The 55,408-nt window shown below is 59.6% G+C and carries 55 protein-coding genes and 1 pseudogene (1 of these 56 running past the window's edge); 24 read left to right on the top strand and 32 right to left on the bottom strand.

Annotation, left to right across the window (positions count from 1 at the left end; genetic code table 11):
* Nucleotides 1–385: the 5' portion of an MFS transporter gene (locus tag FBY12_RS06230; RefSeq protein ID WP_145252051.1), read on the bottom strand. The gene continues 830 nt to the left of window position 1, outside the view; only the first 385 of its 1,215 coding nucleotides appear in the window; it begins with the start codon at nt 383–385; its stop codon lies off the left edge, out of view.
* 120 nt (nt 386–505) lie between these two features.
* Between FBY12_RS06230 and FBY12_RS06225 the strand changes: the two genes are divergently transcribed.
* Nucleotides 506–1,117 carry a TetR/AcrR family transcriptional regulator gene (locus tag FBY12_RS06225; RefSeq protein WP_145252049.1) on the top strand — a complete coding sequence of 204 codons (612 nt, stop codon included), beginning with the start codon at nt 506–508 and terminating at the stop codon, nt 1,115–1,117.
* Nucleotides 1,118–1,214: 97 nt separating this feature from the next.
* On the opposite strand, the gene FBY12_RS06220 is transcribed toward FBY12_RS06225, so the two are convergent.
* Together FBY12_RS06220 and FBY12_RS06215 are read right to left on the bottom strand one after the other, a co-directional pair.
* Nucleotides 1,215–1,730, bottom strand: a complete 516-nt coding sequence (locus FBY12_RS06220) for an AAA family ATPase (RefSeq protein ID WP_145252047.1) — start codon at nt 1,728–1,730, stop codon at nt 1,215–1,217.
* Nucleotides 1,731–1,861: 131 nt separating this feature from the next.
* Nucleotides 1,862–2,758 (bottom strand): LysR family transcriptional regulator, encoded by an 897-nt coding sequence (locus FBY12_RS06215; RefSeq protein ID WP_145252045.1) that lies wholly within the window; start codon nt 2,756–2,758, stop codon nt 1,862–1,864.
* A gap of 151 nt (nt 2,759–2,909) precedes the next feature.
* Here FBY12_RS06215 and FBY12_RS06210 point away from each other — a divergent pair, with 151 nt between their 5' ends.
* From FBY12_RS06210 to FBY12_RS06195, 4 genes are all read left to right on the top strand, one after another.
* Nucleotides 2,910–3,566, top strand: a complete 657-nt coding sequence (locus FBY12_RS06210) for a hydrolase (RefSeq protein WP_145252043.1) — start codon at nt 2,910–2,912, stop codon at nt 3,564–3,566.
* 168 nt (nt 3,567–3,734) lie between these two features.
* Nucleotides 3,735–4,037, top strand: coding sequence for a helix-turn-helix transcriptional regulator (locus FBY12_RS06205; RefSeq protein ID WP_145252342.1), 303 nt, complete (start codon nt 3,735–3,737; stop codon nt 4,035–4,037).
* A gap of 62 nt (nt 4,038–4,099) precedes the next feature.
* The gene (locus tag FBY12_RS06200; RefSeq protein ID WP_145252026.1) at nt 4,100–5,074 is read left to right on the top strand and encodes a zinc-dependent alcohol dehydrogenase family protein; all 975 of its coding nucleotides are present in this window, start codon (nt 4,100–4,102) and stop codon (nt 5,072–5,074) included.
* Between the two features lie 42 nt (nt 5,075–5,116).
* Nucleotides 5,117–5,410: an antibiotic biosynthesis monooxygenase gene (locus FBY12_RS06195; RefSeq protein WP_145252024.1), complete on the top strand. Its 294-nt coding sequence runs from the start codon at nt 5,117–5,119 to the stop codon at nt 5,408–5,410.
* 77 nt (nt 5,411–5,487) lie between these two features.
* On the opposite strand, the gene FBY12_RS06190 is transcribed toward FBY12_RS06195, so the two are convergent.
* Both FBY12_RS06190 and FBY12_RS06185 read right to left on the bottom strand, forming a co-directional pair.
* Nucleotides 5,488–6,087, bottom strand: a complete 600-nt coding sequence (locus tag FBY12_RS06190; protein WP_145252022.1) for an NADPH-dependent F420 reductase — start codon at nt 6,085–6,087, stop codon at nt 5,488–5,490.
* 70 nt (nt 6,088–6,157) lie between these two features.
* Nucleotides 6,158–6,892: an SDR family NAD(P)-dependent oxidoreductase gene (locus FBY12_RS06185; protein ID WP_121734243.1), complete on the bottom strand. Its 735-nt coding sequence runs from the start codon at nt 6,890–6,892 to the stop codon at nt 6,158–6,160.
* 111 nt (nt 6,893–7,003) lie between these two features.
* Between FBY12_RS06185 and FBY12_RS06180 the strand changes: the two genes are divergently transcribed.
* Together FBY12_RS06180 and FBY12_RS06175 are read left to right on the top strand one after the other, a co-directional pair.
* Nucleotides 7,004–7,366, top strand: coding sequence for a helix-turn-helix domain-containing protein (locus FBY12_RS06180; protein ID WP_145252020.1), 363 nt, complete (start codon nt 7,004–7,006; stop codon nt 7,364–7,366).
* A 161-nt stretch (nt 7,367–7,527) separates the two neighbouring features.
* Nucleotides 7,528–7,920, top strand: a complete 393-nt coding sequence (locus FBY12_RS06175) for a RidA family protein (protein ID WP_145252018.1) — start codon at nt 7,528–7,530, stop codon at nt 7,918–7,920.
* 119 nt (nt 7,921–8,039) lie between these two features.
* On the opposite strand, the gene FBY12_RS06170 is transcribed toward FBY12_RS06175, so the two are convergent.
* Nucleotides 8,040–9,899 (bottom strand): ABC transporter ATP-binding protein, encoded by a 1,860-nt coding sequence (locus FBY12_RS06170; RefSeq protein ID WP_145252016.1) that lies wholly within the window; start codon nt 9,897–9,899, stop codon nt 8,040–8,042.
* A 144-nt stretch (nt 9,900–10,043) separates the two neighbouring features.
* Here FBY12_RS06170 and FBY12_RS06165 point away from each other — a divergent pair.
* The 3 genes and pseudogenes from FBY12_RS06165 (at nt 10,044) to FBY12_RS06155 (ending at nt 11,642) form a co-directional block, all read left to right on the top strand.
* Nucleotides 10,044–10,587: pseudogene (locus tag FBY12_RS06165) on the top strand (adenylate kinase).
* A gap of 78 nt (nt 10,588–10,665) precedes the next feature.
* The gene (locus FBY12_RS06160) at nt 10,666–11,106 is read left to right on the top strand and encodes a GNAT family N-acetyltransferase (protein ID WP_101209472.1); all 441 of its coding nucleotides are present in this window, start codon (nt 10,666–10,668) and stop codon (nt 11,104–11,106) included.
* Between the two features lie 167 nt (nt 11,107–11,273).
* Nucleotides 11,274–11,642: a hypothetical protein gene (locus tag FBY12_RS06155; protein ID WP_092280446.1), complete on the top strand. Its 369-nt coding sequence runs from the start codon at nt 11,274–11,276 to the stop codon at nt 11,640–11,642.
* Between the two features lie 87 nt (nt 11,643–11,729).
* Here FBY12_RS06155 and FBY12_RS06150 read toward each other — a convergent pair whose 3' ends face one another.
* Entirely contained in the window at nt 11,730–12,617 is an 888-nt protein-coding gene (locus FBY12_RS06150) for an NAD(P)/FAD-dependent oxidoreductase (RefSeq protein WP_145252014.1), read from the bottom strand.
* 140 nt (nt 12,618–12,757) lie between these two features.
* Here FBY12_RS06150 and FBY12_RS06145 point away from each other — a divergent pair, with 140 nt between their 5' ends.
* Entirely contained in the window at nt 12,758–13,186 is a 429-nt protein-coding gene (locus tag FBY12_RS06145; RefSeq protein ID WP_145252011.1) for an Rrf2 family transcriptional regulator, read from the top strand.
* A 57-nt stretch (nt 13,187–13,243) separates the two neighbouring features.
* Here the strand turns inward: FBY12_RS06145 and phnX are convergent, their stop codons facing one another.
* From phnX to psrA, 4 genes are all read right to left on the bottom strand, one after another.
* On the bottom strand, nt 13,244–14,071 hold the full coding sequence (gene phnX / locus FBY12_RS06140; protein ID WP_145252009.1) for a phosphonoacetaldehyde hydrolase: 828 nt from the start codon (nt 14,069–14,071) through the stop codon (nt 13,244–13,246).
* Between the two features lie 86 nt (nt 14,072–14,157).
* Nucleotides 14,158–15,030 carry a LysR substrate-binding domain-containing protein gene (locus tag FBY12_RS06135; RefSeq protein WP_145252007.1) on the bottom strand — a complete coding sequence of 291 codons (873 nt, stop codon included), beginning with the start codon at nt 15,028–15,030 and terminating at the stop codon, nt 14,158–14,160.
* Between the two features lie 53 nt (nt 15,031–15,083).
* On the bottom strand, nt 15,084–16,379 hold the full coding sequence (locus FBY12_RS06130) for an MFS transporter (RefSeq protein WP_145252005.1): 1,296 nt from the start codon (nt 16,377–16,379) through the stop codon (nt 15,084–15,086).
* Nucleotides 16,380–16,526: 147 nt separating this feature from the next.
* The gene (gene psrA / locus FBY12_RS06125; protein WP_145252003.1) at nt 16,527–17,618 is read right to left on the bottom strand and encodes an iron-containing alcohol dehydrogenase PsrA; all 1,092 of its coding nucleotides are present in this window, start codon (nt 17,616–17,618) and stop codon (nt 16,527–16,529) included.
* A gap of 157 nt (nt 17,619–17,775) precedes the next feature.
* Between psrA and FBY12_RS06120 the strand changes: the two genes are divergently transcribed.
* Complete coding sequence (locus FBY12_RS06120; RefSeq protein WP_256663265.1) at nt 17,776–18,036, top strand: aldehyde dehydrogenase family protein; 261 nt, start codon at nt 17,776–17,778, stop codon at nt 18,034–18,036.
* Nucleotides 18,037–18,160: 124 nt separating this feature from the next.
* Here the strand turns inward: FBY12_RS06120 and FBY12_RS06115 are convergent, their stop codons facing one another.
* Together FBY12_RS06115 and FBY12_RS06110 are read right to left on the bottom strand one after the other, a co-directional pair.
* Nucleotides 18,161–18,529 carry a hypothetical protein gene (locus FBY12_RS06115; RefSeq protein WP_145251999.1) on the bottom strand — a complete coding sequence of 123 codons (369 nt, stop codon included), beginning with the start codon at nt 18,527–18,529 and terminating at the stop codon, nt 18,161–18,163.
* Between the two features lie 294 nt (nt 18,530–18,823).
* Complete coding sequence (locus FBY12_RS06110) at nt 18,824–19,978, bottom strand: lysozyme inhibitor LprI family protein (protein ID WP_178111723.1); 1,155 nt, start codon at nt 19,976–19,978, stop codon at nt 18,824–18,826.
* 378 nt (nt 19,979–20,356) lie between these two features.
* On the opposite strand from FBY12_RS06110, the gene FBY12_RS06105 reads away from it, so the two are divergent.
* Nucleotides 20,357–20,542, top strand: coding sequence for a hypothetical protein (locus tag FBY12_RS06105; protein WP_145251995.1), 186 nt, complete (start codon nt 20,357–20,359; stop codon nt 20,540–20,542).
* Between the two features lie 161 nt (nt 20,543–20,703).
* Here FBY12_RS06105 and FBY12_RS06100 read toward each other — a convergent pair whose 3' ends face one another.
* On the bottom strand, nt 20,704–20,877 hold the full coding sequence (locus FBY12_RS06100) for a DUF2986 domain-containing protein (RefSeq protein WP_145251993.1): 174 nt from the start codon (nt 20,875–20,877) through the stop codon (nt 20,704–20,706).
* 145 nt (nt 20,878–21,022) lie between these two features.
* Between FBY12_RS06100 and FBY12_RS06095 the strand changes: the two genes are divergently transcribed.
* The gene (locus tag FBY12_RS06095) at nt 21,023–21,415 is read left to right on the top strand and encodes a GFA family protein (protein ID WP_145251991.1); all 393 of its coding nucleotides are present in this window, start codon (nt 21,023–21,025) and stop codon (nt 21,413–21,415) included.
* A 21-nt stretch (nt 21,416–21,436) separates the two neighbouring features.
* Here the strand turns inward: FBY12_RS06095 and FBY12_RS06090 are convergent, their stop codons facing one another.
* The 3 genes from FBY12_RS06090 to FBY12_RS06080 all read right to left on the bottom strand — a co-directional run bounded on the left by FBY12_RS06090 (nt 21,437) and on the right by FBY12_RS06080 (nt 26,329).
* Nucleotides 21,437–23,839: a DUF3772 domain-containing protein gene (locus tag FBY12_RS06090; RefSeq protein ID WP_145251989.1), complete on the bottom strand. Its 2,403-nt coding sequence runs from the start codon at nt 23,837–23,839 to the stop codon at nt 21,437–21,439.
* Between the two features lie 71 nt (nt 23,840–23,910).
* Nucleotides 23,911–24,630 (bottom strand): lipopolysaccharide kinase InaA family protein, encoded by a 720-nt coding sequence (locus FBY12_RS06085; protein WP_145251987.1) that lies wholly within the window; start codon nt 24,628–24,630, stop codon nt 23,911–23,913.
* A 283-nt stretch (nt 24,631–24,913) separates the two neighbouring features.
* On the bottom strand, nt 24,914–26,329 hold the full coding sequence (locus tag FBY12_RS06080) for a cytosine permease (protein ID WP_121734229.1): 1,416 nt from the start codon (nt 26,327–26,329) through the stop codon (nt 24,914–24,916).
* Between the two features lie 370 nt (nt 26,330–26,699).
* Here FBY12_RS06080 and FBY12_RS06075 point away from each other — a divergent pair, with 370 nt between their 5' ends.
* Nucleotides 26,700–27,611, top strand: coding sequence for a LysR family transcriptional regulator (locus FBY12_RS06075; protein ID WP_145251985.1), 912 nt, complete (start codon nt 26,700–26,702; stop codon nt 27,609–27,611).
* Between the two features lie 15 nt (nt 27,612–27,626).
* On the opposite strand, the gene argE is transcribed toward FBY12_RS06075, so the two are convergent.
* The 6 genes from argE to FBY12_RS06045 form a co-directional block, all read right to left on the bottom strand.
* Nucleotides 27,627–28,778 carry an acetylornithine deacetylase gene (gene argE, locus FBY12_RS06070; protein ID WP_145251983.1) on the bottom strand — a complete coding sequence of 384 codons (1,152 nt, stop codon included), beginning with the start codon at nt 28,776–28,778 and terminating at the stop codon, nt 27,627–27,629.
* Nucleotides 28,775–29,452, bottom strand: coding sequence for a DUF1028 domain-containing protein (locus FBY12_RS06065; protein WP_145251981.1), 678 nt, complete (start codon nt 29,450–29,452; stop codon nt 28,775–28,777). The genes argE and FBY12_RS06065 overlap by 4 nt, the downstream gene beginning before the upstream one ends.
* Before the next feature lie 154 nt (nt 29,453–29,606).
* Nucleotides 29,607–30,023 carry a RidA family protein gene (locus FBY12_RS06060; protein WP_092280484.1) on the bottom strand — a complete coding sequence of 139 codons (417 nt, stop codon included), beginning with the start codon at nt 30,021–30,023 and terminating at the stop codon, nt 29,607–29,609.
* A 20-nt stretch (nt 30,024–30,043) separates the two neighbouring features.
* Entirely contained in the window at nt 30,044–31,390 is a 1,347-nt protein-coding gene (locus FBY12_RS06055) for a flavin-containing monooxygenase (RefSeq protein ID WP_371927387.1), read from the bottom strand.
* Between the two features lie 174 nt (nt 31,391–31,564).
* Entirely contained in the window at nt 31,565–31,996 is a 432-nt protein-coding gene (locus tag FBY12_RS06050; protein WP_145251977.1) for a hypothetical protein, read from the bottom strand.
* A gap of 152 nt (nt 31,997–32,148) precedes the next feature.
* A complete protein-coding gene (locus FBY12_RS06045; RefSeq protein ID WP_145251975.1) occupies nt 32,149–32,577 on the bottom strand; it encodes a nuclear transport factor 2 family protein in 429 nt (142 codons plus the stop codon).
* A gap of 144 nt (nt 32,578–32,721) precedes the next feature.
* Between FBY12_RS06045 and FBY12_RS06040 the strand changes: the two genes are divergently transcribed.
* Nucleotides 32,722–33,144, top strand: coding sequence for an HD domain-containing protein (locus FBY12_RS06040; RefSeq protein WP_145251973.1), 423 nt, complete (start codon nt 32,722–32,724; stop codon nt 33,142–33,144).
* A gap of 876 nt (nt 33,145–34,020) precedes the next feature.
* Here FBY12_RS06040 and FBY12_RS06035 read toward each other — a convergent pair.
* Nucleotides 34,021–38,097 (bottom strand): bifunctional nitrate reductase/sulfite reductase flavoprotein subunit alpha, encoded by a 4,077-nt coding sequence (locus tag FBY12_RS06035; protein WP_145251971.1) that lies wholly within the window; start codon nt 38,095–38,097, stop codon nt 34,021–34,023.
* Nucleotides 38,098–38,688: 591 nt separating this feature from the next.
* Between FBY12_RS06035 and nirB the strand changes: the two genes are divergently transcribed.
* From nirB to FBY12_RS06020, 3 genes are all read left to right on the top strand, one after another.
* A complete protein-coding gene (nirB, locus tag FBY12_RS06030; RefSeq protein ID WP_145251969.1) occupies nt 38,689–41,250 on the top strand; it encodes a nitrite reductase large subunit NirB in 2,562 nt (853 codons plus the stop codon).
* A complete protein-coding gene (gene nirD / locus FBY12_RS06025) occupies nt 41,250–41,630 on the top strand; it encodes a nitrite reductase small subunit NirD (RefSeq protein ID WP_145251967.1) in 381 nt (126 codons plus the stop codon). Before nirB ends, nirD begins: the two co-directional genes overlap by 1 nt.
* Before the next feature lie 252 nt (nt 41,631–41,882).
* Entirely contained in the window at nt 41,883–42,554 is a 672-nt protein-coding gene (locus FBY12_RS06020; protein WP_145251965.1) for an ATPase, read from the top strand.
* Nucleotides 42,555–42,562: 8 nt separating this feature from the next.
* Here the strand turns inward: FBY12_RS06020 and FBY12_RS06015 are convergent, their stop codons facing one another.
* Nucleotides 42,563–43,456 carry a serine hydrolase gene (locus FBY12_RS06015; protein WP_145251963.1) on the bottom strand — a complete coding sequence of 298 codons (894 nt, stop codon included), beginning with the start codon at nt 43,454–43,456 and terminating at the stop codon, nt 42,563–42,565.
* Between the two features lie 147 nt (nt 43,457–43,603).
* On the opposite strand from FBY12_RS06015, the gene FBY12_RS06010 reads away from it, so the two are divergent.
* A complete protein-coding gene (locus FBY12_RS06010) occupies nt 43,604–44,389 on the top strand; it encodes a DeoR/GlpR family DNA-binding transcription regulator (RefSeq protein WP_145251961.1) in 786 nt (261 codons plus the stop codon).
* A 437-nt stretch (nt 44,390–44,826) separates the two neighbouring features.
* Here the strand turns inward: FBY12_RS06010 and FBY12_RS06005 are convergent, their stop codons facing one another.
* Complete coding sequence (locus FBY12_RS06005) at nt 44,827–45,678, bottom strand: CAP domain-containing protein (RefSeq protein WP_121733053.1); 852 nt, start codon at nt 45,676–45,678, stop codon at nt 44,827–44,829.
* 152 nt (nt 45,679–45,830) lie between these two features.
* Between FBY12_RS06005 and FBY12_RS06000 the strand changes: the two genes are divergently transcribed.
* Entirely contained in the window at nt 45,831–46,454 is a 624-nt protein-coding gene (locus FBY12_RS06000; protein ID WP_145251959.1) for a cell wall hydrolase, read from the top strand.
* Nucleotides 46,455–47,033: 579 nt separating this feature from the next.
* Here the strand turns inward: FBY12_RS06000 and FBY12_RS05995 are convergent.
* From FBY12_RS05995 to FBY12_RS05985, 3 genes are all read right to left on the bottom strand, one after another.
* The gene (locus FBY12_RS05995; RefSeq protein WP_092280510.1) at nt 47,034–47,732 is read right to left on the bottom strand and encodes a dienelactone hydrolase family protein; all 699 of its coding nucleotides are present in this window, start codon (nt 47,730–47,732) and stop codon (nt 47,034–47,036) included.
* A gap of 80 nt (nt 47,733–47,812) precedes the next feature.
* Nucleotides 47,813–48,325, bottom strand: a complete 513-nt coding sequence (locus tag FBY12_RS05990) for a DoxX family protein (RefSeq protein WP_145251957.1) — start codon at nt 48,323–48,325, stop codon at nt 47,813–47,815.
* A 173-nt stretch (nt 48,326–48,498) separates the two neighbouring features.
* On the bottom strand, nt 48,499–49,122 hold the full coding sequence (locus FBY12_RS05985) for a ferric reductase-like transmembrane domain-containing protein (RefSeq protein ID WP_145251955.1): 624 nt from the start codon (nt 49,120–49,122) through the stop codon (nt 48,499–48,501).
* A 217-nt stretch (nt 49,123–49,339) separates the two neighbouring features.
* On the opposite strand from FBY12_RS05985, the gene glsB reads away from it, so the two are divergent.
* Together glsB and FBY12_RS05975 are read left to right on the top strand one after the other, a co-directional pair.
* Nucleotides 49,340–50,248, top strand: coding sequence for a glutaminase B (gene glsB / locus FBY12_RS05980; RefSeq protein WP_092280516.1), 909 nt, complete (start codon nt 49,340–49,342; stop codon nt 50,246–50,248).
* 75 nt (nt 50,249–50,323) lie between these two features.
* On the top strand, nt 50,324–51,826 hold the full coding sequence (locus FBY12_RS05975; RefSeq protein ID WP_145251953.1) for an aldehyde dehydrogenase family protein: 1,503 nt from the start codon (nt 50,324–50,326) through the stop codon (nt 51,824–51,826).
* 12 nt (nt 51,827–51,838) lie between these two features.
* On the opposite strand, the gene FBY12_RS05970 is transcribed toward FBY12_RS05975, so the two are convergent.
* On the bottom strand, nt 51,839–52,735 hold the full coding sequence (locus FBY12_RS05970) for a DMT family transporter (RefSeq protein ID WP_145251951.1): 897 nt from the start codon (nt 52,733–52,735) through the stop codon (nt 51,839–51,841).
* 93 nt (nt 52,736–52,828) lie between these two features.
* Between FBY12_RS05970 and FBY12_RS05965 the strand changes: the two genes are divergently transcribed.
* A complete protein-coding gene (locus FBY12_RS05965; protein WP_145251949.1) occupies nt 52,829–54,160 on the top strand; it encodes a PLP-dependent aminotransferase family protein in 1,332 nt (443 codons plus the stop codon).
* Between the two features lie 22 nt (nt 54,161–54,182).
* Here the strand turns inward: FBY12_RS05965 and FBY12_RS05960 are convergent, their stop codons facing one another.
* Together FBY12_RS05960 and cynS are read right to left on the bottom strand one after the other, a co-directional pair.
* Nucleotides 54,183–54,842, bottom strand: coding sequence for a carbonic anhydrase (locus tag FBY12_RS05960; protein WP_145251947.1), 660 nt, complete (start codon nt 54,840–54,842; stop codon nt 54,183–54,185).
* 73 nt (nt 54,843–54,915) lie between these two features.
* The gene (gene cynS / locus FBY12_RS05955; protein WP_092280524.1) at nt 54,916–55,383 is read right to left on the bottom strand and encodes a cyanase; all 468 of its coding nucleotides are present in this window, start codon (nt 55,381–55,383) and stop codon (nt 54,916–54,918) included.
* Nucleotides 55,384–55,408: the final 25 nt, after the last annotated feature.

Below are 55,408 nucleotides of genomic sequence, written 5' to 3'. Positions count from 1 at the left end.
AAGCGAGCCCGGCCGCGCATCCGGCAATGAACCTCGCGATCAGCACGACGCTGATTGAGTCCGCTAAAGCCGTCAACGTGTTGCCGATCACAAAACAGATGATGGTGGCGAGTAGTACCGATCTTCGTCGCAAGCCTTGCGTCCAACTCGTGAGCGGGATCGCCGCGAGCAGCGATCCCAACGCATAAACAGCTACGAGTTGCCCCGCGATCGATTCAGAGACTCGAAGGCCAGAGGCGATCTGTGGCAACAAACCGGCTGGAAGCGTTTCGGTCACGATGCACAGGAAGCCACTGGCGGCGAGGCCAGACAAAGCGGCGATCGGCAGGGTGGAACTCGAATCAGGGGGATCTTTGGAGAGGTGTGTCGATGGACAAGGCTGCATGCGTTTCCTCGCAGTTATCGATGATGCTGGCCCGATGACCATCACAATTTAAGGCGTGTAGATAAATACATTAGTGGTCACTATAATAATGCGACTTCCCGAACACAACGGATTTCTGTAATGACCGATAACGTAAATAAGCGGTCGCGTGGGCGACCGCGCAAGTTCGCGATCGACGAGGCTATCCAGGTCGGACAAGATCTGTTTCACGAGCACGGTTATGAGAATGTCAGCGTCGCCACGCTCACCGATGCGATAGGCATCACCGCGCCAAGCTTCTACACCGCGTTTGGAAGCAAAGGGGCGTTTTTCAAAGATGCGCTGCAGCGCTACTCGTCCACAGTGATTCCGCTGGATCGCTTCCTGATCCCTGGAAAATCACCCTTGAATGCTCTAGGCGACATGCTGACTGCTGCCGCATCTGTTTATGCCGCCCATCCTCGGCGTCGCGGCTGCCTGATCCTCGAGCACGCGAAAACCGGAACAACGGAGTGGGGCATTGCTGCTATGCAGCTAGCGGGGGACAACCGCAACAGAGTGGTGGCGTTTCTCAAGGCGTGCGACATCTCCGCGCCAGAGCGCGTTGCGGATTACGTCGCCGTGACTATGCTCGGCCTGTCAGCCGCTGCGCGGGAGGGATGGGACGAAGGAAGGCTGACTGGCGTCGCGCAAACCTCGGCAGCCGGACTTGGCCAATTTATTTGTCATGACCCAGCCTCATCGAAAGCCTGAGCATGAACCGGGATCGTGGCTGGTGGCGATGCGGGAGAAGTTTCGCAAAAAAGGGGGACAGATTGATTTTCAAGATAATAAATCCGTCCTTTTTTTTCTAACTTCCAATGCTCGCAAGAAAAATGCCGGTCTCCCGATTAGACCGCAGGCGAACAACGCGGCAATCGGATGGCGCTGTTGCCACCAGTTGCTGCATCTTTGCTCGCGCTGTTTTTTTCGTCCGCCACATGAATCTGAAAAACTCCGGCAGGTTGGCCAGCAGTTCGGGGCAGTTCTCCGGCAAGTCAGGCCTGGACTGACCACGTTGGAGCAGCGTTCTGCGCAGTACGCGGATGAATCGAAGCGTTGCAGATCGGTCAATCCAAATCAAAAGATCTGCACGTGCCATCCGGTTATCCCAAGTGGCTGAATGGCCACCTTCGAATATCCAGCAATCTCGGGCCTCTACATCGAGACAAAGCTGCGTCTTCTCGTCACGGCTTCTTTCGATCCATCCTGGCTGCCAGTGGATAGTGTCGATATGAACAACCGGTAACCCCGTGCGCTGGCCAAGCTCACGCGCCAAAGTGCTTTTGCCCGACCCAGGTTGACCCACTATCATCATCCGTTGCATCGAAGCTCCTTCTCGCTATGCAAGCTGATTTTTTGGGGTGGCGATTTTACGTCAATGCCTGTCTCGGTCAACAACAAGCGCTCAGCACAGCAGGCAGCTCCTGGCCGAAACCACTCACTCAAACGCCCCCATCAAACAACAACATCTCCCGCAAAATGCGGAGATTTTCCGAAGTACTCAATCAACAATTCCGCAAGCACCCGGATCTTCTGCGCCGGATGCTGACCGGCCGGGCGGACTAAATAGGCCCCCGCAGGCGGTGGTGGATAACGCGTCATGATCGGCACCAGTGCGCCGGATTCCACGCTGTCATACGTGAGGCAATCGGGCAGATAAGCGACCCCAAGTCCCGCCAGGGCGGCGGCCACCAGCGCGATGCCGTTGTCAGCCTTGAAGCGTCCTTGCGGGCGAATGGTGACGACCTTGTCGCCATCCATGAATTGCCAGGCTTCGGTGCTCTGCATCAGGGCTTGATGGGCGATCAGCTCCTCCGGTTGCTCGGGTGAACCATGAGCCTTGATATAGCCCGGACTCGCGACCAGCTTGCCGTTGATCGGGCCGATGCGTCTCGCGATCAGGTTGGAATCCTGCAGATAGCCGACGCGGATCGCGCAGTCGTAACCTTCGGCGATGAGGTCAACGAAGCGATCGCTGTAGCAGGTCTGGATTTGAAGTTGTGGGTGCCGCACGGCCATTTCCGCCAGTACGGGGGCGAAGTGAGTCGGGCCAAAAGAAAGCGGCGCGGCCACTCGCAAGCGACCTTGCAGCGCGCCGGCGGGCAGGATCGCTTCCCTGGCTGACTCCATTTCCGAGCAAACCCTCGCGGCATAGTCGCGAAAAGTCGCGCCGGCCTCAGTCAGCGCCGCGCCGCGAGTCGAACGTGTCAGCAACTGCACGCCAAACTGCGCTTCCAGCCGTGCCAGCCTGCGACTGACGATTGACTTGGACACGCCGAGCCGGACTGCGGCAGGCGAAACGCCCCCGGCGTCAGCAACCTCGACGAATGTCTGAAGCTCTTCAATATCCAAACGGGCGTTCCTCATTTCGCGACACAGCCAAACACTTGGCAACACTACCGGATTAAGCAGGGGAACAGCAGAGTGTCGTTCGAAGGCAACGTCGGCGCTGGCGTATGCCGCTCATTACCAATCCGATTCATAACGACAACAGGATGCACTAATGACTTTTCGTAACGGCCTTACCTCGCTTCTCCGTCCTGAAGATTCGGTACTCGTGCTGATTGACCATCAGCCTTTCCAACTGACTAACCTGAACAGCCATGAGCCGCAAATGGTCGTCAACAATGCCACGGCGTTGGCGAAGGCTGCCAAGGCGTTCAACGTGCCGACCATCCTGACCAGCGTAATCGCCGAGCGCGGCGGTTTTATCTTTCCGCAAATCCTCGATGTATTTCCCGGCCAAGAGGTGATTGACCGGACGCTGATCAATACCTGGGAAGACCCGAAAGTTGTGGACGCGGTAAAAGCGACGGGCCGCAAGCAACTGGTGATCGCCGGTCTGTGGACCGAAGTCTGCGTCGCCATGCCGGTGATCCAGGCACTCGGCGAAGGCTGGGATGTAACGGTGATTACTGACGCGTCGGGCGCGGTTTCCGTTGAGGCTCACCAAGTGGCGATCCAACGCATGATTGCGGCTGGCGCGAACATGATGACTTGGCTCGCTCTTGCCGCAGAGTGGCAGCGTGACTGGGCTCGGGAGGAAACGGCCGGTGCGCTGACGGACGTGCTGCTGCAGCATGCCGCCGGCAGCGGCATCGCGTATCTGTGGGAGCAGCAGTTGCTCAACGCGCCAGTGCCGACCAGCGCCGGGATCTGAGTTGGGGATGAAGAGTCGGGGATGAAGAGTCGGTTGGCTGCTCGCCAAATGCCTCGCGAGTCTTCATCTCCTTTCGCTGAAATTGGACAAGTGCTTGGCGGGAAGCCGTCCATCGTGGAGGAAAAATGGGGTATTGATATATCGGTAAATCTCGATATCATCCGACCCATGGACCTACTCGAAATATTCAAAGCACTTTCAAATCCGGTACGCCTTCAAATCCTCAAAGGCTTGAAGGACCCCGTGAACAGTTTCCCTGCGCAGGATGAGGGTGACGTGTTCACGGTGGGCGTCTGCGTCAGCAGTATCCAGGAAGGTGTCGGGCTGTCGCAGTCTACGGTGTCGGGTTATCTGGCGACCCTGCAACGAGTGGGCCTGGTCGAAGTCAGGCGCATCGGTCAGTGGACGTACTACAAACGCAATGAAGCAACCATCAGTGCCCTTGCCGAGTTGATCGGGAAAGATCTGTAATTTTTTACCACAGCATATCGAGATATCTCGATATTCCTTTTTGTCGATAAGAGGATTTCACAATGAAAGCGATGAGACTCAAATCATTTGGTGGCCCGGAATCGTTCGAACTCTGCGATGTGCCCAAACCAGTTCCCGGTGTGGGGGAGGTCTTGGTGCGGGTACACGCAACCTCCATCAACCCCTTGGATTTTCAGGTTCGACGCGGTGATTACGCCGACCTCGTGCCTCTGCCGGCGATTACCGGACATGACGTATCGGGGGTTGTCGAAGAAGTCGGGCCGGGGGTGACGGCGTTCGCTCCGGGCGACGAAGTCTGGTACACCCCGCAAATATTCGACGGCCCAGGCAGTTATGCCGAGTATCACGTTGCGGCAGAAAGCATCATCGGCCACAAACCGCCATCGCTGAGCCATCTGGAGGCGGCAAGTCTGACCTTGGTTGGCGGCACGGTTTGGGAAGCTCTGACGGTGCGAGCGGCGCTCAGGGTAGGGGAAAGCATTCTGATCCACGGCGGCGCGGGAGGCGTGGGGCATGTCGCGATCCAAGTGGCAAAAGCCATCGGCGCGCGGGTTTTCACGACTGTGCGCGAAGCGAATTTCGAGTTCGCCCGCAGCATGGGTGCTGACGTGGTTATCGATTACAAACAGGAAGATTACGTCGAGGCCATCCTGCGCGAAACCGGCGGCCGAGGCGTGGATGTGGTGTTCGACACCATCGGCGGCGACACCTTGTCGCGCAGCCCGGATGCGCTGGCTCAACTGGGCCGCGTGGTGTCGATTGTCGACATCGCGCAGCCGCAAAACCTCGTTCAGGCCTGGGGCAAGAACGCCAGTTATCACTTCGTCTTCACCCGACAAAACCGCGGCAAGCTTGATGAACTGAGCACGCTGGTCGCTCGCGGTCAGTTGCGGCCACACGTTGGCGCGGTCTATTCGCTGGCCGATATCGGCCTGGCGCATGCCCGGTTGGAAAGTCCCGACAACGGCCTGCAAGGCAAAATCGCAATTGCCGTCGAGCCATCGCTCATTTCGTAATCGCGGAATTTCAGCCGTCTAAGTCATATCAGAGGAAACGCCATGATTTATGAAATTGCTCTGCTTCCCGTGCACAAAGAACACATCGAACAATTCAAAAATGCCTTCGCCGAGGTCGCGCCGCTGCTCACTCGCGCGAAGGGTTACGGCGGCCATTTGCTCGCGCAAGGAATCGAAACCCCCGAGCATTTCACCCTGATAGTGCGCTGGGCTTCACTTGAAGATCACACGCCGGGCTTCGAAGCGAGTGAAGATCATCAGATGTTCATGCTGGGCCTGGAGGACTATTTCTCTGCAGAACCGCAGGTCCGCCATATTGAAGGCGCAGTTTTTTAAGTGATCGATCCTCAAATGGCTAGCGGCGAGCGCGCCTCTCATAGCTCGCTCGCCGCACGCCCAGTACGCACGATCCATCAGTCGAACTTGACCAAATCCTTGAAGATCAATTGACCCCAGCTTTTGCCGCGCGCCTGCACCAGCAACCCTCCTTGCTCAAGGCCGCCCAGTTTGATCGGCGCGAAACCGAGTTTTTCGGCAAGCGCGCCAACTTCCTCGGCGGCGTCGTCATCGTCGCTGGCCAGAAACACGACTCTTTTGCCACCCTTTACCGACGGGTCTTGTGCCAAGACCGCCGCGCCCAAATGGTTGAAGCCCTTGACCAGTCTTGCACCGATGAAGGCCTGCGCGACCACCTCGGATGAAGGCTGTCCACCGAGTTCCTCAGGAGGCACGCCGTAGGCATTGGTCACATCGATAACAGTCTTTCCCGTCCAGCTCGGCAGCACTTTCGCGACATCGGCGTGCGACTCGAAACGCACTGCCAGAAAGACGATGTCTGCTTTGACCGCGTCTTCCAGTTTTGTCGGAATGATCTGCGATCCGATGGCGGCTGCGGAGGCTGCGAAGCTTTGCGGGTCGCGTGTGGTCGCAACGCAGACTTCGATGCCGTTCCGCGCGAACGCTTTAGCCAAGGCCTGGCCGATATTGCCGAAGCCGATAATTGCGTAGCTCATAGGTTTTCCTCAGGTTTGGCGGGCCCTGCGACGCGCCGAAAAATCGAATGCGGCGCTTGGGTGCAGGAGATCAGAGTTGCGCAAGACCGCCGTCAACGGCGATTTCGCTGGCGGTCATGAAGCTGCTGTCCGACGACGCGAGAAAAGCCGCCACCGCGGCGATTTCCGATGGATCGGCCATGCGCTGAAGCGGCGTCATCGCGGCGTAGATTTTCTGGCCTTCTTCGCCCAGCGCTGCCTTCGCCAGATCGGTCGCCGTTGCGCCGGGCGACAGCACGTTGACCCGAATGCCCGTGCCCTTCAAATCCTCGGCCCACGTCCGCGCGAGGTTGCGCACTGCTGCTTTGCTCGCGCTGTAGGCGGTCATTCCCGGCGCGCCCGTGGTGCCGGCGCTGGACCCGGTGAGGATGATCGAACCGCCCTCGGCCATTAACGGCAGCGCTTTCTGCACTGTGAAAATCGTCCCTTTGACGTTGGTGTCGAAGGTTTCGTCGATGTGCTCGCCGGTGATCTGACCCAGCGCAAGCGGGCTTCCCGCACCGGCATTGGCGAAGACGATGTCGAGACTTCCGCGCTCGGCTTTCACCGCGGCGTAAAGTCGGTCGAGGTCGGCGAGATCGGAGACAGAGCCCTTGACCGCGCGAGCGTTGGGCCCAAGTTCAGCGACAGCGGCGTCGAGCGCTTCTTGCCGGCGGCCGAAAATGAACACGAAGGCGCCTTCCTCGATAAAGCGTTTTGCGGCGGCGCGGCCGATGCCGGTAGCGCCACCGGTGATCACTGCGGTCTTGCCATTAAGTCTGGTCATGTTATGCATCCTTCAAGCGTTTTCTGGAAGCAGGGATCTGCTTGCTTGAGACCAAGGATGCGAGCCTGATAACCTAACGACAAGTATGCACTTTTAGGTAAGTACCAATAAATGACTGAAAATTCTGAAACCTGTGACCCCGGTTGTGGGCTCAACGCCACGCTGCGCATCATCTCGGGCAAGTGGAAACCGCTGGTCCTGTTTTTCCTGCGAGACGGCCCGAAGCGCTACGGCGAACTGAAACGGCTGGTTCATGGGGTCAGTGACAAGGTGCTGATCCAGCAATTGAAGGATCTGGAAGCCGATCACGTGCTAGCGCGCACCGACTACAAAGAAGTGCCGCCACGTGTGGATTACGCACTGACCCCGCTCGGCCGCAGCCTGGCTGAAGCGATCATCCCGTTGTGCACTTGGGGAACCGAGAACATGGCGGAAATGGCCAGTATCTTCGCCAAACGTGACGCGTTGCCGTAACGCAATGCCGGAAATCTGCCCGGTCGGGCGACCGTGCGCATGCGGCAGAGCAGGGCAGCACCAATGCCCTCTATCCGCTGCTGATCAGAAGCGAACCGAGTGGACGGTGCCGTGACACTGGGCTAGGTTTCGTATCGGTTTTTATTTTGGAATCCACGAACATGACTGATCGCCAGATCATCGTTCCCGAAAGCATGCAGTTGCTCAGCGAGCGTGCCGGCTATGCACCAGCGGTAAAAGTTGGAAAGACGCTGTACTGCGCTGGCCAGGTTGGCCGGACGCCGGACTTGTCAGTTATCGAAGATCCGGAGCAGCAGTTTCTGGCGGCGTGGGAGAATCTGCGGCTGGTCTTGGCAGCCGGTGGCTGCGACTTCGAGGACGTGGTCGAAATGACGACTTATCACGTCGATATGCACCGCCACATGCCGATCTTCAGGCAGGTGAAGGATCAACTCTTCCCCAGAGGCAGTTGTGCATGGACCTGCATTGGTGTCGCTGAACTGGCTCGGCCGGGGCTTCTTGTAGAGATCAAATGCATCGCCGTGCAGCGATAAATTCTCAGGCAGGCTCGTGAACACCTCACATGCAGCCGTTTCGACAACCTGACATCAGAGCTGCCAGCAGTGATCAATCGACTGCAGCGCGCCGGGCATCGCTCGGCGCGCTCCACTGTTCAAACCTGATCCAACGCCTCAATCACGCCTTTATCCTCGCCCAGAAAACCACCGCTCTGATGCTGCCAAAGCCGCGCATAAACGCCATTCTTCGCCAGCAGTTCACTGTGCGTTCCCTGTTCGATAATGCGCCCGTCATCCATCACGATGAGCCGGTCCATCGCGGCAATTGTCGACAGGCGATGGGCGATGGCGATAACGGTTTTGCCTTGCATCATTTCATCGAGGCTTTCCTGGATCGCAACTTCGACTTCCGAGTCCAGCGCGCTGGTGGCCTCGTCGAGCAGCAGGATCGGGGCGTTTTTCAGCATGACCCGTGCAATCGCCACGCGCTGGCGTTGGCCGCCCGACAACTTGATGCCGCGCTCACCGACCAAGGTGTCGTAGCCGCTATGACCCTGGCGGTCGCTGAGTTGGCTGATGAACTCGTCGGCCTGCGCATTGGCGGCGGCGCTGCGGATTTGTTCGTCGGTCGCGTCGGGTCGGCCGTAGGCAATGTTGTCGCGGATCGAACGGTGCAGCAGGGACGTATCCTGCGTGACCATGCCGATTGAGGCGCGCAGGCTGTCTTGCGTCACTTTCGCGATGTTTTGCCCGTCGATGCAAATCTCGCCGCTGTCGACGTCGTAAAAACGCAGCAGCAGGTTGATCAGCGTGGATTTGCCCGCACCGGAGCGCCCGACCAGGCCGATTTTTTCGCCCGGACGGATATTCAGGTTGAGGCCGCTGAGCACTTGGCGCTCGCCGTTGTAGTTGAAGCTGACATTGTTGAAAGTCACCGCGCCGCCGGTGGTCTGCAGCGCGCCCGCATCCGGCGCGTCCTGCACTTTGGTGCCGAGGGTCAGCGTCGCCATGCCATCCTGGGCGGTGCCGATGCTTTCGAACAGCGAGGTCATTTGCCACATGATCCAGTTCGACATGCCATTGATCCGCAACGCCATCGCCGTGATCGCCGCCACCGCCCCCGCGCCGACCGCGCCGGCATGCCAGAGCCACAGCGCATAACCGCCCGCCGACATGATCAGCGCCACTACCAGTGCCTGATTGACGATCTCGAACTGGCTGACCAGGCGCATCTGGCGGAAACCGGTTTGCTTGAAATCCTCCATCGCCGCACGCGCGAAATGCGCTTCGCGATTGGAGTGGGAGAACAGTTTCACCGTGGTGATGTTTGTGTACGCGTCCGAAATTCGCCCGGTCATCATCGACCGTGCGTTGGCCTGCTCCTGGCCGACTTTGCCCAGACGCGGCACGAAATACCACATGGCCAAGCCGAACAACACGAACCAGGCCATGAAGGGCAGGATCAGCTTCAGCGCGAAGCCGCCGGCCAGCGCGATGATCGCGATGAAATACACGCCGATCCCCGGCAGGATTTCGATCATGGTGAACAGCACGTCGCGCACCGCCAGCGCAGTCTGCATGACCTTGGTGGTAACGCGGCCGGAAAACTCATCGGAAAAAAACGAGAGGCTTTGTCGCAGCATCAGCCGGTGGAAATCCCAGCGCAGCCGCAACGGCAAGTTGATCGCCAATACCTGGTGCTGGACCATCGTGCGCAACGCCACCAGCCCGACGCTGGTCACCATGACAATGCCCATGCCCCACAACACGCGACTTTCCTGCGCCGCCGCTTCACCGCCGGCCTGCCAGGTCGAGAGCAGGTCGACGATCTGCCCCAGAAACGAAAACAGCCACGCTTCGTAAATCGACACACCGGCACTCAGCAGCGCCAGCGCCAGGATGTAACCGCGAGCGCCGCGCGTGCAGGCCCATAGGAACCGGGCCAGGCCGGCGGGCGGCGGTGGCACTTCGTCAGGCGGGAAGGGGTCGAGTCTTCGTTCAAATACACGAAGCATGCTGGTCTCCAAAACAATCAAGTTGCGGGGATTCTGCCACTGATCGGTTGCTTTGAGGGTTTTGCGAAGTTTGAGTGCGGCACTGAGGTGAGGTATGCGATATCTTGCCGACCTCAAAATCGGCTCATATTCATGGAGGAAAAAGTGCGGATGTACATCACAGGTGCCTCGTGTGCGGGCGTCACCACGCTGGGGCAAAACCTCGCAACGCTGCTCGGTGTACGGCATGTCGATGTCGATGATTTTTACTGGATGCCGACCAATCCGCCTTTCACCAACAAACGACCTGCCGAAGAGCGCGTGTCGCTGATCCAGCAAAAATTCGCTGACGAAGATTGGGTGCTGAGCGGCTCATGTATGGGCTGGGGAGAGGCGCTGATTGCTCCTGCCGATCTGATTGTGTTTGTCGTGACGCCGACGCCGATTCGCCTTGAACGCCTGGCCGCACGGGAAACGCAGCGCTTCGGCAATCGGATAGCCCCTGGCGGAGACATGCACGAGATTACATGTGGCTTTTCGCGAATGGGCTTCGCAGTACGACGATCCCGATTTTTCAGGACGCAATCGAGCTTGGCACGAAGCCTGGTTATCCCGGCAGAAGGCGCCGGTGTTGCGTGTTGATGGGGTGGAGAGTGCTGAGACGATGGTTGCGGGTGTTGTTGATGTGTTGTCGCGGGTATCGCAGTAGGCCGAAACCGGCATGACTGAAGTTCGCGTCGATACATTCTTTCTGCCAACTGGCTTCTTTTCATTTCACGGATGATCAATGCGACAGATCCAGATTCAACAGATCCTGCATCTTCCGGTGCAAATCGCCGCGCTGGAGAGAGAAGCGGTCGCCGAAGGATTCCGCTTCCTCACTCGCTTGATTGAGGAATGGCATAGCGGAATTAACCGCTTCGATGCGCCGGGTGAGTGCCTGATGGCAGCCTATCAGAGCGATAACCTGATAGGGATTGGTGGCATTACCGTTGACCCCTATGCGCCAACTGAGACCGGCAGGTTGCGCAGGTTGTATGTCGCAGCTTCAGCACGCGGACAGCACGTTGGACAATTGCTGGTAGCCACGCTAGTCGAGCGCGCTAGTCAGCAATTTAATGTGCTACGCCTATCAACCGATACCCCGGAGGGCGACGCATTTTATCTGCGTTGCGGATTTCAACGGTCGAATGAGGACCGTGCTACTCACGTCATGCATCTTGGATGATTCATACCGCGCTGCCACGGCATACCGCTGCTTGGAAAAGGAAGAAGTCGCCCAATTCCCCAGTCATTAATCGAATCAATAACAACCATTAACTCAATGAAGTTCTCATATCGGCAGCGCGGCGTAAGATCGGCTCCATTCCAAACCACTCCACGGAGCACACGAAAATGAAACGCCAAACCATCCTCGGCATCGCTTTCTCGATCTTCGCATTGAATGCTTTCGCAGCGACTCCTGCCCAACCTGTGGTCGCTGAAGGCGGCTCGGATCGTCTGATGCAGAACCGCGTCGCCGAAGGTGGCGCTGATCGCCTGCTGGAAAAACGCGCAGTTGCGGATAATTCGGATCGTCTGTTCAGCGACGCGGTTGCCGCCGCTACGCAAACCGATCCACTGTTCAGCGACGCGGTTGCCGCCGCTACGCAAACCGACCCGCTGTTCAGCGATGCCGTTGCAGCGGATGGTTCGGATCGTCTGAAAGGCAACCTGGTTGCTGAAGGTGGCGCAGAACGTCTGCTCGAACGCCGTGCAGTCTGAATGCATGGTTGCAGCGTAAGACTCGACGAAAAGCCCGGCCTCATCAGCCGGGCTTTTTTGCTGTTGGGGTGAATGAACGTCGCGGGTTCAGCGAAACATCAGCGATTGATGCGCCGCGCCTCCGGTACGTGCGCCGTCACCCACCGCTATCGCGACATTGCCCGCACCTATCGCTGCATCTCCGCAGGCAAACACGCCGGTGACGCTGGTTTCGCGCATTGCATCGACCTTGATGAAATCACCCGTCGGCCCGACCTCAAATTCGCAGCCCAATTGCGCTGCCAACGGGCTGCTCATGCGCGTCCGAGGCTGGGTGAACAATCCTGCGAATTTCAGCACACGACCGCTGGCGAGAGTCACCTCGGCGTGCTCGCCGCCGATCGACAATACGGGTTCGGTCACTAGCGTCACGCCACGCTTGGCCAGCGCCGCCAATTGCTCGGTATCCGGTTCGAACACTTCGTTAAGCAACAGCGTGGTTGGCCCCCAGTCCGGCAACATCAGCGCGTGATGCATAGCCATTGGCGACGCCGCTAACACGCCAATCTGCCCACCGTCCAATTCATAGCCGTGGCAATACGGGCAATGAAACACACGCCGCCCCCAACGCTCCAGCAGCCCTGGAATATCCGGCAGTTCATCAACCACGCCCGTGGCGAGAATCAAGCGCCGCGCCGCGAATTGTTCGCCGTTGGCGACGGTGATCACATATCCATCATCGCCGCGGTTTGCCTTAACGGCGGGCTGCGAAAGCCACTCCACGGTTGGATACGCCAGCAATTGCGCGCGAGCCTCGTCGACTATCGCGCCAGGGTCGCGGCCATCCTGACCTAGAAATCCGTGGGAGCTGTCGGCGAATCGGTTGCGGCGTTGTCCAGCATCGATGATCAACACCTTCCGCCGCGCCCGGGCCAGTTGCAAACCTGCGGAAATGCCGGAATAGCTGCCGCCAACGATGATCACGTCGTAAGTCATGAATCAGTCTCCGTCGATCTTCGACCTGCTCGAAGAAATCTAGACACAACGTAAGTTACATGAAGTTCAGGTGTCAACAGTCTCGTAACTTATGCTGTATCGAGCGATACTCGCCGGCGCACATTCAGGAAACCGCATCGATGAGAAATGACACGCGCCTGTCGCGCATGCTGCACGTGCTGATCCACATGGCGCGCCACGACCAACCGGCCACGTCCGACACCATCGCGCAGATGCTCGGCACCAATCCGGTGGTGGTTCGGCGGACCATGGCGCTGTTGAAGAAAGAGGGTTATGTGCGCTCGGAAAAAGGTCACAGAGGAGGGTGGACGCTGGCAAAGCCGCTGGCAGAAATGACCCTGCTGGACATCCACCAGGCGCTGGGCTCGTCCTCGCTGTTCGCCATCGGATTATCGACCGACCATCCACAATGCCTGGTCGAACAAGCGGTGAATGCCGCGCTCACCGAAGCGTTTGACGCGGCGCAGGCATTGCTGATTGAACGCCTGGGCAGCGTCACGCTTGAACAATTGGCGAATGATTTCGAGCGACGATTTCGGGAGCTGTGAAGCGGCTGGATCTGTCCGCGAAACAGCCGCCCCAGCGACGGCTACGGTATTGAGCTATCAGCAACCCTGGGGCGTTTCACCGCGCGCCAGTCGCGCATTGATGTCTTCAATGACGGCCGGCAATTCGACAATCGTATCGATCAGATAATGCGGGCGAGCGCCTTCGAACATCTTGCTGATACGTGCGCGTTCTCCTGCCAGTTTGTCGGCGGGCAGGGCTTTGTACTCTTCGTAAGTCAGCCCCAGCGCGTTGCCCGAGCACGTCAGCGCGACGGTCCACATGCCGGCGCTACGTCCCTCAAGAATGCCCGGCCAGGTGTCGTCGACTTTCACGCATGCGGCGACGTCGCTTACACCGAGCGCGATCACGTTGGCCAGCGCTTGTGCCGGGTGCGGGCGACCGTTGGGCACTTCGTCTGTCGCAACCACGTGGTCAGCGACGTAACCATTTTGCCGGGCAAGCTCCACGACTTTTGCCATTACCACGGCTGGATAACCTGAGCAGGAGCCGATTTTCAAACCCTGGTCGCGCAGCGCCTCAATCGCGTTCAAAGCGCCGGGGATCAGTGCCGAATGCAGCGCGATCTTCTCGATTTGCAGCGGCATGAAACGCTCATACAACGCGGTGACGTCGTCATCGGAGGGCAAGCGATCAAACACCGTACGGTAACGTTCGGCTATCTGCGGCTGGTTGCATAACGTGCGGATGTGGTCCCACTTGCCCATGCCCATCGGGCCGCGCGCTTCCTCCAGCGAAACCGCCACGCCAAACTCGGCGAAAGCCTCGACGAAAATCTGCGTGGGCGCGAAGGAGCCGAAATCAACGACGGTACCGGCCCAGTCAAGGACCACGGCTTGCAGTTTGGCGGGTTGTTGGTAATGCATGGTTTATCTCCACTTTCAGGGTAAGGGGAGGCCGTCCCTCTCGTTTAACGAGAAGTAGGCCTGCATATTTCAGAGGGCGTTACATATCAGGTAAGCGTTGCGGGACTTGAGTCGAACAACTCCGCGATCATCGGCCGGTTCCTGCGAATACCCAGGCAACACAAGTGGTAGTCGATGGAAAACGGATGATTTACAAAGGTGATCGGTTTCGTCCCCGGCGTTTCGGCGTATTCCACGGCAGAGACAAAACCAATACCGATGCCCTTGGCGATGGCATGCACGATGGCTTCGCGACTGTTCAACTGCATCACGCAGTTCAGCGAAACATCCAGGCGCTTGCAGCTTTCTTCGACCAATTGCCGCGTCCGCGAGCTTTTCTCGCGCAGCACCCATTTTTCATTGCTGATTTGCTCGACGTGCACAATCTCTTGGCTGGCCCACGGATGGTCGTCGCGCACCACGGCAATGATCGGATAACGCCGGTACAGCTGTGTATCGAAGCGCTGATCGAATTCGGAAAGTGCAAGGATCGCCACATCAATATCGAAGTTGAACAGTCGATCCAGCGTTTCCTTTTCAGGTGAAAACGAAGTTTCCAATTCAATGTCGGGATGGCGTTGCATCAACTCGTATGTCAGGTTCATTGCGATGGGCGGGGACACTGCGCCCAGGCGCAACATGCCGGTTTTGCGTTGCTTGAAACTTTGCAGAAGTTGCACCGCTTCATCCTCCTGGCCGAACAGGCCCTGGGTGATCGCATAGAGTTTGTGACCTGCCGTACTCATCTCGACAAAGCGCCCTCGACGATGGAACAGTTCCACTGAGAACTTCTTTTCCAGCGCGTTGACCTGCTCACTTACCGTCGGCTGCCCGACGCTCAGGTATTCGGCAGCAAGGGTGAAACTGCCAGTCTTTGCGACCGCGTGAAAAGAACGTAACCACTTGTGGTACTGGTACATAAAAAACACTGTTCCTGAGCCGCGAGGGTTGATTCAAGTTAATCGCCGTTACGTCAGCGCCGAATGAACAACGCGACCACTGCACTGCAAAGGCATGCCGTCGTTACCACGATGAAGATCAGCGACGTATTACCGGTACTGTCGAGCATACTGCCGATCAGCGGTTCTGCCAGGCCGGCAAACAAATAGGACGAGAAGTTCATCACGCCGGTTGCCGTGCCCGCGCGTTTCGCCCCGACCAGGTCCGGACACAGCGCCCAGAAACTCGACGCCGGGCCGTAGACGAAAAATCCGCAAAGGAACAAGGCGATAAGCCCGGTAGCGCTATGAGGTGCGAGGGTCCACATCCACAGGCTGGTGGCGGCGCCAAGGACCATGTACAGCATGATCGCCAGATAGCGTTTGGAGCCGAACAATTTGTCCGAGATCCAGCCGTTGCTCAGAGCGCCGATCGCCATGCCGACCGGCAGTGCAACAGTGATCCACTTCGGATCGATCATGCTGTCGCCGCTTTTCCAGTTGGCGCCGAGAAAGTGCACCGGCACCCAGACAATCAAGCCGTAACGCGCAGCGTTCTGAAAACCCAGCGAGACCGCAGCGATGATCAAACGAAAGTTCTTCAACACGGCTTTATAGCGTTGCGCCGAAGTTTCAACTTCGCCGTGCGCCACTTCATGATTTTTATCATCAGCGTTGGCAACGCCGGTATCGGCTAGCGGCTCAAAACCCATGTCCTGCGGACGTTCACGCGCAACCAGATAAAACAAAATGCCGCCCGCCAACATCAGCAACACGGGCAAACGAAAGATCCAACGCCACTCCAGATGCATCACCTCAAGCACGACAATCGACGTCACGTAAGACAGTACCGAGGCGCAACCGGCGGCGAAGACATATAAGCCATACACTTTGCCGCGCTCGCCGGCACTCCACCAGTTGGAAATCAGCCGACTGCCCGGCGCCCAGCCCAATGCCTGGAAATAACCGTTGATGCCCCACGGCAGTATCAGCGCTGCGAAATTGCTGGCGAAACTGGTCACCCAGTTGGCGGCGCAGGACAACACCGCGCCGGCGGTCATGATCCGGCGCCCGCCGAACTTGTCCGCAAGGTTGCCATTAATGGCTTGGCCAATGGCGTAGGCCCACAACATGGCGGCTGATGCCCAACCCAGGTGTTCCTTGGTAAAACCGAACTCGGCCTGAATGCCTGGAATGGCGAAGCCGAACGTTTGTCGACCGGTATAGAAAAACAGGTAACAGAACATCGCCGCCAACAGCATGCGCCATTGAGCGACTCGGAATGAGGCGGAGTGGACGGCTACAGCAGGCATGGTTTGGGCACGATTCATGATCTTTTCCTTATTATTGTTCGCGCTCGCCGATCGGCATCGGCGGGTGCACTCTTTTATGAGTGCTGCAGGAAATCGTCGCGGCTCGTCATGCCGCTGACAGTGCTGGTTTTGTTTTGAACAGAACTTCTCTTTTGTCTTAAAGACTCACGCCGCTTGCGACCCGATGAAGTTTTTGCCCCTGGCACCCTGCATGGCAAAGTTGATCATTTGGTCGGCCTGCGCCGCCGTGACGCCGTAATCAGAAAACTCGGTTTTTACGTCAAGGTTATGCAGGAATTCACGCAACTGCTCCTGCGCCCTCTTCAGATCAGTGCCGAAAATCTGTTGCAGCGTGCGGTCGCGGGTCGCGTCGTGACCCCAGGCCAGCCCCAACACCAGCGGCAAAGTGAAGGAACAGGCGATGCCATGCGGCAGGCCGTAGTGCAGGGTCATCTCGTAGGAAATTGAATGGGCGAGGGCGGTTTTGGTGTTGGAAAAAGCCAAACCAGCCTTGAGCGCGGCCAATGCCATGCGCGAGCGAAGCTCCTTGCTCGACAGGTCGCGACGCAGCAGCGGCAGGCATTCGAGGATGTCGGCAATCGCCGACACAGCGAAGGTGTCCGAAATGGGATTCGCATTAACATTCCACACCGACTCCAGCGCGTGGGACAAAGCATCCAGACCGGTGGACACGGTGACGCTGCCCGGCACAGTCAGCATCAATTCCGGGTCAACTATTGCAACCTTGGGCCAGGTGCATTCCAGGTGCAGCGAGTATTTCTTGTGGCTCGCCGAATCCCAGATCGTCGCCCAAGGCGTCACTTCGCTGCCGGTACCGGCCGTGGTCGGCGCCGCAATCAGAACCTTGCTGCGCGCCGGAACGAAGGGTTTGCCGGTCGCCAGCAAAGCGAGCAATTCATCAAAACGACCCGATTCAGTGCCGACGATCAACGCCTTCGCCGTATCAATTGCACTGCCACCACCGACCGCGATCACCGCGTCACACTCGCCGGCCTCGTGCCAAAATCGCTCGTAAGTACCACGCAACTGGGCAACGTCGGGATTGGGCTGCACATCTTCGATCACATACACCAGCCGCTCGCCCAGCAAGTCCTCAATGCGATCGACCAGCCCCAGCCCTCGCGCTTCTGGAAAAGTCACGAGGGCAACTTTTTGGTTTGCAGTGATCTCGGCCAGTTCCAGCAGGCTGCCCCAGCCGAAACGCGTATCAACGGGATTGTAGAATCGGGCAATCATGGCGGGTCCTTTGTTTTTGTTGTTGGGAGTGGGCCTATGGTCGGGGCGGATGGGTTGTAGCTCAAATCGATAATTTGAAGGTATGGATCGGCTGGGCCGATAGTTGGATTTGGCAGGTGGCGAAGGTCGACCGGAAGGCTGGCATGCCGGGTGGTTCGTGAAGCCCACAATCTTCACGGGTGCCGACAATCGGATGCGCATGGTAAGAGAGGAAACATTCGGCCCCGTGCTGACGATCATCCCCGACGAGGATGACGTTGATGCGATCAGCATCGCCAACGATTCTAACTATGGGTTGAGTGCGATGGTGCTGGGAACAAGCTACAAACGTTGTATGGCCGGCGCCCTGCAGATCGATTCGGGACGTCTGCTTATCAGCATCCTGACCGACGATGAAATGACCGGTCCGGGTTCTTGACTGGGGGCATGGAGTGGGAATGGCTGTCAGCGTTTGGCCAGAAGCAGTCGTTCACGGGAGGCAGCTATCGACTCACAGCAGTAATCTGAACCGCATTGATCTAAAGCAATGCCTGCTGCCCATCCTAAAATAGTGATGGCAGTTCATTTCCGGCCTGGGCATCCGAAAAGACCTCATCTGGATCTGCCTGACACCAATATCTGAAAAGTAGGCGAGGCTCGATATTTCCGAAATATTGATCCACGATGCTCTCGGGGCGCACGACCAATTTAGGTTCTGGCCATTGCTGGGCTAAAACACCTAACGGTTTGCCAGATGAATAAACAACCCAAGTGGCCTTGCCTCCACTGATACGAGGTAGGTAGTCCATATCCTGTATCACTCCGATCAAGGTGCGCAGTGTTGCTGATTGATCGAGTGTGATCGATATTGCATGACTTTCCAGATCATCTCCCGCATGAACGCTATCTCGATCAATGGCAACTACCAACATGACTGCTCCTTTTAATGGTGTGCTTTCACCAGATCGATCAGCGTAGAGACATCAGCGGCTAACTGTCGAGTGCGCTTCTAGCCGTCAGCATGGGTCTCATTCCCTTGTGATCAAATATCCACTGTCGTGTCTACGGCCGCGAAGGTTGCAAGACATCTCTGAATTTTGACAATTCTAAACAGCCTACTGCTTTGTATTACTCAATTCTGTGATTTGCATTTCTGGCCATTGCTATGAAGATTAGGCGCCCACGATGGGCACCCAACTTTTAAAGTGCAAACCTGATTCCCAGACTTATGCCATTTCGGGATTCCGCTCAAATTCCAGGCAGTCACCGATCGAGGTGAACTCTGGGCTGCGGCACAACCACACGGTCAATGTCGTATAGGCGACGGACAGAGCTGCGATAAATGCGATGTTTTGCTTGGCCTCACGTCGATGGCGTGCAGCTGTGCGTGCCTGCGATTCCCCTTTGCGCCGGCCGCTATTTGAAAACAGGGAGCCAACCAGCATGGCGATAATCGCGAAGAACACCGATATGATCGTGAGCTTGGTAATTATCACCAGCGCGATATTGAGCGCGCCTTGGTTGATTCTGAGGGTCGCGTAGACAGCGTAGCTAATACCCAGCAGAACCCCAGTGGTGAAGGCAATCGCCTGGATAAGGCCTGGCAGTTCCAGCCAACGCATGACGAGGGCGGCTATCACGCCGGCGGCCGGTAGCAGGTTCGTGATGGCTGCATCTGTGTAGTCGTTATAGATTGTCGCGGTCTCTTTATGGTGAAGCCAGACGGTCCAGCAAGTAATCAGGAACCCGATCAGCAGGGTGTATTTCCAGGCAGGGCCAGACCAGAACGTTTGCCACATCCTTTGGAAGAGTGGCTTCTCAGCTAGTGGTTGAGCTGGAGTACTCCTTTGCGGCGCCGTTGCCAGATTAGCTGCCGCTGGATGAACTGGTGCTGCGGACGCGACCGCAGTCTTTGATTGCTTCAAGTACTCCTGTTCTCGTTGCAGCCGAGATTGTTCCTTCGCGAGGTTGTAATCCGCTGTGCGTTTAGCTGATGCGACTTCTTCCGCGTGGCGTTCTGCGTTTCGTTGATCTTGTCGGGTTTGTTCCTCAGCCTTATCGGCCGCGTCTCTCTCAACGTTGACATAATTTTCAAGGAAGGTGACTCGAGAGCCCAGTACCTTATCGAGACACTTCTGCGAGGTGCATTGGTCACGTTCAGTGATCCATTCACGCTGTAGCTGGCGTAGGCGGGCAGGATCGGCGGTGTTAGCCAGCGCTTTTTGGTATTCCCGGCCCAGGGCACTGTCTACGGAGCTTAAGTAGCCATCCTGGCATATGGACGTTTCTGCGAAGTTTGCAGCTTTTTTACAATCAAAACTTGCTGCCATAGCGCTGCCTGCCGCAAATACCAGCAACAGCGCCACCGCGCTGCTCATCATCCTGTGCATATCCCTAATCCCATTAATAGCGCCCATAGACGGACGCAACTTTTATCGGCGGGCATTCCTTAAACCTGAGGTCGGGTACCCAAAGGGCAGAAACATCCGTAAAGCGCCACCCAGCAGTCTTCATCGTTGATGCTTCGGTTGCATTACGCGTCGGTTGAACATGCAGCCAGTCTTCTGGCTGCTATGCCCAATGCTATCGAGCATGACGGTCGTCCTTGAGTGATGATGCCGGAGGCCTAGCTCATCTCGCCGTTGCCTTTCCCAGATCACCCACCTTTTTGGCCGGCAGTTGACCTCCATGAGTAGCCCATGTCGGCCAGAAGCTGACGTTCTGATGTTTCATGGAAAACCGGCAAGGAGAAAGGGCCAATGGACTTCATTATCGATTTGATAGCTCACCGAATTGGCGTGTTTGTGTTGGGCTTGCTGAGTGGCGGCCGTTTTAAGGGGGAGAGTGGTTTTGCCTGGAGCTGGGCAGTTGTCGTCGGTGGCCTGATTCTGCTATCTCCATTCGCAGCATTCATAGCTGTGCTCATCTATACCAGTGGCCCGTGAATTGGTGTCTGAAATGGGTCAGAAGCGGCATTTCTCGAACGGTAGCTGTTGGCCGAACGCTGCCCACCGCGAAAAGCTCTTCCCATCTGGAGCTACTTTTAAAATTCGAAGTCGCAGTTGGCATCCACCCAAATATCAGCAGGCAACTACCGCCTCAGCACTCAACCTTCATCAGAACCAGAACCCCCAGCCCCCTGATCCGCCTCAGCCTCAGCCTGCAACTTCGCCCGATCCGCCTTACTCACATATTTATCCTTGTTCACCGGCGCCAATTTGGAGCTGGCCTTCTTCGCGTGAGCCTTCAACAGCTGCTGAATTTTCTTTCGACGGTTCATGATTTCCACCCAAGCTTGTAATTGCGCGAATGATATCAGCTCGACTCACAGCAGCAGATCCCCCGTTCGCCGCACTCACGGCCACCCTCAGCCAATCACTGCTACTTTTAATCAGTCCCCAACGCCTGATCAAAAGGAGCCTGGCATGGACCGATTTACCGGTGGTTGCCTCTGCGGCGATGTGCGATTCGAGGCCACGGGCCGCCCGTATCGAGTCGGCCTCTGCCATTGTCTGGACTGCCGCAAGTACCACGGCGCGCTGTTTCATGCGTCGGCGATTTTTCCGCAGGAGGCGGTGACGATTGAGGGGGAAACGCGTGATTACGCCGGGCGGTGTTTCTGTCCGCGTTGCGGCTCGTCGGTGTTCAATCGCAGCGGTGACGAAATCGAAGTGAACCTCGGTGCACTGGATGTGCCGGACCAGTTGCAGCCCACTTACGAAAGTTGGACGGTGCGCCGCGAGTCGTGGCTGCCGGCGTTTGCGCTCGGCAGGCATTATGTCGGCGACCGAGAAGGGAGTGGGCGCTCGGAGGATTGAATCGAGCGCCCGTTGCGCGGATTACTCGACCACGGGTGGGGTTTTTTCGACGCCTTCGCTGATCAGCATCATGCTTTGCGGCGACGACAGGGCGATGCCCATGTCGCGCAGGCGGCTGAGGACGGTGAACAGCAAGTCGCTGCGGGTGCCGCCGACGGTGCGCGGGCTATTGACGTAGCCGCTGACGCTGATCACCAGTCCGGCGGTGGTCAGGTCTTTGAATGTCACCGAGGGCGCGGGGTTATCCAGCACGGCTTCGTGTTCGGTGAAAGCGTCCATCAGCAGTTCACGAATCTTCAGCACGTCAGTTTCCAGCGGCAAAGTCAGGGTGATGCCGACCACGCCCAGCGCGTTGCCCATCGTCACGTTGCGCACGTTCTGCGTGATGAATTGCGAGTTCGGCACGATCACCGTCGAGCGGTCGGCCATCTGGATTTCGGTGGCGCGCACGTTGATCCGGCGTATGTCGCCCTCGACGCCGGCCAGGCTGACCCAATCGCCGACCTTGACCGGGCGTTCGGTGAGCAGGATCAGGCCGGAGATGAAGTTCTGCACGATGGCTTGCAGGCCAAAACCGATACCGACCGACAGCGCACTGACCACCCAAGTCAGGTTGGTCAGGCTGATGCGCAGGGTCGACAGCACGACCATCACCACCAGCACCACGCCGATGTAGCCGACAAGCGTCACCAGCGAGGCGCGCATGCCGGCGTCCATGTTGGTTTCCGGCAGCAACTTGTCGCCCAGCCATTCCTTGAGTGCGCGGATGCCGAGCAGGCCGGCGACCAGCAGAATCAGCGCGAGCAGAATGTCGCCGGGTACGATGTTCAGGTTACCCAGCGGTTTGTTGCGCAGATCCATCTGGGTGAAGCTTTCGAGCAATTCGCCGGGGCTGGAACCGGATGGCAGGAAAGCGAGCAAAACTGCGGTAAACAACAGCAACGTGCGGCCAATCCCCGCCAATACCGTGCTCGCCTGCGCCTGGTGACGCGGCGACAAACCGAGTGCTGCGCCGAGCGCCAAACCGCCCGGTTGCTTGGGTGAAAGCAGGGTTTCGCAGAGGTCGCCAAAGCAGGCGATCAGCAGATAAGCCGTGGCCGACACCACGCTGATCCACAGCAGTTTCACCGTCAGGAAATACGCCAGCGTCAGGTAACCGGCAAGCAACGCCAGCAGGCTGAAGCCCACCCACACCGCGACGACAAACGGGATCAGTCCGGCAAAACCGGCGAGGCGTTCCAGCTCAAATTTGCGCCGGGTGCGGCGATAGCGCAGCAGGGCGAAGAAAAACACCAGCGATACGGCCAGCGCGGTCAGGCCGTTGACCGCAACGGTCAGCGCCAGGCTGCTGGCGATCACGCTGTTGATCCGTTCCTGGGTGCCGATGAGCATCAGCGCCAGGGCCAGCACCACAGGGAACTGACCCATGGCGGAAGCGATCTGGTCCGGAATCTGCGGCAGGCGCCAGGACGGATGCGAGAGCATCAACAACGCGCGGCCGAGGCCGACGATGAAGGCGCAGAAAATGATCAACGTCTGCAACTGGTTGAGCAGGTTGAGCACATCGGCGGACGGCGCGGCGTTGCTGGTGATGCCCCAGATCAGCAGCGCGGTCGCGGCGCCGATGGTCAGGATGGTCGCCAGCCCGACGGCGAGTGCCAAAGCGCTGCGGCGCAGCCGACCTTCAGGCAACCAGCGGATCATCAGGCGGATCAGCAACGATTCGAGCAAGCGTCGGCCGACCACCCAAATAAACAGCGCACCGAGCACCACGGCGATGAATTGCAGGCGATTGCCGGGCGCCATGGCGGTGGTGAACACGTTTTTGACGTCTTTGAGCAGGCCTTGCAAACGCCCCAGATCATCGTCGGTCGGGCGAATAATGCTCGACCAGAATTCCGTGCTCAGCGGGCTCGCCGAGCGCGTGCTGATCTGCGAATCGAAGAGGCTGCGGCGCAGGCTGAAGATCTGCGTAGCGAGGTCGCGGGCCGATTGGCTGAGGCCGCTGGTCTGTTTCTGGTCACTGAGCAGGCGGTTCTTTTGTGCCGTCAGTGCTTTGCGTTGACTGCTGATGGTCGGCGCTTCATCGCGCTCAACCGGGCCGAGAATGTTGATCTGCTCGTCAAGATGCTCGATGTCGGTGGTTTGCTGCGAGGTCAGGCTGTCAGCCTGTTTTTGCACCTGCAACGCAGCCTGGCGCAGGCTCGACAGCAAGTCGTCGTTGGCGCTGACCGAAACTTTCTGGCGGATCAGGTCAAGCTGATTGTTCAGGTCATCAAGGCTCGCGGTTTCCGTCAGCTCCGGCAGGCTGCGCGAATTGCTTTGCTGCGCGGGGTCGGGCTGAGCGAGGGCCGGCAACGTCACGCAGAGCAGCAACAGGGCGAGCAGGCCCGTTATAAAGCGGTTCGGCGTAACGTGCTGCATGGTCTTTCCCTCGTTGCATTGAGCGTTCCGGTGCACATTGGCAGCGCCGCGAACCTTTGGAGCGGCAAATCTTAGCTTAATGCCCGGCGTCGCGGTTGCACGTTTGCGTGGACGTCGCTGCCCAGCGGCTGGCCGAGAACCTTTTCATAGCAGGCAAGAAACGTTCGCCATTCCGCGACGCTCCAGTACGAATGCCGGCGCAGTTGCGGAATATCGTGACGGGCGGCGCTCAGAGTGGTGGCGCGGCCGTGGGATTTCTCCAGATCGAGCAACGCCAGTTCCACCTCGATACCCGCAGCGGTGTTGCGTTCCTTGATGAAAACATGTTTGGAACGCATGCAGCCGTGCTGCCAGCGACCCAAATGCATTTTCGCCAGCAGGGTCGCCAGACGTTCAAGCAATTGCAGGTGTTCGTGTTCGCTCAAACGGGCTTGCCCGCCATTGTCGTACCACGTGTCGAGGTCCTGAAAACCGTTCAGGTCCTTGGTCACGAGCAGGCCCTGCCAAACGCCGTCAATCTTTTTGGCGCTGTAGAAAATCGGCTGGGGCGCGGCCACGCCCAGTTCCTGCAGTTTGGACAATGCCTTGCCTTCGCGCAGCACGGTCGGGCGGCCGAACGGGTATTTAAGGCTGCGAAACAGGTGCCCGGTCTGGCGTTTGACGTAAACAGTGGTGCCGTTATGCATGACGCGCTGCACGCCGCTGGTACCACTTCGGCGCACGTTGGGCTCTTCGACCCACGGGCCGGAGGTGTTCCACCAATAGTTGAAATCCTGATCAGCCTGGTGCATCGCGCACTCCTGTTTGGCAAACGAAAAAAAATTTCCAAGACAGTGTCATCGACGACCGATTGCTTCAATCGTCTGCACAAAAGTCTTGATACAGGGATCACTGACTGATGAAAAATGCGGACGTTCAAGTTTGATCATCGCTGCGGGTTACAGGTTGCTACGCGAACGCCCAGCCTTAAAACGACTCTGCAGTCACGTGCGTGCAGGCATCTCTCGCACCGAACCCTGAAACGAGAAAAACCCGCAACATGTGCGGGTTTTTCAGGTTTGAAACAGTGACGAGTTACATACCGCTCGCCAGTTTGCCGGTGGACAAGCGACGTTTGTACGCCGTGTCGCGGTTCGCCAGCCAGAAGTACAGCGGCGACGTCACCAGCAGGCCGACCAGCCACGACAGGTCGGCGCCATTGATGTGTTCGGAAATCGGCCCGACGTACAGCGGCGTATTCATGAACGGGATCTGCACGATGATGCCGATTACATAGGCCAGCAGCGCCTGCGGGTTGTAGCGGCCATAAATGCCGCCATCGACGTGGAAGATCGAGTCGATGTCGTACTGACCTTTATGGATCGCATAAAAGTCGATCAGGTTAATCGCGGTCCACGGCACCAACACCACCAGCAGCACCAACACCATGTCGACGAAGTGGCCAATGAAATCCGCCGAAGCGCCGACCGCCGCGAAGCAACAGCCGCCAAGAACAATCACCGAGATCACGGCGCGGCTTTTGGCGGTCGGGATCCAGCGATAGGCGAAGGTTTGCACCAGGGTGATCAGCGACAGTACCGCGCCGTACAGGTTGAGGGCGTTGTGGCTGATGACGCTGAGCAGGAACAACACCAGCATCAGCGGGCCGATGGAGCCGGTGGCGAGTTTGACCGCGTCCATGGTGTCCATGCCGATTGGCGTCGCCAGCACCGCAACGGCGCCGAAGATGAACGACAGACTGGAACCGAGCACGGTGCCCAGATAAGTGGTCCAGAACGTCGAGGCGACCGGCACGTCCGCCGGCAGGTAACGCGAATAGTCGGAGACGTAAGGGGCGAAAGCGATTTGCCAAAGTGCCGCCAGCGACACCGTGGCCAGCCAACCGGAGATGTTGAAGCTGCCGCGGGTGAGGAAGTCGGCGGTCTGCACGTGGGTAAAGATGTAGCCGAAACCGAGCACGATGCCGGCGCCAAGCACCCAGGTGCCGATGCGGTTTAAAACGTGAATGAAGCGGTAGCCGATGATGCCGATGATCCCCGAACCGAGCGCGCCAATAACGATGCCGACCGGCACTGGCACGCTGTCGACTACGCCGTGCAGCGATTTGCCGGCGAGGACGATGTTGGAGGCGAAGAAACCGATGTACATGATGCCGGCGATCAGCACCACAAGAAGCGCGCCGAGCGAGCCGAACTGGGCGCGGCTCTGGATCATCTGCGGGATGCCCATTTGCGGGCCTTGCGCCGAATGCAGCGCCATCAGCACGCCGCCGACCAGATGCCCGACCAGAATCGCGACAATGCCCCACACCAGGTTCAGGTGAAACAGTTGGACGCCGAGGGCGCCGGTGACGATGGGCAGCGGCGCGATGTTGCCGCCGAACCAGAGAGTGAACAAATCCCGGACCTTTCCATGGCGATCTTCCGGTGGCACGTAGCCAATCGTGTGTTTCTCGATAAGCGGGGCGGAGGTTGTTGCAGTGGTGACCATGGCGAACTCCAAGGCAAAGTGAGTACGTGGACGTACTTCGGTGAGCGCCGCGTGAACGACGCTTTTCTTGTTGGAGTGATCATGTGCAAAGCACCGGCATAGATAAATTAGTAAGTTTGTTGCTTCAAACCTTAAAAAATATATGCCGCAGGTTTTCCCTGCTCCGGTATGTTCCGGGTGTGGTGTTTTCGCGATTCAACCAGCCAACACTGCCTTTTGTGGGAGCAAGGCTTGCCCGCGATGGCGGTGTTGCATTCCACATTGTTGTTGACTGATACGCCGCCATCGCGGGCAAGCCTTGCTCCTACCGATATTCCAGGACAGGTGTGTGCAGGGCAGGTGTTTGGGGTGTTTTTTTCAGGAGGTCCACATGGCCGCTTATAACTTGCGACAGTTGCGCTATTTCGTCACCACCGCCGAGTGCGGCAGCGTGGCGGAGGCTTCGCGCAAGCTCTACATCGCCCAGCCATCGGTGTCGACGGCCATCAAGCACCTGGAAGAAAGCTTCGGCGTGCAGCTGTTTATCCGCCACCACGCCCAAGGCGTTTCGCTGACGCCGAGCGGCTCGCGGTTCTACCGCAAGGCGCTGGAACTGCTGCGGGTCGCCCACGAATTCGAGCAAAACGCGCTGGCGGACAACGACGTGGTCGCCGGGCAAATCGATATCGGCTGCTTCGAAACCGTCGCGCCGCTGTACCTACCGCGTTTGATCGCCGGTTTCAAGCAGCGCTGGCCGGGCGTGGAAATCCGCATCCGCGACGGCGAGCAACAGGAACTGGTCCAGGCCCTGACTGCCGGCAGCATCGACTTGGCAATGCTCTTCGAACACGACCTCGACAGCACCATCGAAACCGTCGCGCTGATGCCGCCGCAGCAGCCTTACGCGTTGCTTCCGGCCGACCATCGCTTCGCCCAGCAAGCCAAGGTTTCGCTCGATGATTTGGTGCTGGAACCGATGATCCTGCTCGACGTGGTGCCGAGCCGGACCTACTTCGTGAGCATCTTCGAAGAACGCGGTTTGACCCCGCACATCGTCTTCAGCTCGCCGTCGATTGAAATGGTGCGCGGCATGGTCGGGCGCGGTTTTGGTTTCTCGATCCTCGTGACCAAACCGTTCTCGCCGTACACCTATGACGGGCAGAAAGTCGTGTGCGTGCCGCTGGCCGAAACCGTGACCGGCTCCGGATTATCAGCGGCATGGTTGAGGAGGGCGCAACTGACCAAACCGGTGCAGTTGTTCGTCGATTATTGCCAGGAAGAACTGGCCCGGCTGTACACCTGAGACGCTGGCCGGGCCTCAGCCGCTGATCGACAGTAGCAGCCGCTGGAGCATTGCATCGCAGCCGTGCAACTGCGCGAGGCTGACAAATTCGTCGGGTTTGTGACCCTGTTCCATGCTGCCCGGCCCGCACACCACCGTCGGAATGCCCGCCGCATCAAACAACCCGCCTTCAGTACCAAACGCCACCGTGCCAAACTCGCGCGAACCGGAAAACGCCGCAATCAGTTGCGCCGCCTCACTGTGCGCATCGGTCGCCAGACCGGGATACGCCGACAGCTCACTGAAACGAATATCGCTCTGCTCACTGACCGCGCGCATGCGCGGCAAAACGTGCTGCTCGGCGTAGCTTTGCAACGCCTGCGCAACTTCGCTTGGATCATGCGCGGGCAGAGCGCGGATCTCGAAATCGAAGCGGCAATCGGCGGGAACGATATTCAGCGCCTTCCCGCCAGTTATGACCCCGGTTTGCACGGTGCTGAACGGTGGATCAAAACGCGCGTCGTGATGCTCCGGGGCTTTCAGGCGCTGACCGATTCGCCCGAGTTCGCCGATCAGCTCGGCAGCGTATTCAATCGCATTCACCCCCAGCGGCGCGTACGCCGAATGGCAGGCTTGACCGTGAATGTCGCAGCGCATCGCCAGTTTGCCCTTGTGCCCGAGCACCGGTTTCAGCTCGGTCGGCTCACCGATGATGCACAGCATAGGTTTCACCGGGCGCTGCTCCAGGGCTTTCAACAACGAGCGCACGCCGAGGCAGCCGACTTCTTCATCGTAGGACAGCGCAATGTGCACCGGTCGTTTCAGCGTCGCTTTCACCAACGCCGGGACCAGCGCCAAAACACAGGCGATGTAGCCTTTCATGTCGGCGGTGCCGCGACCGTAAAGCTTGCCATCGCGCTCGCTCAGTTCGAACGGCGCGACACTCCAAGGCTGGCCGTCGACCGGCACCACGTCGGTGTGCCCGGACAAAACGATGCCCGGCAGTTGCGCCGGGCCAATGGTCGCGAACAGATTGGCCTTGCTGCGCTCATCGTTGTAGACCAACTCGCACGGCACATCGAAACCGGCGAGATAATCGCGGACGAATTCGATCAGTTGCAGATTGGATTCACGGCTGGTGGTGTCGAACCCCACCAGCGTGGCCAGCAAGTCGCGGCTGTTGATCATCGGTCGTCTCCGGCGACGCCATAACCCGGCGATTTGTCCGGGGCGAGGGCGCGGTCGATGTAGTCCTGAACCTGCGGGCGATAGGCGTCCCAGAGTTTCTGCAACTGGCCGATCGGGTCTTCATCGGCCCAATCGACGCGCAAATTGATGATCGGCCAGGTCAGGTCGCCGACCGCCACCATCGCCGCCGAATGCACCGGCCCGGCTTCACCGCCGGCCGCAATCGCAGCGTGCATCGCCGCGAGCAAACGGTCGGCGAGCTGGCCTTCGCCATGCTCGAACGCCTTGACCATCGCCTCGATCACCGAACGATCCGCGAGCATGTTGCCGGCCGCCACGCAGTGTTCGCCGGAAACGGCGTTGTGCGTGCCCAGGGTCTGCGCGCCGCTGAAATGCGCAGTGCGCCCGAGGTGGTCGATTGCGGTGATTTGCCGGTATTGGCTGTAGCCGTTGCGGGTCAGCACTTTGTCCAGCGCTTCGGCGGGCGCGAGGCCTTGCGCCATGAGTGCGAGCGTGTCCGGGCCGAGCGACGGCAGGGTGATGTTCTGCGTCGAAACCGCGCCGACCCCCGGCAACAACCAAGGGCAGCGCGCGCCGACGGCAATGCTGGAAGAACTGATGGCGATACCGAGCTGGCCGGTGTCGGGGCAGCGAGCGGTGATGGAAAAAGTCATGGTTTTGCTCCTTTTTCAGGCTGGAGAGGGTTCAGGCCTGGCGAGTCGATTTATGGGCGGGCCTCTTCGCGGGCAAGCCTCGCTCCTACAAGGGAACGCATTACCCCCTGTAGGAGCGAGGCTTGCCGCGAATGCCGCGATGCGGTTTCGGTGCTTACTCAGGAATCACCGCAATCACATCAATTTCCATCAACCATTGCGGCTGCCCCAGCGCCGACACCACCAGCCCGGTCGAAATCGGAAACACGCCTTTCAGCCACTTGCCGACTTCCTGATAAACCGGCTCGCGGTAGCGCGGGTCGATCAGGTAAGTGGTGGTTTTGACGATGTGGCTGAGGTCGCTGCCAGCCTCTTCCAGCAACTGTTTGACGTTGCGCATCGCCTGCTCGGTTTGCGCGCGCGGGTCGCCGAGGCCGACCAGTTTGCCGTCGAAATCGGTGCCGACCTGGCCCCGGACATACACCGTGTTGCCGGCGCGCACGGCTTGGCACAAGTCGTTGTCCAGGCTCTGGTTCGGGTAAGTTTCCTTGGTGTTGAACATGCGAATACGAGTGTGAGTGGGCGTGGACATGTGAAGCTCCTGAAAAAGAATTAAGCGCTGACGGTGGTTTTGGTGGCGGCAGGCAGGCTGTCGGCCTGGCGCGCTTCGGCATCGCGGTACTCCAGGTACGAACGCTGGATGGCGATGTGGTCGGCGACATATTTGGCGTCGTGCCACACGCCCCAGATAAACGACGAGCCGCGCCGCGACTGCCACGGCAACCCGAGGAAGTACACCCCGGCCTCGCTCGACACCCCGCGTTGATGCTGCGGTTTGCCGTTGGCGTCGAACGCGTCAACCTGCAGCCAGCTGTAATCGGTGGCAAAACCGGTGGCCCAGATGATCGACGTCACGCCTGCCTCGACCAGGTCGAGTTGCAGGATCGGCTTGGTCACGCACTCGGGATCGGGAAAGGTGATTCGCGCCTCCGGTTCTTCCGGCAGGTCGAGGCCATTGCGCTCGATGTAAGCGTCGGCGGCATCCAGCAGCGCGCGGTAGTTTTCGTCGCCGCGCGCGAGGTTCTCGGACAGGTTCGGCTGGAACGTCGCGATGCTGCCATCGAACGCCTGGGTCAGGCCCACCAAGGTCATACCGCGATGGGCGAGGCCACGGAAGTCCACGGTTTTGCCACCATGGGCGCCGCTGACGGCGATGGTCACGTGCTCGCGGCCGGGTTTCATCGCCGCTTGATCCCACTCGCCGAGCACGCCCAGCCACCAGCAGAAATCACGGTTGCGGTAGGCGCGAGGAGGGCGGTCGTGGGCGCCGACCGAGAGGTAGACTTTTTTGCCGCTGCGCTGCAATTCATCGGCAATCTGCACCCCGGACGAACCGGCGCCGACCACCAGCACTGCGCCTTCCGGCAATTGCTGCGGGTTGCGATAGTCGGCTGAGTGAAGTTGTGTGAACGGTGCGTCTTTCGGCGCAATCGGCGGGATCACCGGCCGCTGGAACGGCCCGGTCGCGGCGACGACGCGATTGGCTTCGATCACGCCTTCCGAGGTTTCGATGGTGAAGCCGGGACGCCCGACATTGCGCTGGACTTTCTTCACTTCAACGCCTGTGCGAATCGGGGCGTTGAATTTTTTCGCATAGGCTTCGAAGTAATCGGCGACCCGCTCTTTCGGGGCAAAACCGTCAGGGCTGACGTCGTCAAACTCAAGCCCCGGAAAGCGGTCGTGCCAGGCAGGACCGTTGGCCACCAACGAATCCCAGCGCCCGGTGCGCCAGCGTTCGGCAATGCGGCTGCGTTCCAGCACCAGATGCGGCACACCGAGTTTGCTCAGGTGTTCACTCATGGCCACGCCAGCCTGACCGGCGCCGACGATCAACGTGTCTGTTTTTATTTTATCTGTGGTCATCTCAATACCCTTCGAAGTGGGAGTCAGGTCGGTTATGACCTGCCATCTCTTGGGCTCAAGACTAGGGTTCACCCTGGTATCGGTAAAATATTATTAAGCTGGGAACTGAGCATAAATAACGGATGCAGAGCGTTGGCTAGCGTCTGTACTGAACATTTAAGGGGACAGATTTATTCTCCAGAGAAATAAATCTGTCCCCTTGAGAGAAGGCTATTTGGCCTTCCAGTGACCGCCGCCCGATTCGCAATCGATCCGCGCCTGATCGATGTGCTCGGCGCCGTAGTAGTACGTCGTGACTTTGGCGTTGTCGGGGATATTCAGCGATTTGGCGGTTTTGTCTTTGCTGGTGGAATGTGGGTTGGCCAGGGATTCCTGGGTCAACGTCGCCACGCACGTGGCTTGATAGCGATCGGCGCAATGCTCGACTTTTTTCTTGGTGCTGCTGAGCATTTCCTTGCTTTCGTTGCTGCACGACCAGTCGATGGAATTCACCGGCATGCCTTCGTATTCGTAGCATGTGTGCGATTCGACCGCGGGCACCGAAGGGCTTTGTGATCGGGTCTGCACGTCACAACCTTCAGCCACGGCGAGTGCCGGGCTGAGGCTGGCGATAAAAAACAGAAGCGGCAGTCTACTGTTCATCGGGTTTTCCTCCAGAGAGCGCTTTCCTCGGAGGAGGGACAGCGCCTGTAGAGTTTCGAAAACAGCAGCGGGCGTGGGGTTCAATTCGTTTTGCGCAGCATCTCGCTCGACCTGCTGACATAAATCCTGTGGTCACTATGCAGTTGGGTTGTTCAGGCTTTACTTGCCGCGAGGTACGCGCCGAGGCGCTGGCCCATCTCCGCGCCGAGGGCTTGCAGACCGCTCAACGGGCGGACCATGACTTCGAACTCGACGATTTTCCCGTCCTCGTTGAAGCGGATCATGTCGATACCCTTCAACTGTTTGCCACCCACGCTGGCGCTGAATTCCAGCACCACATTCAAGCCATCGGCGGTCGCCAGTTCTCGGTGGTAGGCGAAGTCCTCGAATACCTCGGACACCGTATTCAGGATCATCGAAACCACCGCCGCGCCGGGGTATGGCGTGTGTGCCATCGGCGAGCGAAACACCGCGTCAGGGGCGAGCAACGAGGGTAAGGCTTGCAGGTCGCCGGTGCGGATCATCGTGTGCCATTGGCTCAAGGATTGCGCGGCTTTGGGGTGCAGTTGCAGTTCAGACATGTTCAGTCCTTCATTTTTGTTGTTAGATGAGCCACCGAAGTATCGTCAAAAGCGTCGATATTGCCAGTATTGCCCGCGATGCAAAGCTTGGCGAACGCCGTGCCGGGCTTTTTGGATGCGCAACTCACCCTCAGGAAAACCAAGATGAGCCAGACACTGGAACGCGCGATTGCTATCGCTGCGGCTGCGCATGAAGGGCAGGTCGACAAGGGCGGATCGCCTTACATTCTGCATCCGCTGAAAGTGATGCTGCGGGTGAGCACCCTGGAGGAGCGCATCGTCGCCGTGCTCCACGACGTGGTCGAAGACACCGGCATCAGCCTCGAAGCGTTGCGTCAGGAAGGGTTCAGCGAATTGGTGCTGGAAGCGATCCAGTCCGTCACCAAAATACCGGGCGAAACCTATGAAGCCTTCGTCGAACGCGCCGCGCTGAACCCGATCGGCCGAGTGGTCAAACTCGCCGATCTGGAAGAAAACAGCGACCTGTCACGAATCGCCCAACCTTCGTGGGACGATCTGGAGCGCGTAGAGAAATATCGCCGGGCGATAGGCGTGTTGCGTTCGTAAGCCTCGCGCCTCACAGCCGATCTTCATCAATCCTGCACGGATACGCAGCAGCCCCGGAAACAGGGGACCGCTGCGCGCTCCAACGCGAGCAAGCTCGCTCGCCACAGGTGCGAGGTTGGGGCTGGAAATTTGTGGGCGAGGTTGGGGCTTGAGATTTGTGGTGTTCGGGCTGGCGCTTTCGCGAGCAGGCTCGCTCCTACAGGGGTTACCGGTGGTGCATGAATCTGCGCCACACACCGATCAAAAGTAGGAGTGAGCCTGCTCGCGATCAACGATGACGCAGCTCCCCAGCCAAACCACAAAACCTGTGGCGAGCGAGCTTGCTCGCGCTGGGCTGCGCAGCGGCCCCAAACCCGGCAACCCCAACCCCACAGACCCAGTGCAGTGGCTGATCTCACGACGGCTTCGCCGCCGAACGCGAGCAAGCTCGCTCGCCACAGGTGCGAGGTTGGGGCTGGAAATTTGTGGTGTCACCGCACACCGATCAAAGGTAGGAGTGAGCCTGCTCGCGATCAACGATAACGCAGATCTCACGACGGCTTCGCCGCCGAACGCGAGCAAGCTCGCTCGCCACAGGGGCGGGGTTGTTGCTGGAAATTTGTGGTGTCACCACACACCGATCAAAAGTAGGAGTGAGCCTGCTCGCGATCAACGATGACGCAGCTCCCCAGCTAAACCACAAAACCTGTGGCGAGCGAGCTTGCTCGCGCTGGGCTGCGCAGCGGCCCCAAACCAGGCAACCCCAAACTCACAGACCCAGCGCAGCGGCTGATCTCACGACGGCTTCGCCGCCGAACGCGAGCAAGCTCGCTCACCACAGGGGCGTTGGTTGGCTAATGGCGGGGCAGGGTGCGGAGATGAAACCCCAATTCCCACTCAGTAAACATCGCGCAAATAGCGCTTCTGCTCGCTCATCTGCCGCCAGTAATCCGCAGCGTTTTCCGCGCTTAACCCACCGTGCTCCTGCGCCACCTCGCGCAGCACCCGGTCGACATCCTTGGCCATTTGACTCGCGTCGCCGCACACATACAGCTGCGCCCCGTCCTGCAACCAGCGCCACAATTCGGCGCCTTGTTCACGAATGCGGTCCTGCACGTAAATCTTCCGTGGCTGGTCGCGCGAAAACGCCAGGCTCAGTTGCGTCAACAGGCCGTCGTGCTGCATGCCTTGCAATTCTTCGCGGTAGTAAAAGTCGCTGGCGGCGTGTTGTTCGCCGAAGAACAGCCAGTTGCGGCCCTGATCGCCACGCGCACGGCGCTCTTGCAGGAAACCACGGAACGGCGCCACGCCGGTGCCGGGGCCGATCATGATCATCGGCACGTCGCCGTCGCCGGGCACGCGAAAGTGCTTGGACGTCTGCACAAAAACCGGGACTTCGCCGCTGGCCACGCGGTCGGCGAGGAAGGTTGACGACACGCCTTTGCGTTTACCGTAGCGCACCGCTGCCACGGTCAAATGCACTTCCTCTGGATGCGCTTTGACGCTGGAAGCAATCGAATACAACCGTGGTTGCAGGCGTTTCAGCGCGCCCAGCAGCTCAGACGCCGAGCACTCAATCGGAAACGCCTGCAGCACGTCCGCCAATTGTCGGCCCCAGAGCCAGTCCTTCAATTCTTCCTTGCGCTCACAGCTCAGCAACTGTTTCAGCTGTGGATTGGCGCTGCGCTCGGCGATGAACGTCAGGGTTTCGCGATTCGGCCGGGCAATCTCAAAGTGCTCGGTGAGCGCCTGACGCAATCCAACCTCCCCGAGTTTGTCGACAGTCACGCAGGTTTCCGCGCCAAGCCGCGTGAGCGCGAGCACTTCGTCGACCAGTTCCGGACAGTTGCGCGGCCACACGCCTAAGGCATCGCCGGCCTCGTAGCGCAATCCGGAATCGGCCAGATCCAGCGAAAACATCCGCGTTTCCTTATGCCGGCTCTGCTGATTCAAGTGCAGGTTATTCAGCAGCCGCGAAGCGTAAGGATTGCTTTTGCCGGGCGCTTCAATCGGGCTCGCGACGACACCGGCACTCAACGCCTGCGCCGGTTTCAGCAATTGATGAAACTGCTTCAGCCAGGCCTGTGCGCGTTCTTCAAATTCGGTATCGCAATCGACCCGATCCAGCAGCCGCGTGGCGCCCAGTTCCTGCAAGCGTTGATCGAGTTGTTTGCCGTGGTGGCAGAACTGCTCGTAGTTCGGATCGCCCAGCGCCAACACGGCAAAGCGCAGCGATTCCAGACGCGTTTCGGCGCGGCTCAAGGTGTGCCAGAAACCCTCGCCATTGTCCGGCGGATCGCCGTCACCGAAGGTGCTGCTGATTAACGCCAACGTCTGCGTGTTCGCCAATTTGCCCGCCGGGAAATCGGCCATTGCGCTCAATTCCACGGCGATGCCTTCTTCGCGCAACCGCGCGGCAAAACGCTGCGCCAGGGCTTCGGCGTTACCGGTTTGCGAGGCCCACAACATCGTCACCGTCGGCCGCTTATCATCCGCCAACACACTCGGCGCCGCGGCACTTTGCACGCGGCTGAACAAGCCGCCGAGCAAACCGTCCAGCCATAACCGCGTGTCCTCGGCCAACGGCGCATTGGCGGGCAGGGCCGGGACGCCAGCGGCCTGGCGCCCCGCAGTTGATTGCAGGCCGCTGATAAAACCGGCGAGGTAAGTGCGCTCATTGTTGTTCAGTTGCGGCGAAGGCTGACGGCTGATGCCGGCGAGCTCGGCAAAAGCCTCGATGCTCGGCATGGGCAGTTCCTCAGTTGCACCGGCAAGGTCAATTTCGGCAGGCGTCGAGACATGCAGAAACTGGTGTTCGATCAGTTCGACACGCTGCAGCGCGACCGCGCAGAACTTGAATTCCGGCTGCAGCGAAATCGGGTCGACGGCATCGTTGGTCACCGCGTTGATCGCCAGGTTTTCGCCAAACACATCGTTCCAGTGAAACGGCGCAAAACAGTTGCCCTGACGCACCCGGTCCGTGACCACCGCCGGCAGCACCGCACGGCCACGCACCGAACGAATCTCGAGGTGATCCTTGTCCTTGATCCCAAGGCTGGCGGCGTCTTGCGGGTGAATCTCCACGAACGGCCCCGGATTAAGTTTGTTCAGCGTCGCGACTTTGCCGGTCTTGGTCAGCGTGTGCCACTGGTGCTGCAGGCGCCCGGTATTCAGCACAAACGGGAACTGTTCATCGGGCATTTCTGCCGGCGACAAGTGTGGTCGGGCGAAGAAAATCCCCTTGCCGCGCTCATTGGCAAACACGATGGCCGGGCGACTTCCGTCCTCGTCAATCTTCAGCTGCTGACTCACGCCATCGTTCAGATAACGGATCGGATTACGCAGCGCAGCCGCGTCGGCGGCGCACGGCCATTGCACAGGGCTCTCGCGCAAACGCGCATAACTTGCGCCGCGAATGTCGTACCCGGTGTTCGGGTTCCAGGCGCGTTTGATCTCTTCAAATACCTGCGACGCCGAGCTGTAACTGAAGGCCTCGGCGAAGCCCATGGCGCACGCGACTTTAGCGATGATTTGCCAGTCGGGCATTGATTCGCCAGGCGCATCCACGGCTTTTTGCATCAGCGTCAGGTTGCGCTCGGAGTTGATCATCACGCCTTCGGCCTCGGCCCACAGCGCGCCGGGCAGCAATATGTCGGCGTAGCGATTGGTCTCGGTGTCGAGAAAGGCGTCCTGGGTGATCACCAGTTCTGCGTTCTCCAAACCTTCGATGACGGTTTGGCGATTCGGCGCCGAGGCGACCGGGTTGGTGCAGATGATCCAGCACGCCTTGATCTGCCCGGCGCGCATCTGCTCGAACATCGCCACCGTGCCGCCACTCACCGTGCGCGGCAGGCTATCGCGAGGGATTTGCCACAAGTCTTCAATAAATGCGCGATCGGCTTCGACCAGCACCGAACGCTGACCGGGCAGGCCCGGGCCCATGTAGCCCATCTCGCGGCCGCCCATGGCGTTGGGTTGTCCAGTCAGGGAAAACGGCCCGCTGCCCGGCCGGCAAATGGCGCCGGTGGCCAGGTGCAAATTGCACAGGGCGTTGGTGTTCCAGGTGCCGTGGGTGCTCTGGTTGAGGCCCATGGTCCAGCAACTCATCCACTCGGCTGCCGCGCCGATCCATTCAGCAGCCTGACGAATATCGGCTTCGAGCAGGCCGGTAATCTCGGCGACGGCGCTCGGCGAATAGTCTTCGAGGAACGCCGGCAGCGCTTCCCAACCTTCGGTAAAGGACGCGATAAAGTCCGGGTCGGTGTGGCCGTTTTTCACCAGCAGGTGCAGCAGGCCATTGAGCAACGCCAGGTCGGTGCCGGGTTTGATTTGCAGGAACAAACCGGCCTTGTCGGCGGTGGCGTTGCGCCGCGGATCAACCACGATCAACTTCGCCCCAGCCTTGACCCGATCCATCATGCGCAGGAACAGAATCGGGTGACAGTCGGCCATGTTCGCGCCGATCACCAAAAACACCTCGGCTTGGTCGAAATCCTCATACGAGCCCGGCGGCCCGTCCGAACCTAGCGAGAGTTTGTAGCCGCTGCCAGCGCTGGCCATGCACAGCCGCGAGTTGGATTCGATGTTGTGAGTGCGCACGAAACCCTTGGCCAACTTGTTGATCAGGTACTGCGCTTCCAGCGACATTTGCCCCGAGACATAAAACGCCAGCGCGTCCGGGCCGTGGCGATCCAGCAGATTGCGCAGGCGGCTGGCGGTTTCGTTGATCGCTTCATCGATGCCAATCTGCACCGGATCGCGACTGCGCTTCTGGCGCAAAAAGGCGTTTTCCATGCGTCCCGATTCGGCAATCGCCTGGCCGCAAGTCGTGCCTTTGGTGCACAGCCGGCCGAAATTGCTCGGGTGCGTTTTGTCACCCGTGACCTTGATAACGCGGTTGTTTTCGACCTGCATGACGATGCCGCAACCCACGCCACAATAGGGACATACGCTGCGTACGCTGGTGTCCGTCATTTTCGCCCCTCGATCTGTTGCTTGGCCTGCCCAACCCGAAAACAAAAAAAAACGCCATGCGACCCTCCGTTATGGAAACGGGAGTTACACGGCGTCTTTGTCGTAGGTGGGCAATCAGCGTTGACTGCTTTGAGGTGTTACTAGCAAGTCACGCGCCATAACCGATGATCAGCGTTCAACGTCGGTAAATCAGCGGGGCGGGGTGGAGCGCGCGGCAATTTGCAGCGCTGGCTCAAGCAGTGATCGATGCACTTTTTTATAGCGCCGTGCACCAGTCGGATGCGCAATCGTCGCCGCCCAACGTCGATGGCAATCGCAATAAATCGCCGAGTCGCCCGGTTTCAAGGGAGGCGCGGCGATTGGCACAAACGCTGCAAGTCATCAGGCAAACCCATTGCGAATACGCGTTGGGTCGCCCCCTCGGTCAACGACGATCGAATGGCCAACAGGTCGTGGGCAACATCGGTGGAACAGGCATAGATGCCTGATCACAACACCGCAAAAGAACAGGCAAAGACGCCTGGAACCGCAAGGTTTCAGGCGTTTTTTTTTGCTTTTTGAACCGTGATTGGCCGTGCAAGGGTGCTTCTTATGAATTCCAATATTGCCGCGTTGAACAAACTGCAAACGCTGATCGTGATCGGCAATGGCATGGTCGGACATCATTGTGTCGAACAGCTGATCGAGCGCGGAGCGCTGGCGGACTATCGCTTGCACGTGTTCAGCGAGGAGCCGATGCGTGCCTACGACCGCGTGCATCTTTCCGAATATTTCACCGGTCGCGATGCCGAGTCGCTGGCGCTGTCGGATGCGTCGTTGTACCAGACGCCGGGCGTCACGCTGCACTTGGGCGTGCCGGTTCTGCAGATTGATCGCGAGCGCCGCGAGGTGATTACCGCGCAGGGTTGCGTGCACTACGACAAGTTGGTGCTGGCCACCGGCTCGTACCCGTTCGTGCCGCCGATTGACGGCGCCGAAGGTGACTCGCGGCTGGTCTATCGCACGCTCGAAGACCTCGACGCCATCCGTGCGGCAGCGGCCAATGCGCGGCGCGGAGTGGTGGTCGGCGGTGGTTTGCTGGGTCTGGAGGCGGCCAACGCCCTGAAGAGCCTGGGGCTGGAAGCGCACGTGGTCGAGTTCGCCCCACGCTTGATGCCGGTGCAACTGGATGACTTCGGCGGTCTGGCGCTGAAGGCGCAAATCGAGCGACTCGGCGTCGGTGTGCACTTGTCCCGCGCCACGCAATCGATCAGCGCTGGCGAGGATTATCGCTACCGGATGAATTTTGCCAATGACGAATTCCTCGAAACCGACCTGATTGTGTTCTCCGCCGGGATCCGTGCGCAGGATGCGTTGGCCCGCGACTGCGCGTTGGACATCGGCCCGCGCGGCGGCGTGGTGATCAACGACGAATGCCTCAGCAGCGACCCGAACATTTACGCCATCGGCGAATGCGCGGCGTGGAATGGCAGCCTGTTCGGCCTCGTGGCGCCGGGTTACCAAATGGCCCGCGGAGTGGCCGCGCAGTTGTGCAAGCAGGGCGCCGAGCCGTTCCTTGGCGCGGACATGTCGACCAAACTGAAACTGCTCGGCGTTGACGTCGGTTCCATCGGCGATGCCCACGCCCACACGCCGGGTGCGCGCAGTTATCAGTTCATCGACGAAGCGAGCGCCAGCTACCGGCGTCTGGTGGTCGATGCCAGCGGCAAACACGTGATCGGCGCGGTGCTGGTCGGCGACAACAGCTACTACGACACATTGCTGCAATACCTGCAGAACGCGATTGCCTTGCCAGCGGAACCGGCCAGTCTGATCCTGCCGTCGTCCGCAGGCGCGCCGACCCTCGGCCCCGGCGCACTGCCGCAAACCGCTACCGTTTGCTCATGCCACAACGTCAGCAAAGGCTCGATTTGTTCAGCACTTGACGGCGGCTGCACCGACCTCGGTTTGCTCAAAGCACAGACCAAGGCCGGCACCGGTTGCGGCGGTTGCGCGGGGCTGCTCAAGCAGGTTTTCGAGCACGAATTGATTGCGCGTGGCGTCAGCGTCGACAAAAGCCTGTGCGAACATTTCGCCTACACGCGCCAGGAACTCTATGCGCTGGTGCGCGTTGAGAATGTGCTCACTTTCGAAGAATTGCTCGCCAAACACGGGCGTGGCCACACCGGTTGCGACGTGTGCAAACCGGCGGTGGGCTCGATTCTCGCGTCGTGCTGGAACCAGCCGATCATGGACGCGTCGCTGGTGCCGTTGCAGGACACCAACGACACTTTCATGGCCAACATGCAGAAAAACGGCACGTATTCGGTGGTGCCGCGCATCCCCGGCGGCGAGATTACGGCGGACAAACTGATCGCGATTGGCGTGGTGGCGAAAAAGTACGACCTCTACACCAAAATCACCGGCGGCCAGCGCATCGACCTGTTCGGCGCGCAGTTGCATGAATTGCCGGAGATCTGGAGCGAGCTGATCGAAGCCGGTTTCGAAACCGGCCACGCTTACGGCAAATCCACGCGCACGGTGAAATCCTGCGTCGGCAGCACTTGGTGCCGTTACGGCGTGCAGGACAGCGTGAAAATGGCCCTGCTGATCGAGGATCGCTACAAGGGCCTGCGCTCGCCGCACAAACTCAAATTCGCCGTGTCCGGTTGCACCCGCGAATGCGCCGAAGCACAGAGCAAAGACGTCGGCGTGATTGCCACCGAGAAGGGCTGGAACCTGTACATCTCCGGCAACGGCGGCATGCGTCCGCGTCATGCCGAGCTGTTCGCCACCGACCTCGACGATGACACGCTGATCCGCTACATCGACCGTTTCCTGATGTTCTACATCCGCACCGCCGACAAATTGCAGCGCACCTCGGTGTGGCGCGAGAGCCTGGAGGGCGGTCTGGATTTCCTCAAAGAGGTGATCATCGACGACAGCCTCGGGCTCGGCGCCGAACTTGAAGCGCAGATGCAATTGGTCGTCGATCGCTACGAATGCGAATGGGCCAACGCCCTCAAAGACCCGGAAAAACTCAAGCGCTTCCGCACCTTCGTCAATGACAAACGCCCGGATCCGGACATCCACTTTGTCGAGGAACGCGGCCAACGGCGCCCGATCATGGCCGCCGAACTCAACCTGATTCCGCTCACCGAGGAGATTGCCTGATGAGCCTTTCCATCCCCCAACGCGCACCTGCCATCGACACCGCCACCACTTGGCAACCGGTCTGCGAACAACAAGACCTGGTGAGCAATTCCGGCGTCGTGGTCTGGCTCGACGGCGCGCAAGTGGCGCTGTTCTACTTGCCGGGCGCCGAGGGCAAAACCCTCTACGCCATCGACAACCACGATCCGCAATCCGGGGCGAACGTGATCGGGCGCGGCTTGATCGGCAACATCAAGGGTGACCTGGTGGTCGCCTCGCCGATCTACAAACAGCACTTTCGCCTCGAGGACGGCAGTTGCCTGGAATACCCGCTGCAGCGCTTGCGCGTCTGGCCAGTGCGATTGCAGGGCGGGGTGGTTGAGATCGCATTGATTCACTGAGAATTCCCTGCCTGCCGATTCCCCGTGGCGAGCGAGCTTGCTCGCGTTGGGGCGCGCAGCGGCCCTGTGTTAATCCATGCAGGAACCGCTGCGCAACCCAACGGGGGCAAGCCCCTCGCCACAGGGTTTCCCGTGGCTATTACCTGACCATTCGTTCAATCGATAGTGAACATCACAAATAGCGAGTTCTGGTTTTTTCAGCATCGGAGGAGGATGGCGCCATACCGATTTCGCTTCTGAAGGAACTGCGCGATGAGAATTTCAACTGTCCTGGCCCTTGTCGCTGCACTCAGCGGCGGTGTCGCCGCCACCGCCCCGGCTTATGCTGCCGAGCCGCAAACCTGCCATTTCCTGCCCGTCGGCGGCAGCAACGCCAGCCTGCAACACGGCCAGTCGGTCGGCGTGCTGTATAGCGAAAACACCGTCAACACTCTGCAATACCTGGAGAACTACCACAGCGTCGCGGTCAACGGCAGCAAGAATCCCGCGCTCGATTCGCGCATCAGCAACGCCTTCGTCAAAAGCTCCGACCCAACATTGGCGATCAACTGGCTGATGGGGTCGCTGCAAAAACAATTCGGCTCGGTGACTGTCTACGACAACCTCGACGCACTGGTACAAGCGCACCCGGACGTGGTGGTGATGCTCGACACTTACAGCCGGCTGGTGAGCAAGCGCAATGATCAGGTCGAAGCGCGTTTCCTCGCTAAATTCTACGACGCCGACCTGCAATACATCGGCAAGGCTGAGGGCGCCCGCGCCGAGCAAATGCCGTCAGTCTGGGTCCACGGCAAAGCGGCGCCGGAGATCGCCGCGCAGATTGATCAGCAAACCGAGTTGCAAGTGAACGCGTTGAAGCAGTTCGATGCGTCACTTAAGGCGTTAGTGACGGCGGGGAGTGTGGCGCGGGTGGCGAGCAACTGATCGCTGGTTCATCGGCCCGCAGCGCTGTCGAGGGCTGCGAACAAATGGCGCACGACTTGCGCTTCGACGGAGCCTTGGTCAGCGTCTTCGAGAAACACCGCGCAGGTCGCGGTGTTTCCTTGTTCGGCGCAGTGATGAACCGCCACCACGCTGCCCGGTCCGCTGCCAGTATGTCCGCTCAAAACGCGCCCGCCGCGCACTGGCCCGTGCATCAACCCGAGGCCGTAGCCTGGCGCAATCCATGGTCGACCGGCGATTGGCCCGCCGAGCGGGTAGGCGGTTTGCATTTGGTGGCGCAGGGACGGGCCGAGCAGTTCCCCGGTCATCAGGTGTTCCAGGCACAAGGCTGCATCCTTCAACGAACCGACCAGCAAACCGTGATAAACCCAGCCTGGGTGGTACGCAGCAGCACTGCCCATGCGCACGTTTTTCAACGCTTCTGGGGTCGTCGCCAGGCTCACGTTAGATAAGCCGAGCGGCGCGAACACTCGCTGGATCAACGCCTGTTCCAGCGATAGATCGCACAAACGCGTGATCAGCCTCGACACATATAAATAGCCAACATTTGAATAACCCCAGCCGGTTCCCGGTGCGTAGCGCAGCCGGCCGGCATCAAGGCGTTGGAGCATTTCATCGGCCGACCACGGGGCGTCATTCCGCGCCACGGCCGCGTGGTAATCGGCCAGCTCACCGTAGTCCGCCAAACCCGCCTCATGCCGCAGCAACTGGCGCAAGGTGAACGGACCTTCCGGCAGCACCTCGTCGAGATCGACCAAGCCATCACGCACCAAGGTCAACGCCGCAGCGGCGAGCACGGTTTTGGTAAAACTCCACCACGGCACGATAACGTCGGGCTGTTCGCCAGCGCTTGGTGAACCATTTGAAACCAGGGAAAAAAGCATGGTGTGTGGCTCGAAGGGCAGGGCGGCGCGTGTGCGTGAGGCGCAAGTCTGCCAGAAAGTCTTTGCTGTTTGTGTTCGTTGCGGACTTTGGCTAATCTCGGGCAATCTTGCAAAAAACCGCACTAACCCGCAGAAAAAGGCACAACCATGCACGCTGCTATCGAGCTTCCTTCCCTGCGCCGGCAGAAAATCCTGCTGATTCTCGAGCGTGACGGCAAGGTTATGGCCTCCGAGCTGAGTCAGCATTTCGCCGTTTCCGAAGACACCATCCGCCGCGATCTTGCGGAGCTGGACAGCGCCGGGCTGGTGCAGCGCGTGCACGGCGGAGCGTTGCCGCGACCGAAAGACACCGGCAAGGATTTTTTCACCCGAGTCAGCGAAACCGATGAAGTGAAAACCCGCTTGGCGCAACTGGCTGCGGGGTACGTGAAGAATGGCCAGATTGTGATGTTCGATTCCGGCTCGACGACGTTGCAGATCGCGCGTTCGTTGCCCTCGGACATTGCGATAACAGCCGTCACCGCTTCGCCGATGATCGCGATTACCCTCGCGGAGTATCCGGGAATCAAGGTGATTCTGGCCGGTGGCCAGATCAATCCTTCGACACTGGCAGTGAGTGGGCACGAGACTTTGCAGTTGGTGCAGGGGATCAAGGCTGAACTGCTGTTTACCGGTGTTTGCGCGATTCATCCCGAGGTCGGCATCAGCTCTCTGCACTTCGATGAAGTGCCGGTGAAACTGGCAATGCTCGACAGCGCCGCGCACGTGGTGGCGGTGACCACGGCGGACAAACTCGGCGCGGTCGAGCCATTCGTGGTGGCGCCGTGCGCGCGCATTCACACGCTGATCACCGAGCGCACCGTGGCCTCCGGCAACATCGAGGACTACCGAAAACTCGGGATCGACGTGGTGCAGATGACCGCTGCGGATTAACGCCTAACCCAATCACCGCCCCCCACAGGCGATAAGGTTGGCCACAATTTCCGGCCATCACCCAAACCCTGTAGGAGCTGAGCTTGCTCGCGAAAGCGGTGGGTCAGGCTGATTTGCTGGTGACTGACCCACCGCCATCGCGAGCAAGCATCACTCCCACAGGGGACGGGCTTTGTCACCAATTTCAGGTATCACACAAACCCTGTAGGAGCTGAGCTTGCTCGCGAAAGCGGTGGGTCAAATTGCATTGATGGTGGCTGACACACCGCCATAGCGAGCAAGCATCGCTCCCACAGGGGACGGGCTTTGTCACCAATTCCGGCTATCACACAAACCCTGTGGGAGCTGAGCTTGCTCGCGAAAGCGGTGGGTCAAATTGCATTGATGGTGGCTGATACACCGCCATCGCGAGCAAGCATCGCTCCCACAAAGCCAAATCATTGCGCGCCGAACATTGCGGTCCAGTAAATCCCGCTGTCGCTCTTGGGGTCTACCGCATACGCCGCGCCCAGTTCCTTGAATTGCGGGTTCATCAGGTTGGCGCAATGCCCCGGACTGCCGATCCAGCCGTCCACTACTTTGCGAATGGTGTCCTGGCCGGCGGCGATGTTTTCGCCGATTTGCTGGTAGCTGTAACCGGCCAGTTCCGCGCGGTCACCCGGAGTGCCGCCATTGCGGTCCTTGTGGTCGAAATAATTGTTGTTGGCCATGTCCCGACTGTGCGCTTCGGCGGCGCCGCCGAGTATCGCGTTCCAGGCCAGCGGCGTGGTCGCGGCGAACGCCTGGCCGCCGCACTGACGCGGTTGCGCGCGCGCAGCATTGAGCAATTCCAGCAACTTTTGCCCCTCGGCCGCCGCATCGCCCAGACGTGCACTCAACAATGGCCGCGCAAGGACGATCCGCCAGTCGCGGCCCTCACGGCTGACGCCGACGTCGATGTATTGCGGATTCAGCACTACTTGGCAAAAGCTTTCCTGCACCGCTTGCATCGCTGATTGCGCATCACGCGGCCCGGAAAGGGTGATCGCCTGGACATTGACCATCGGGTATTTGGCTTGCGACATCGCTTGTTGCAGATCGATGTTCTGCGTGGCAGACAACACCAGACGCGGGTCTGAGGCCAGTGGTGGCAACTCCGGCGAGGCTTGCCCGCCGCAACGCTGCACCTGGCTGCGATAGGCGTTGATCGACTGCACCAGTTGCGCTTCCTCGGTGGCGAACGCCGCGCCAGCAAACATCAGCCCCGACGACAACGCCGCAACACCTACAGCAAATGATAAAACGCGCATGAAAATCCCCCTTGAACGGACTGCGCCCATGATGCTCGATTTCGTCGCGGGAAGGGCACTGGGTTTTTGCGGTTAGTGGTCGATCTTTTTGAACAATTTGCCGTCTACACTGTAGCCAAGTCGCCTGCCGACGCCTCAAGAGCCCGCCCATCATGCGTTTCCCCTGGATAGCCATTTGTCTTGCCCTGAGCTTTTTTGCCGGCCAGGTGTTCGCTGACGATCAGGAGCTGAAAAAGGAAGTGGCCGTGGACAAGGCCCAGGTTCTGGAAGAAAAAGCCGCCGACAAGGGCGCTGCAGCCCCGGCGCCGAAGAAAGCCGAGACCATCACCCAATCCGAAGTTCAGGCTGTCGACCCGGCCGGCACTGCGCCGCTGGACGAAACCATTACGTGTCTGGCGCGCAGTATTTATTGGGAAGCGAAGGGCAAGGACAGCACCGACATGGAAGCCGTGGCCAATGTGGTGATGAATCGCCTCGGTCATCCGGGCTTTCCGGACACAGTGTGCGGGATCGTCAAACAAGGTTCAGAACGCCGCGCCTGCCAGTTTTCGTGGTGGTGCGACGGCCGCGCGGACAGCGTGCAGGAAGACGGGCCTTATGCGCTGGCCAAGGAAATCGCGCGCAAGGCACTTAACAAACAACTGCCGGATCGCACCCACGGCGCGATGTATTTCCATGACCGCTCGGTGAAACCGGACTGGACGCAGGAATACGTGCGCACCGCGCGAATCGGCCGGTTCATGTTTTACAAACCGCGCGGCGGTTCAGCGAAATAGTGTTTCAGGCGTGACTGAGGGCAATCGCGAAAGACACCACGATCATGCAGGCGATGGCCAGATTGAAGTTCATCAGGGGTAATTCCGGTCTAAAAAAGTGTCGCCATCGTGAACAGATCAGCGGCGAATGAAAAATTCGCTTTTGTGATTTGAATGATCGAGACAAATGATGTTTGGGTTAGAGGGAAATGTGCGTTGATTGGGAGACCGCTTTCGCGAGCAGGCTCGCTCCTACAGGGAATCTCCGTCAGCCGCACAGTCAGTGTTCATAACAGACAAACCCCCAACCGCACCGTTCACCGAAATAAACAAAAATCCCAAGATCAGCACAGATCAAAAATGCAGGAGTGAGCCTGCTCGCTATAGGGCCTTCAGACTCCACATCACCGTCGGGCGATAGATCGCTTTCGCGGGCAAGCCTCGCTCCCACAGGGGGAGTGTCAGTGAACACAAATTCCGCGATCGACACCGATCAACTGTGGGAGTGAGCCTGCTCGCGATGGGGCCTCCAGACTCAACATCACCGTCGGCCGATAGATCGCTTTCGCGGGCAAGCCTCGCTCCTACAAAGGTTCGCGCTTACAGTTCCTGACCAAGGAAAATCAGCGTATTGCCATGCGCTTCAGCCGCTGCGCGTTGGTTGTAGCTGTCGCGGTGCGAGCAGTTGAAGCCGTGCTCGGCTTCCGGGTACACGACAATTTCCACGTTGTCGTTGCTGTCGAAACGCTCGGCGATTTGCTCGACGGCTTCCAGCGGAATGTGGCTGTCGGCTTCACCGAAGTGCATCAGAAACGGCACATCGATCTGGTCGGCGCGGTCGAGTTGGTTCTGAATGCCGCCGCCATAGTAGGAGACCGCCACGTCCACCAGACCATTGGCGGCGGTGTTGTAGGAGAGCATGCCGCCGAAGCAATAACCGATCGAGGCAATGCCGCCGTCCAGGCCCGGCTGGGCTTTCAGCGCTTCAATGGTCAGTTTGATGTCGTCCTGCGCTTTGCCGACATCGGTGGCGTTCATCAACTCGACGGCTTTTTTCCAGCCGGCTTCGTCATAGCTCAGCTCGATGCGCGGACCGCTGCGCCAGAACAGATCCGGCGCGATCACCAGATAACCGTCGGCAGCGTATTGCTCGACTACCGAGCGGATGTGTTCGTTGACGCCGAAAATCTCCTGGATCAACACAATCCCCGGACCCTTTTGGGTATGCGGTATCGCCAGGTAAGCACCGAATTTACCTTCGGGGCTGTCGATCTCGATCCATTGGGTGGTCACGCTCATGGGTGGCTCCTGTTGTCTTGCAAATGTGAGTGCAAATATGGGTGAAAGTCTGGGAATGCGCAGCGTATCGCGATGGTATGTCAGTTGCTGCGGCGCCAGAACAGCCGCGCCAGCAAGGCATCCAGACTGAGCTTGCCTGCGCCGCAGAGCAACAGCGGCATCAGGGCGGCAAGGTAAATCAGCGGTAGTTTGAAGTTGCCATGTCCTTTGTTACTGATGGCATAGCCTTGGGCAAGTTCACTCAATGTAGACCAATCGGCCGGCCAATGAACAGCCGCCGTCGCCACCACCGTCACCACCATCAGGCTGATCGCCGACAGCCGCGTGCCGAGGCCGACCAGCAAGGCGAGGGCGCAAATCAGCTCGGCCCACATCGACAATTCCCAGTTCAGCGTGGCCGGCAATTGGTTGAACGGGAATGGAAAAGCATCCTGAATATCCGCGAACCAGTTCTGGCCGTTCCATTTTTCCAGGCCTGATTCAAAAAACTCCCACGCCAGAAACACCCGCAGCGTCAGCGGCGCGACCCAGCTGCCTGCGCGATCGAGGTTCAGGTGCAGGCTTTTGACGGCCGAGGAAATTGCAGTGTTCATGGCTTGATCTCCGTTGGATGCTTGGATTTTTTGATGAATCGACCAGCACATTTGAGCAAGCGCCTGTATCTGCCATGTGTCATTGCGGCGGGGTTTCAGGCTGGAGGTGTATCGAAAGCGCGGCTGTACACATTGCAATACAAGCCCACCCGGTAAACCCATGTGGGATGAGTTCAGGAATAGGCGTGGCGCTGGCTGCGTTTGTTTCTCAGCGCCAGTTTGCCCACCAGCCGCAACGCAATCGCCGCGCACATCATGCCGAACGGCAGCACATACCACGCGCTCATCGGGATTCGTTTGAAGTTGGAGTAGGTGAACACCGCCGCAAGCACCCACATGCCGGTCACGTGCAAGGCTTTCCAGGCTTTGGGGCCGATCAACTTTGCCGGGGTTTTGAACGAGGTGATCGCCATCAGCACAATAAACAGATAACCCAGCGACCCAGGAATGTTGCCGACCGTGGTCCGGCCCGGCCAGAACTCCGGGTTCAATTGCCCGTAGCAGTAGATCAGCACCGCGTGCACCAGATGCGAAAAGGCAAACGCCAAACCGATAAAACGCCGCTCCCGCACCAGCGATTTGCTCAGCGGCGAGGGCACCAGCACGGCGAATGCCGAGGCCAGAAACGCCGCGAGAAACAGCACAAACGAGGTCCGCGCCGTCGCCCGAATGGCGCTGCGCGTGGCTTCCACCAGGTCGGGATTGAGCAGCAGGATCGCGCCGGTCATCAACAGCACCAGCAAGGACAGCAGGCCGAACAGCGACCAGCCGTGATAACGAGGAAGTGTGGCATTCATGACAACGCTCCAAAGCAAGGGCCGACCTCGGTCAGCAGACGCCAGAAGTTTGCCCGCCGCATGTAGTGGCGCTGTGTCGTAAAACCGCGTTGATGCAACGCCACGTATCCCGAGGGCCGCCAGATACATTCGCCTACAAAACTGTGATTCGCCCCACGCCAGCCGCGTCTAGCGTCTGTGTCCGTCGAAACCGGCGGGCGAGACTTCGGAACCGGGCATGCAAGCGCTGTTGAACGAGATTCTTGACGCAGTTCATCCCCTGATCGGCCAGGGCAAAGTCGCCGACTACATTCCCGCGCTCGGCACCGTGCCGGCCAATCAATTGGGGATCGCCGTGTATGGCAACGACGGCGAGCTGTATTGCGCCGGCGACGCGCACACGCCGTTTTCGGTGCAGAGCATTTCCAAGGTTTTCAGCCTGGTGCAAGCCATCGATCACTCCGGCGAAGCGATCTGGCAACGCCTTGGTCACGAACCGTCGGGCCAGCCGTTCAACTCGCTGGTGCAGCTGGAATTCGAACGCGGCCGCCCGCGCAATCCGTTCATCAATGCCGGCGCCCTGGTGATCTGCGACATCAACCAGTCACGTTTCGCCGCGCCGGCCCTGTCGATGCGCGATTTCGTCCGGCGCCTGTCCGGCAACCCGCAAGTGATGGTTGACGGCAAAGTCGCCGACTCCGAATACCAGCACCGCGCGCGCAACGCCGCGATGGCTTACCTGATGCAATCATTCGGCAACTTTCACAACGACGTCGAAGCGGTGCTGCGCAGCTATTTCAGCCACTGCGCATTACGCATGAGTTGCGTGGACTTGGCCCGCGCCTTCTGTTTTCTCGCCAACGACGGTTTCTGCAAACACAGTGGCGAACAGATCCTCAGCGCGCGTCAGACTCAGCAAGTCAACTCAATCATGGCCACCAGCGGCCTTTACGACGAAGCGGGCAACTTTGCTTATCGGGTCGGCCTGCCGGGTAAGAGCGGGGTCGGTGGCGGCATCGTCGCGGTGGTGCCGGGGCAGTTCACTGTGTGCGTCTGGTCGCCAGAATTGAACGTCGCGGGTAACTCGCTGGCCGGCATGGCGGCGCTGGAACTGTTGAGCCAGCGGATCGGCTGGTCGGTGTTCTGACCCTGCGCCGCTAATGACGCTTCGGCAGTTTTCCTATACATTTTCCGGCCGCCCTCTGCATGGTGAATCCGTTTCATGTCCTTGATGCTCGAACGTCTCGTCGCTGGTACGCCGATCCCTTTTGCCGGCAACCGGGTCTCGGTGGTCAGCCCCGAACTGGCGGCGCGCTTTCAGCCCGGTGACCATCTGCTGGTCGAGCAGGTGAGTGGCGAGTTGTTGTTGATTCCGGTGGTGGATCAGCAAGCGGCAGCGGTGGCGATCGAGCGCGCGCAAGCGGCATTCGGCGCGCTGTCGGCAGTGTCGGACGCGGCCATCAGCGAGTTCTTTGATCGGTTCGCGCAACGTCTGGAAACCCCGGCCTGCTGGGCCTTGATCGAAGCCGCCAACCTCGCCGACATCGAACGCGCCAAGGGCCGTGGGCGTTCGACCACGCGCCTGCTCGCCGACGAACGCATGCGCCGCGACATGATCGCCGGCCTGCGCGCCTGGCGCGATGCCCCGGCCACGCGCGGCAAAGTCCTCAGTTGTGTCGAGCATGACGGCTGGAAAGTCGAGCAAGTGGTCTCGCCGCTGGGCATCGTCGCGTTTGTCTTCGAAGGTCGGCCGAACGTCTTCGCCGATGCCGCTGGCGTGTTGCGCACCGGCAACACGGCGGTGCTGCGCATTGGCAGCGATGCTTTGGGCACTGCGCAAGCCATCGTTACGCATGCCTTGAACCCGGCACTGGCGGACGCCGGTTTGCCGGCCGGCGCGGTGTCGTTGGTGGAAAGCGTCAACCATGCCGCCGGTTGGGCGATGTTTGCCGACCGCCGTCTGTCGCTGGCGGTAGCCCGTGGTTCGGGGCGCGCGGTCAGTCAACTGGGCAGCATCGCCCAGCAGGCTGGCACCGCCGTCAGCCTGCACGGCACTGGCGGCGCCTGGTTGATCGCCGACGAACACGCCGATGCCACGCGCTTCGCCGCCGTGGTGCGCAACTCGCTGGACCGTAAAGTCTGCAACACCCTCAACGTTTGCCTGATCCACCGCGAGCGCGCCGCAGAACTGGTGCCGCTGTTTCTCGATGCCCTGCAACAGGCCGGAGCCGCACGCCGACAGGGCTGCAAATTGCACATCGTCGAGGGCAGTGAAACCTGCTTGCCGAGGGATTGGCTGAATGCCAGCGTCGACGTCTATCGCGCCGAAGGTTATGTCACCGAGGCTTTGGCCGAACCGTTGGCGCAAGATCAATTGGGCCGCGAGTGGGAGTGGGAAGAAACCCCGGAAGTCAGCCTGAAAATCGTTGACGACCTGGATCAAGCCATCGACCTGTTCAACCGCTACAGCCCACAATTCACCGTGTCGCTGATCAGCGAATCCGCCGAGGCGCACCAGCGTTTCTACAACGCCGTCAACGCGCCTTTTGTCGGTAACGGCATCACCCGTTGGGTCGACGGTCAATACGCGTTGAACAAGCCGGAATTAGGCCTTTCGAACTGGGAAAGCGGTCGCCTGTTCGCCCGCAGCGCGATCCTCTCGGGCGACGGGGTGTTCACCGTGCGCAGCCGCATGACCCAGACCGATCTGTCGGTGAAACGCTGAGTCGGCTGAGCGTCAGCGAGAAAACTTTCGCGCGCCGGCCACGCAGAGGATCACCGCAACGGTGACGCCGAGCATTCCCAGGCTGACTTGCTCATGCAGCAAAGTGGCGGCGAGCGCCAGACCGAAGAACGGTTGCAGCAATTGCAGTTGGCCCACGGCGGCAATCCCGCCCTGGGCCAATCCGCGATACCAGAACACAAAACCGATCAACATGCTGAACAACGAAACGTACGCCAGGCTCAGCCATGCCGGTGGGCTGATCGGCGCAAACGACGCCGGCAAGCGCAGCCAGGTCAGTGCGGCCATGAATGGCAATGCCAGCAGCAGCGCCCAGCAAATCACCTGCCAGCCGCCCAGAGTTCTTGAGAGTTTTGCGCCTTCGGCATAACCGAGCCCACACACCACCACCGCCAGCAGCATCAGCAGGTCACCGGTCGGCGAGGCGCTCAGCCCTTGCGACACGGCAAAACCGACCACCAGCAAACTGCCGAGAATCGAGAACAGCCAGAACGCCGGTTGCGGCCGCTCACCGCCGCGCAGCACGCCGAATACCGCAGTGGCAAGCGGCAGCAGGCCGATAAACACGATGGAATGCGCCGACGTCACGTATTGCAGGGCCAGCGCGGTCAGCAGCGGAAACCCGACGACCACGCCCAGCGCGACGACGATCAATGGGATCACTTGTTGCCGGGCAGGGCGCTGTTCCTTGAATAGCCACAACAGGCACAGCGCGAGCACACCAGCGATGGTCGCGCGGGCGACGGTGAGAAATACCGGATCGAATTCCAGCACCGCAACGCGCGTCGCCGGCAGCGAGCCGCTGAAAATTACCACGCCGATCAGGCCGTTGATCCAGCCGCGCGTGCTGTGTTGCAGCGTCGGGCTATTGAGATTTGTCGTGCGTTCCATTCGGCGTTACTCCTTGTCTGCGGCAGGTTGCTTTCAGCGCATCCTATGACTGAAGATCAGCACAATCAAAAAATTGTCATGGATACATTTGCGATGGCGCATTCCCGCTACAAGTCTTTGGTCGATAGCTTCGCGGCGGACATTCGCGCGGGCCGATTACTGCCCGGCACACGCTTGCTGACGCACCGCCAACTCGCTGCCAGCGAGGGCCTGGCGCTGGTCACGGCGAGTCGGGTCTACAGCGAATTGGAGGCGATGGGCCTGGTCAGCGGCGAAACCGGGCGCGGCACGTTTGTCCGCGAGACCTCGCTGCCGCACGGTTTGGGCGTGCATCAACCGAGCGTGGTCGCGGGCATGATCGACCTCAATTTCAACTACCCGGCGCTGCCCGGTCAGGCTGAGCTATTGCGCACGGCGCTGCGTCAGTTGGCGTTGTCCGGTGACCTCGAAGCGCATTTGCGTTACCAGCCGCATGCCGGGCGCTTGCAGGATCGCGCCTCGGTGGCGCGGCATCTGCACACGCGCGGCTTGCACGTCGAGGCCGAACAGGTACTGATCGTCAGCGGCGCCCAGCACGGTTTGGCGGTGAGCATGATGGCGCTGCTGCAACCCGGCGACGTGATCGCTGCCGACGCGTTGACCTATCCGGGTTTCAAGGTATTGGCCGAAACCCTGCATCTGGAAGTGGTGGCGATCCCGGTCAGCGACAGCGGGCCGGACCTCGCCGCGCTGGACAAACTTTGTCGCAGCCGTTCGGTGCGTGCCGTGTACAGCATGCCGACCCTGCACAATCCGCTGGGTTGGGTGATGGCGCTGGAGCAGCGCGAGCAACTGGTGGCGATTGCGCGCCAGCATGATTTGCTGATCATCGAAGACGCGGCGTATGCGTTTCTCGCCGAAGCGCCGCCGCCACCGCTGGCCGAATTGGCCCCGGAGCGCACGGTGTACGTTTGCGGTTTATCCAAGAGCATCGCCACCGGGTTGCGCGTCGGGTTTGTCGCGGCGCCGCTGGCGAAAGTCGCGGCGCTGGAACGGACGATTCGCGCAACCACCTGGAACACCCCCGGCGTGATGACAGCGATTGCCACCGGTTGGCTGGATGACGGAACCGTGCATTTGCTCGAAGCGCAAAAACGCGCCGATGCGCAGGCGCGGCAGGCGTTGGTCGATGAGCTGTTGGGCGGTTTGCACATCATCCGCCATCCTTCGTCGTACTTTGTCTGGCTGCCCTTGTCTGAGGAGGCAAGGGCGGATCAGATCGTCATGGCGTTGCTGCACGAGCAGGTGTCGGTGTCGACCGCCGAACCATTTGCGACCTCGGTGCATGTGCCGCACGCGATTCGTTTGGCGCTCGGTTCGGTGGATATGGTCACCCTGCGCCACGGGTTGCTGAAGGTGAAAAAAGTGGTTGGCGCGTGGCTGTGATTCCGGGCTCAGGTTCCGGCGCTCAGGCAACTTGCGGAGTTTTTGCGTAGACCGCGCAGGTGCTCGGGTGCTCGACCAACGAGACGAAATCGCGGCTGGCGGCGTCCAGCGCATCGATTGAACCGGTCTCGATGTCGTACACCCAGCCGTGCAGATTCAACTGACCTTTTTCCTGCGCCAGGCGCACGCTCGGATGAGTCTGGATATTCGCCAGTTGCGCGATCACGTTTTCGCGCACCATCGAGCTGACCTTCGCCGCTTGATCGGCGTGCGGCCGCGATTCGTTGATGACCTTGGCCGACTCCGCGTGTTGCAACCAGCCGCTGACCGCTGGCAGGTGATCCATGCATTTGCACGAGGCGACGGCAGTCATGGCGCCGCAATCGGAATGGCCGCAAATCACAATGTCGGTCACGCCCAACACCGCGACCGCGTATTCCACCGTGGCCGAAACGCCGCCCGGATGCGGGCTGTAGGACGGCACGATGTTGCCGGCATTACGAATCACGAACAGCTCGCCGGGCTCTTGCTGGGTCAACAGTTCCGGGACCACGCGGCTGTCGGAGCAGGTGATGAACAAGGTGCCGGGGTGTTGGGTAGTGGCGAGGTGTTTGAAGAGGTCGGTGCGTTGTGGAAACGCGTCTTTCTGAAACTTCAAGAAACCGTCGATGAGCGCTTTCATGGGTGCTTCCTTATAAGTGGTTTGTTCATTCGGTGGGTCGAGGCCCGCACTCGATGTGCGGGCCGGTCGCCGCTTAGAAAGGACGCAGTGGCAGGAATTTGCCGTCGAGGGTAATTACCGCGCGGGAGCCGCCCTCCGGGTCTTCGACTTTTTTCATGTCGAGTTTGAAGTTGATCGCGCTGATGATGCCGTCGCCGAATTGCTCATGAACCAGCGCTTTGAGCGTGGTGCCGTAGATCTGGATCATTTCGTGGAAGCGGTAGATGGTCGGGTCGGTCGGCACACCCGCGAGGCTGCCGCGCAGCGGGATGATCTGCAGACGAGCGACGCTGTCCGCGTCCAGCTCAAGTTTGTCGCCGACCACTTTGGCTGCCGCTTCCGGCAATGGATGCTGGCCGAGCAGGGCCGCGGTGACGTAGGCCAGGCTCAGGCCGGTGCCGTCAGCCAGGTCCTGCCACGAGAGATTTTTGCGTGCCTTGGCGTCGAGAATCGAAGTGGTCAGGGCCAGACTCTGGTCGTTGTAAGCGTGGGACTGTTGCATGGTGTGACTCCTATCGGATGAGTGT

It is taken from the genome of Pseudomonas sp. SJZ131 (genome assembly GCF_007828705.1).
Classification (GTDB): domain Bacteria; phylum Pseudomonadota; class Gammaproteobacteria; order Pseudomonadales; family Pseudomonadaceae; genus Aquipseudomonas; species Aquipseudomonas prosekii.
The sequence above is the reverse complement of the archived record's forward strand: the minus strand, read 5'-3'. Positions and strand labels throughout refer to the sequence as shown.

Coding starts and splice junctions, on each gene's coding strand:
- FBY12_RS06015 (WP_145251963.1), bottom strand. CDS start 43,456: ATGCTTTTTTCCCTGGTTTCAAATGGTTCACCAAGCGCTGGCGAACAG.
- FBY12_RS06010 (WP_145251961.1), top strand. CDS start 43,604: ATGCACGCTGCTATCGAGCTTCCTTCCCTGCGCCGGCAGAAAATCCTG.
- FBY12_RS06160 (WP_101209472.1), top strand. CDS start 10,666: ATGCGACAGATCCAGATTCAACAGATCCTGCATCTTCCGGTGCAAATC.
- FBY12_RS06170 (WP_145252016.1), bottom strand. CDS start 9,899: ATGCTTCGTGTATTTGAACGAAGACTCGACCCCTTCCCGCCTGACGAA.
- FBY12_RS06050 (WP_145251977.1), bottom strand. CDS start 31,996: ATGAACAGTAGACTGCCGCTTCTGTTTTTTATCGCCAGCCTCAGCCCG.
- FBY12_RS06085 (WP_145251987.1), bottom strand. CDS start 24,630: ATGCACCAGGCTGATCAGGATTTCAACTATTGGTGGAACACCTCCGGC.
- FBY12_RS06145 (WP_145252011.1), top strand. CDS start 12,758: ATGAGAAATGACACGCGCCTGTCGCGCATGCTGCACGTGCTGATCCAC.
- FBY12_RS06115 (WP_145251999.1), bottom strand. CDS start 18,529: ATGTTGGTAGTTGCCATTGATCGAGATAGCGTTCATGCGGGAGATGAT.
- FBY12_RS06180 (WP_145252020.1), top strand. CDS start 7,004: ATGACTGAAAATTCTGAAACCTGTGACCCCGGTTGTGGGCTCAACGCC.
- FBY12_RS06105 (WP_145251995.1), top strand. CDS start 20,357: ATGGACTTCATTATCGATTTGATAGCTCACCGAATTGGCGTGTTTGTG.
- FBY12_RS06150 (WP_145252014.1), bottom strand. CDS start 12,617: ATGACTTACGACGTGATCATCGTTGGCGGCAGCTATTCCGGCATTTCC.
- FBY12_RS05970 (WP_145251951.1), bottom strand. CDS start 52,735: ATGGAACGCACGACAAATCTCAATAGCCCGACGCTGCAACACAGCACG.
- FBY12_RS06200 (WP_145252026.1), top strand. CDS start 4,100: ATGAAAGCGATGAGACTCAAATCATTTGGTGGCCCGGAATCGTTCGAA.
- FBY12_RS06090 (WP_145251989.1), bottom strand. CDS start 23,839: ATGCAGCACGTTACGCCGAACCGCTTTATAACGGGCCTGCTCGCCCTG.
- FBY12_RS06135 (WP_145252007.1), bottom strand. CDS start 15,030: ATGTACCAGTACCACAAGTGGTTACGTTCTTTTCACGCGGTCGCAAAG.
- FBY12_RS06130 (WP_145252005.1), bottom strand. CDS start 16,379: ATGAATCGTGCCCAAACCATGCCTGCTGTAGCCGTCCACTCCGCCTCA.
- FBY12_RS06205 (WP_145252342.1), top strand. CDS start 3,735: ATGGACCTACTCGAAATATTCAAAGCACTTTCAAATCCGGTACGCCTT.
- FBY12_RS05990 (WP_145251957.1), bottom strand. CDS start 48,325: ATGAACACTGCAATTTCCTCGGCCGTCAAAAGCCTGCACCTGAACCTC.
- FBY12_RS06045 (WP_145251975.1), bottom strand. CDS start 32,577: ATGTCTGAACTGCAACTGCACCCCAAAGCCGCGCAATCCTTGAGCCAA.
- FBY12_RS06210 (WP_145252043.1), top strand. CDS start 2,910: ATGACTTTTCGTAACGGCCTTACCTCGCTTCTCCGTCCTGAAGATTCG.
- FBY12_RS06000 (WP_145251959.1), top strand. CDS start 45,831: ATGCGTTTCCCCTGGATAGCCATTTGTCTTGCCCTGAGCTTTTTTGCC.
- FBY12_RS06195 (WP_145252024.1), top strand. CDS start 5,117: ATGATTTATGAAATTGCTCTGCTTCCCGTGCACAAAGAACACATCGAA.
- glsB (WP_092280516.1), top strand. CDS start 49,340: ATGCAAGCGCTGTTGAACGAGATTCTTGACGCAGTTCATCCCCTGATC.
- FBY12_RS06175 (WP_145252018.1), top strand. CDS start 7,528: ATGACTGATCGCCAGATCATCGTTCCCGAAAGCATGCAGTTGCTCAGC.
- FBY12_RS05975 (WP_145251953.1), top strand. CDS start 50,324: ATGTCCTTGATGCTCGAACGTCTCGTCGCTGGTACGCCGATCCCTTTT.
- FBY12_RS06185 (WP_121734243.1), bottom strand. CDS start 6,892: ATGACCAGACTTAATGGCAAGACCGCAGTGATCACCGGTGGCGCTACC.
- FBY12_RS06035 (WP_145251971.1), bottom strand. CDS start 38,097: ATGACGGACACCAGCGTACGCAGCGTATGTCCCTATTGTGGCGTGGGT.
- FBY12_RS06095 (WP_145251991.1), top strand. CDS start 21,023: ATGGACCGATTTACCGGTGGTTGCCTCTGCGGCGATGTGCGATTCGAG.
- nirD (WP_145251967.1), top strand. CDS start 41,250: ATGAGCCTTTCCATCCCCCAACGCGCACCTGCCATCGACACCGCCACC.
- FBY12_RS06075 (WP_145251985.1), top strand. CDS start 26,700: ATGGCCGCTTATAACTTGCGACAGTTGCGCTATTTCGTCACCACCGCC.
- FBY12_RS05985 (WP_145251955.1), bottom strand. CDS start 49,122: ATGAATGCCACACTTCCTCGTTATCACGGCTGGTCGCTGTTCGGCCTG.
- argE (WP_145251983.1), bottom strand. CDS start 28,778: ATGATCAACAGCCGCGACTTGCTGGCCACGCTGGTGGGGTTCGACACC.
- FBY12_RS06080 (WP_121734229.1), bottom strand. CDS start 26,329: ATGGTCACCACTGCAACAACCTCCGCCCCGCTTATCGAGAAACACACG.
- FBY12_RS06060 (WP_092280484.1), bottom strand. CDS start 30,023: ATGTCCACGCCCACTCACACTCGTATTCGCATGTTCAACACCAAGGAA.
- FBY12_RS06040 (WP_145251973.1), top strand. CDS start 32,722: ATGAGCCAGACACTGGAACGCGCGATTGCTATCGCTGCGGCTGCGCAT.
- FBY12_RS05995 (WP_092280510.1), bottom strand. CDS start 47,732: ATGAGCGTGACCACCCAATGGATCGAGATCGACAGCCCCGAAGGTAAA.
- FBY12_RS06005 (WP_121733053.1), bottom strand. CDS start 45,678: ATGCGCGTTTTATCATTTGCTGTAGGTGTTGCGGCGTTGTCGTCGGGG.
- cynS (WP_092280524.1), bottom strand. CDS start 55,383: ATGCAACAGTCCCACGCTTACAACGACCAGAGTCTGGCCCTGACCACT.
- FBY12_RS06155 (WP_092280446.1), top strand. CDS start 11,274: ATGAAACGCCAAACCATCCTCGGCATCGCTTTCTCGATCTTCGCATTG.
- phnX (WP_145252009.1), bottom strand. CDS start 14,071: ATGCATTACCAACAACCCGCCAAACTGCAAGCCGTGGTCCTTGACTGG.
- FBY12_RS05965 (WP_145251949.1), top strand. CDS start 52,829: ATGGCGCATTCCCGCTACAAGTCTTTGGTCGATAGCTTCGCGGCGGAC.
- nirB (WP_145251969.1), top strand. CDS start 38,689: ATGAATTCCAATATTGCCGCGTTGAACAAACTGCAAACGCTGATCGTG.
- FBY12_RS06220 (WP_145252047.1), bottom strand. CDS start 1,730: ATGCAACGGATGATGATAGTGGGTCAACCTGGGTCGGGCAAAAGCACT.
- FBY12_RS05960 (WP_145251947.1), bottom strand. CDS start 54,842: ATGAAAGCGCTCATCGACGGTTTCTTGAAGTTTCAGAAAGACGCGTTT.
- FBY12_RS06190 (WP_145252022.1), bottom strand. CDS start 6,087: ATGAGCTACGCAATTATCGGCTTCGGCAATATCGGCCAGGCCTTGGCT.
- FBY12_RS06065 (WP_145251981.1), bottom strand. CDS start 29,452: ATGACTTTTTCCATCACCGCTCGCTGCCCCGACACCGGCCAGCTCGGT.
- psrA (WP_145252003.1), bottom strand. CDS start 17,618: ATGATTGCCCGATTCTACAATCCCGTTGATACGCGTTTCGGCTGGGGC.
- FBY12_RS06225 (WP_145252049.1), top strand. CDS start 506: ATGACCGATAACGTAAATAAGCGGTCGCGTGGGCGACCGCGCAAGTTC.
- FBY12_RS06110 (WP_178111723.1), bottom strand. CDS start 19,978: ATGATGAGCAGCGCGGTGGCGCTGTTGCTGGTATTTGCGGCAGGCAGC.
- FBY12_RS06020 (WP_145251965.1), top strand. CDS start 41,883: ATGAGAATTTCAACTGTCCTGGCCCTTGTCGCTGCACTCAGCGGCGGT.
- FBY12_RS06100 (WP_145251993.1), bottom strand. CDS start 20,877: ATGAACCGTCGAAAGAAAATTCAGCAGCTGTTGAAGGCTCACGCGAAG.